Annotated in this window: 56 protein-coding genes (2 of these 56 running past the window's edge); 31 read left to right on the top strand and 25 right to left on the bottom strand. The window is 72.3% G+C overall.

Going from position 1 to position 54,799, the window contains the following annotated elements:
* From O7627_RS07700 to O7627_RS07685, 4 genes are all read right to left on the bottom strand, one after another.
* On the bottom strand, positions 1–560 hold the 5' portion of the coding sequence (locus tag O7627_RS07700; protein WP_278092807.1) for an MBL fold metallo-hydrolase. It extends 187 nt beyond the left edge of the window; 560 of the gene's 747 nt are visible here — the first part of the coding sequence; its start codon is at positions 558–560; its stop codon lies beyond the left edge, outside the window.
* 231 nt (positions 561–791) lie between these two features.
* Positions 792–1,757: a cysteine synthase gene (locus tag O7627_RS07695; protein ID WP_278092806.1), complete on the bottom strand. Its 966-nt coding sequence runs from the start codon at positions 1,755–1,757 to the stop codon at positions 792–794.
* A 19-nt stretch (positions 1,758–1,776) separates the two neighbouring features.
* Positions 1,777–2,115, bottom strand: a complete 339-nt coding sequence (locus tag O7627_RS07690) for a MoaD/ThiS family protein (RefSeq protein WP_278092805.1) — start codon at positions 2,113–2,115, stop codon at positions 1,777–1,779.
* Between the two features lie 66 nt (positions 2,116–2,181).
* The gene (locus tag O7627_RS07685; RefSeq protein ID WP_278092804.1) at positions 2,182–2,670 is read right to left on the bottom strand and encodes a M67 family metallopeptidase; all 489 of its coding nucleotides are present in this window, start codon (positions 2,668–2,670) and stop codon (positions 2,182–2,184) included.
* 164 nt (positions 2,671–2,834) lie between these two features.
* On the opposite strand from O7627_RS07685, the gene O7627_RS07680 reads away from it, so the two are divergent.
* Positions 2,835–3,695: an aldo/keto reductase gene (locus O7627_RS07680; protein WP_278092803.1), complete on the top strand. Its 861-nt coding sequence runs from the start codon at positions 2,835–2,837 to the stop codon at positions 3,693–3,695.
* Positions 3,696–3,702: 7 nt separating this feature from the next.
* Here the strand turns inward: O7627_RS07680 and O7627_RS07675 are convergent, their stop codons facing one another.
* The 3 genes from O7627_RS07675 to O7627_RS07665 form a co-directional block, all read right to left on the bottom strand.
* Positions 3,703–4,197: a DUF2017 domain-containing protein gene (locus tag O7627_RS07675; RefSeq protein WP_278098198.1), complete on the bottom strand. Its 495-nt coding sequence runs from the start codon at positions 4,195–4,197 to the stop codon at positions 3,703–3,705.
* Between the two features lie 2 nt (positions 4,198–4,199).
* Positions 4,200–4,490 carry an ATP-dependent Clp protease adapter ClpS gene (gene clpS, locus O7627_RS07670; RefSeq protein WP_278092802.1) on the bottom strand — a complete coding sequence of 97 codons (291 nt, stop codon included), beginning with the start codon at positions 4,488–4,490 and terminating at the stop codon, positions 4,200–4,202.
* Positions 4,491–4,571: 81 nt separating this feature from the next.
* The gene (locus tag O7627_RS07665; protein ID WP_278092801.1) at positions 4,572–6,008 is read right to left on the bottom strand and encodes a hypothetical protein; all 1,437 of its coding nucleotides are present in this window, start codon (positions 6,006–6,008) and stop codon (positions 4,572–4,574) included.
* 199 nt (positions 6,009–6,207) lie between these two features.
* Between O7627_RS07665 and O7627_RS07660 the strand changes: the two genes are divergently transcribed.
* The 4 genes from O7627_RS07660 to O7627_RS07645 all read left to right on the top strand — a co-directional run bounded on the left by O7627_RS07660 (position 6,208) and on the right by O7627_RS07645 (position 12,163).
* Entirely contained in the window at positions 6,208–8,895 is a 2,688-nt protein-coding gene (locus O7627_RS07660; protein WP_278092800.1) for a LuxR family transcriptional regulator, read from the top strand.
* Between the two features lie 27 nt (positions 8,896–8,922).
* Positions 8,923–10,209, top strand: coding sequence for a nicotinate phosphoribosyltransferase (locus tag O7627_RS07655; protein ID WP_278092799.1), 1,287 nt, complete (start codon positions 8,923–8,925; stop codon positions 10,207–10,209).
* Positions 10,210–10,242: 33 nt separating this feature from the next.
* Positions 10,243–10,845, top strand: a complete 603-nt coding sequence (locus tag O7627_RS07650; protein WP_278092798.1) for an isochorismatase family protein — start codon at positions 10,243–10,245, stop codon at positions 10,843–10,845.
* A gap of 67 nt (positions 10,846–10,912) precedes the next feature.
* On the top strand, positions 10,913–12,163 hold the full coding sequence (locus tag O7627_RS07645; protein WP_278092797.1) for an MFS transporter: 1,251 nt from the start codon (positions 10,913–10,915) through the stop codon (positions 12,161–12,163).
* On the opposite strand, the gene ctaD is transcribed toward O7627_RS07645, so the two are convergent.
* The 4 genes from ctaD to eda all read right to left on the bottom strand — a co-directional run bounded on the left by ctaD (position 12,127) and on the right by eda (position 16,998).
* Entirely contained in the window at positions 12,127–13,884 is a 1,758-nt protein-coding gene (gene ctaD / locus O7627_RS07640; RefSeq protein WP_278092796.1) for a cytochrome c oxidase subunit I, read from the bottom strand. The two genes, O7627_RS07645 and ctaD, sit on opposite strands and share 37 nt — an antisense overlap.
* Before the next feature lie 118 nt (positions 13,885–14,002).
* The gene (locus O7627_RS07635; protein ID WP_278092795.1) at positions 14,003–15,109 is read right to left on the bottom strand and encodes an FAD-dependent monooxygenase; all 1,107 of its coding nucleotides are present in this window, start codon (positions 15,107–15,109) and stop codon (positions 14,003–14,005) included.
* Between the two features lie 129 nt (positions 15,110–15,238).
* Entirely contained in the window at positions 15,239–16,339 is a 1,101-nt protein-coding gene (locus tag O7627_RS07630) for a sugar kinase (protein ID WP_278092794.1), read from the bottom strand.
* Positions 16,333–16,998, bottom strand: a complete 666-nt coding sequence (gene eda / locus O7627_RS07625) for a bifunctional 4-hydroxy-2-oxoglutarate aldolase/2-dehydro-3-deoxy-phosphogluconate aldolase (protein WP_278092793.1) — start codon at positions 16,996–16,998, stop codon at positions 16,333–16,335. The genes O7627_RS07630 and eda overlap by 7 nt, the downstream gene beginning before the upstream one ends.
* Positions 16,999–17,052: 54 nt before the next feature.
* Here eda and O7627_RS07620 point away from each other — a divergent pair, with 54 nt between their 5' ends.
* Positions 17,053–17,889: an IclR family transcriptional regulator gene (locus O7627_RS07620; RefSeq protein WP_278092792.1), complete on the top strand. Its 837-nt coding sequence runs from the start codon at positions 17,053–17,055 to the stop codon at positions 17,887–17,889.
* A gap of 187 nt (positions 17,890–18,076) precedes the next feature.
* Positions 18,077–19,225, top strand: a complete 1,149-nt coding sequence (locus O7627_RS07615) for a cellulose binding domain-containing protein (RefSeq protein ID WP_278092791.1) — start codon at positions 18,077–18,079, stop codon at positions 19,223–19,225.
* Between the two features lie 78 nt (positions 19,226–19,303).
* Here O7627_RS07615 and O7627_RS07610 read toward each other — a convergent pair whose 3' ends face one another.
* On the bottom strand, positions 19,304–20,194 hold the full coding sequence (locus O7627_RS07610) for a hypothetical protein (RefSeq protein ID WP_278092790.1): 891 nt from the start codon (positions 20,192–20,194) through the stop codon (positions 19,304–19,306).
* Between the two features lie 160 nt (positions 20,195–20,354).
* Positions 20,355–21,140, bottom strand: a complete 786-nt coding sequence (locus O7627_RS07605; protein ID WP_278092789.1) for an aldo/keto reductase — start codon at positions 21,138–21,140, stop codon at positions 20,355–20,357.
* A gap of 290 nt (positions 21,141–21,430) precedes the next feature.
* On the opposite strand from O7627_RS07605, the gene O7627_RS07600 reads away from it, so the two are divergent.
* The 3 genes from O7627_RS07600 (at position 21,431) to O7627_RS07590 (ending at position 24,102) form a co-directional block, all read left to right on the top strand.
* Positions 21,431–22,747 (top strand): hypothetical protein, encoded by a 1,317-nt coding sequence (locus O7627_RS07600; protein WP_278092788.1) that lies wholly within the window; start codon positions 21,431–21,433, stop codon positions 22,745–22,747.
* Positions 22,748–22,860: 113 nt separating this feature from the next.
* Complete coding sequence (locus tag O7627_RS07595) at positions 22,861–23,247, top strand: fibronectin type III domain-containing protein (protein ID WP_278092787.1); 387 nt, start codon at positions 22,861–22,863, stop codon at positions 23,245–23,247.
* 123 nt (positions 23,248–23,370) lie between these two features.
* On the top strand, positions 23,371–24,102 hold the full coding sequence (locus O7627_RS07590) for a TipAS antibiotic-recognition domain-containing protein (protein WP_278092786.1): 732 nt from the start codon (positions 23,371–23,373) through the stop codon (positions 24,100–24,102).
* On the opposite strand, the gene O7627_RS07585 is transcribed toward O7627_RS07590, so the two are convergent.
* A complete protein-coding gene (locus O7627_RS07585) occupies positions 24,099–26,102 on the bottom strand; it encodes a hypothetical protein (protein ID WP_278092785.1) in 2,004 nt (667 codons plus the stop codon). The two genes, O7627_RS07590 and O7627_RS07585, sit on opposite strands and share 4 nt — an antisense overlap.
* On the bottom strand, positions 26,099–26,416 hold the full coding sequence (locus tag O7627_RS07580) for a DivIVA domain-containing protein (RefSeq protein WP_278092784.1): 318 nt from the start codon (positions 26,414–26,416) through the stop codon (positions 26,099–26,101). Before O7627_RS07580 ends, O7627_RS07585 begins: the two co-directional genes overlap by 4 nt.
* Before the next feature lie 445 nt (positions 26,417–26,861).
* Between O7627_RS07580 and O7627_RS07575 the strand changes: the two genes are divergently transcribed.
* The 8 genes from O7627_RS07575 (at position 26,862) to O7627_RS07540 (ending at position 30,193) form a co-directional block, all read left to right on the top strand.
* Positions 26,862–27,725, top strand: coding sequence for a helix-turn-helix transcriptional regulator (locus tag O7627_RS07575; protein ID WP_278092783.1), 864 nt, complete (start codon positions 26,862–26,864; stop codon positions 27,723–27,725).
* Positions 27,722–27,934: a DUF397 domain-containing protein gene (locus O7627_RS07570; RefSeq protein ID WP_278092782.1), complete on the top strand. Its 213-nt coding sequence runs from the start codon at positions 27,722–27,724 to the stop codon at positions 27,932–27,934. The genes O7627_RS07575 and O7627_RS07570 overlap by 4 nt, the downstream gene beginning before the upstream one ends.
* A 223-nt stretch (positions 27,935–28,157) precedes the next feature.
* Positions 28,158–28,421, top strand: coding sequence for a hypothetical protein (locus tag O7627_RS07565; protein WP_278092781.1), 264 nt, complete (start codon positions 28,158–28,160; stop codon positions 28,419–28,421).
* Between the two features lie 22 nt (positions 28,422–28,443).
* Positions 28,444–28,701 (top strand): hypothetical protein, encoded by a 258-nt coding sequence (locus tag O7627_RS07560; RefSeq protein ID WP_278092780.1) that lies wholly within the window; start codon positions 28,444–28,446, stop codon positions 28,699–28,701.
* Positions 28,701–29,363: a hypothetical protein gene (locus tag O7627_RS07555; RefSeq protein WP_278092779.1), complete on the top strand. Its 663-nt coding sequence runs from the start codon at positions 28,701–28,703 to the stop codon at positions 29,361–29,363. Before O7627_RS07560 ends, O7627_RS07555 begins: the two co-directional genes overlap by 1 nt.
* Positions 29,344–29,808, top strand: a complete 465-nt coding sequence (locus O7627_RS07550) for a hypothetical protein (RefSeq protein ID WP_278092778.1) — start codon at positions 29,344–29,346, stop codon at positions 29,806–29,808. The genes O7627_RS07555 and O7627_RS07550 overlap by 20 nt, the downstream gene beginning before the upstream one ends.
* 21 nt (positions 29,809–29,829) lie before the next feature.
* Positions 29,830–30,033: a hypothetical protein gene (locus tag O7627_RS07545; protein WP_278092777.1), complete on the top strand. Its 204-nt coding sequence runs from the start codon at positions 29,830–29,832 to the stop codon at positions 30,031–30,033.
* A gap of 34 nt (positions 30,034–30,067) precedes the next feature.
* The gene (locus O7627_RS07540; protein WP_278092776.1) at positions 30,068–30,193 is read left to right on the top strand and encodes a hypothetical protein; all 126 of its coding nucleotides are present in this window, start codon (positions 30,068–30,070) and stop codon (positions 30,191–30,193) included.
* Positions 30,194–30,246: 53 nt separating this feature from the next.
* Here the strand turns inward: O7627_RS07540 and O7627_RS07535 are convergent, their stop codons facing one another.
* On the bottom strand, positions 30,247–30,780 hold the full coding sequence (locus O7627_RS07535; RefSeq protein WP_278092775.1) for an NUDIX domain-containing protein: 534 nt from the start codon (positions 30,778–30,780) through the stop codon (positions 30,247–30,249).
* Positions 30,780–31,394: an ABATE domain-containing protein gene (locus O7627_RS07530; protein WP_278092774.1), complete on the bottom strand. Its 615-nt coding sequence runs from the start codon at positions 31,392–31,394 to the stop codon at positions 30,780–30,782. The genes O7627_RS07535 and O7627_RS07530 overlap by 1 nt, the downstream gene beginning before the upstream one ends.
* Before the next feature lie 92 nt (positions 31,395–31,486).
* On the opposite strand from O7627_RS07530, the gene O7627_RS07525 reads away from it, so the two are divergent.
* From O7627_RS07525 to O7627_RS07515, 3 genes are all read left to right on the top strand, one after another.
* Entirely contained in the window at positions 31,487–32,233 is a 747-nt protein-coding gene (locus O7627_RS07525; RefSeq protein ID WP_278092773.1) for a metallophosphoesterase, read from the top strand.
* Entirely contained in the window at positions 32,234–32,938 is a 705-nt protein-coding gene (locus O7627_RS07520; protein ID WP_278092772.1) for a LysE family translocator, read from the top strand.
* A 70-nt stretch (positions 32,939–33,008) separates the two neighbouring features.
* Positions 33,009–34,193 (top strand): low temperature requirement protein A, encoded by a 1,185-nt coding sequence (locus O7627_RS07515; RefSeq protein WP_278092771.1) that lies wholly within the window; start codon positions 33,009–33,011, stop codon positions 34,191–34,193.
* Here O7627_RS07515 and O7627_RS07510 read toward each other — a convergent pair.
* The gene (locus O7627_RS07510; protein ID WP_278092770.1) at positions 34,184–34,660 is read right to left on the bottom strand and encodes a hypothetical protein; all 477 of its coding nucleotides are present in this window, start codon (positions 34,658–34,660) and stop codon (positions 34,184–34,186) included. The genes O7627_RS07515 and O7627_RS07510 overlap by 10 nt on opposite strands.
* A 110-nt stretch (positions 34,661–34,770) precedes the next feature.
* Between O7627_RS07510 and O7627_RS07505 the strand changes: the two genes are divergently transcribed.
* A complete protein-coding gene (locus O7627_RS07505) occupies positions 34,771–35,754 on the top strand; it encodes an aminoglycoside phosphotransferase family protein (protein ID WP_278092769.1) in 984 nt (327 codons plus the stop codon).
* Between the two features lie 279 nt (positions 35,755–36,033).
* Here the strand turns inward: O7627_RS07505 and O7627_RS07500 are convergent, their stop codons facing one another.
* Positions 36,034–38,301, bottom strand: coding sequence for an excinuclease ABC subunit UvrA (locus O7627_RS07500; RefSeq protein ID WP_278092768.1), 2,268 nt, complete (start codon positions 38,299–38,301; stop codon positions 36,034–36,036).
* Between the two features lie 77 nt (positions 38,302–38,378).
* Between O7627_RS07500 and O7627_RS07495 the strand changes: the two genes are divergently transcribed.
* Entirely contained in the window at positions 38,379–39,182 is an 804-nt protein-coding gene (locus tag O7627_RS07495) for a TetR/AcrR family transcriptional regulator C-terminal domain-containing protein (RefSeq protein WP_278092767.1), read from the top strand.
* Between the two features lie 59 nt (positions 39,183–39,241).
* The gene (locus tag O7627_RS07490; RefSeq protein WP_278092766.1) at positions 39,242–40,213 is read left to right on the top strand and encodes a Clp protease N-terminal domain-containing protein; all 972 of its coding nucleotides are present in this window, start codon (positions 39,242–39,244) and stop codon (positions 40,211–40,213) included.
* A gap of 57 nt (positions 40,214–40,270) precedes the next feature.
* Here O7627_RS07490 and O7627_RS07485 read toward each other — a convergent pair whose 3' ends face one another.
* The 3 genes from O7627_RS07485 to O7627_RS07475 form a co-directional block, all read right to left on the bottom strand.
* The gene (locus O7627_RS07485) at positions 40,271–42,076 is read right to left on the bottom strand and encodes a glycoside hydrolase family 15 protein (protein WP_278092765.1); all 1,806 of its coding nucleotides are present in this window, start codon (positions 42,074–42,076) and stop codon (positions 40,271–40,273) included.
* A 47-nt stretch (positions 42,077–42,123) separates the two neighbouring features.
* Positions 42,124–42,516: a cupin domain-containing protein gene (locus tag O7627_RS07480; protein ID WP_278092764.1), complete on the bottom strand. Its 393-nt coding sequence runs from the start codon at positions 42,514–42,516 to the stop codon at positions 42,124–42,126.
* Between the two features lie 330 nt (positions 42,517–42,846).
* A complete protein-coding gene (locus tag O7627_RS07475) occupies positions 42,847–43,263 on the bottom strand; it encodes a hypothetical protein (protein ID WP_278092763.1) in 417 nt (138 codons plus the stop codon).
* A gap of 346 nt (positions 43,264–43,609) precedes the next feature.
* On the opposite strand from O7627_RS07475, the gene O7627_RS07470 reads away from it, so the two are divergent.
* The 7 genes from O7627_RS07470 (at position 43,610) to O7627_RS07440 (ending at position 53,458) form a co-directional block, all read left to right on the top strand.
* The gene (locus O7627_RS07470; protein ID WP_278092762.1) at positions 43,610–44,413 is read left to right on the top strand and encodes a hypothetical protein; all 804 of its coding nucleotides are present in this window, start codon (positions 43,610–43,612) and stop codon (positions 44,411–44,413) included.
* Positions 44,414–44,468: 55 nt separating this feature from the next.
* Positions 44,469–46,058: a malate synthase A gene (gene aceB, locus O7627_RS07465; protein ID WP_278092761.1), complete on the top strand. Its 1,590-nt coding sequence runs from the start codon at positions 44,469–44,471 to the stop codon at positions 46,056–46,058.
* A gap of 3 nt (positions 46,059–46,061) precedes the next feature.
* Positions 46,062–47,534 (top strand): FAD-linked oxidase C-terminal domain-containing protein, encoded by a 1,473-nt coding sequence (locus O7627_RS07460; RefSeq protein WP_278092760.1) that lies wholly within the window; start codon positions 46,062–46,064, stop codon positions 47,532–47,534.
* Positions 47,535–47,536: 2 nt separating this feature from the next.
* A complete protein-coding gene (locus O7627_RS07455; protein ID WP_278092759.1) occupies positions 47,537–48,826 on the top strand; it encodes an FAD-binding oxidoreductase in 1,290 nt (429 codons plus the stop codon).
* Positions 48,826–50,154: a heterodisulfide reductase-related iron-sulfur binding cluster gene (locus O7627_RS07450; protein WP_278092758.1), complete on the top strand. Its 1,329-nt coding sequence runs from the start codon at positions 48,826–48,828 to the stop codon at positions 50,152–50,154. The genes O7627_RS07455 and O7627_RS07450 overlap by 1 nt, the downstream gene beginning before the upstream one ends.
* A 64-nt stretch (positions 50,155–50,218) precedes the next feature.
* Positions 50,219–50,950 (top strand): SDR family oxidoreductase, encoded by a 732-nt coding sequence (locus O7627_RS07445; RefSeq protein ID WP_278092757.1) that lies wholly within the window; start codon positions 50,219–50,221, stop codon positions 50,948–50,950.
* 108 nt (positions 50,951–51,058) lie between these two features.
* A complete protein-coding gene (locus O7627_RS07440) occupies positions 51,059–53,458 on the top strand; it encodes a hypothetical protein (RefSeq protein ID WP_278092756.1) in 2,400 nt (799 codons plus the stop codon).
* Here O7627_RS07440 and O7627_RS07435 read toward each other — a convergent pair.
* The 3 genes from O7627_RS07435 to O7627_RS07425 all read right to left on the bottom strand — a co-directional run.
* Positions 53,439–53,891, bottom strand: a complete 453-nt coding sequence (locus O7627_RS07435) for a nitroreductase family deazaflavin-dependent oxidoreductase (protein ID WP_278092755.1) — start codon at positions 53,889–53,891, stop codon at positions 53,439–53,441. The genes O7627_RS07440 and O7627_RS07435 overlap by 20 nt on opposite strands.
* A gap of 35 nt (positions 53,892–53,926) precedes the next feature.
* Positions 53,927–54,562 (bottom strand): DUF6642 family protein, encoded by a 636-nt coding sequence (locus O7627_RS07430; RefSeq protein WP_278098197.1) that lies wholly within the window; start codon positions 54,560–54,562, stop codon positions 53,927–53,929.
* 91 nt (positions 54,563–54,653) lie between these two features.
* Positions 54,654–54,799 carry the final stretch of a response regulator transcription factor gene (locus tag O7627_RS07425; RefSeq protein WP_278092754.1) on the bottom strand. 523 nt of this gene lie beyond the right edge of the window, so the window shows 146 of its 669 coding nt (coding positions 524–669); its start codon lies beyond the right edge, outside the window; the stop codon is at positions 54,654–54,656.

Below are 54,799 nucleotides of genomic sequence, written 5' to 3'. Positions count from 1 at the left end.
TTGTCCACGCCGTCGAGGTAGCTGGCCTCGCAGAGGAACATGTCGGCGCCGTGGGCCAACCGCAGCAGCGACTCGCAGGGGGCGGTGTCGGACGAGTAGACAAGCGTCCGATCGCCGTGCTCCAGGCGTACGCCGTAGGTTTCGACCGGATGGTTGACCCGGTCGACGGTGACCGCGAACGGCCCGATCGGGAAGCTGCCGGGCTGCAGGCCGTAGAAGGTGTAGACGTCGTCGACCGGGCCCTCGTCCTGGCTGTAGGCGCTGGCGATGCGGTCCGGGGCGCCGGCCGGCGCGTAGACCGGCAGCGCCGGGTACGGCCCGTCCGGGGCGTACCGGCGGACCACCACGTAGGTGACCGCGTCGAGCATGTGGTCGCAGTGCAGGTGGGTCAGGAGGATCGCGTCGACGGCGTTGAGGCCGGCGTAGCGCTGCAGGGCGGTCAGCGACCCGGAGCCGAAATCGACGAGCAGGCGGAAGCCCTCGGCCTCCACCAGGTAGGCGGAGCAGGCGGACTCCGGACCGGGGAAGCTCCCGGCGCAGCCCAGAACGGTCAGTCGCATCCGGTCGTCCCGTAGTCACTGATCGTCACGGTCAGCCCGCCGACCACGGAAAAAAGAATCATTGTCGGAGCGCCTGTCACGCTGCGCAGCCTACGCCGCGACGCGTGGGCGCAAGAAAGATCCGGTGGTTCTTGTCGCGAAGGTGACACCGCCGTGACCACGGCGAAAGCGAAGCATCTCGGCGTTGACCAGGCACGACCAGCTACTCTGAGTAATTGTCGGATGTCGGCGTCAGGCCCAGAGTTGGCCGTCCAGCGCGTCCTCGGCCTCGGCCAGGGTGCCGCCGTACGCGCCGGTGGAAAGATATTTCCAGCCGCCGTCGGCGACCACGAACGCGACGTCGGCCCGGCGCTCCTCCCGGACCGCCTGATGGGCCACGGCCAGGGCGGCGTGCAGGATCGCACCGGTGGAGAAGCCGGCGAAGATCCCCTCCACCTCGACCAACTGCCGGGTACGCAGCACCGCGTCCTGGGTGCCGACCGAGAACCGCCGGGTCAGCACGGTGGCGTCGTAGAGCTCCGGGACGTAGCCCTCGTCGATGTTGCGCAGCCCGTAGACCAGCTCCCCGTAGCGTGGCTCGGCGGCGACGACCTCGATCTGGTCGACCTTCTCCCGCAGGTACCGCCCGACCCCCATCAGGGTGCCGGTGGTGCCGAGGCCGGCCACGAAATGGGTGATCGTGGGCAGGTCCCGCAGCAGTTCCGGCCCGGTCGTCTCGTAGTGTGCCCGGGCGTTGCCCTCGTTGCCGTACTGGTAGAGCATCACCCAGTCGGGATGCTCCTCGGCGATCCGCTTGGCGGTCGCCACCGCCTGGTTCGAGCCGCCCGCCGCCGGCGAGAAGATGATCTCCGCGCCGTACATCCGGAGCAGCTGCACCCGCTCCGAGGAGACGTTCTCCGGCATCACGCACACCAGCCGGTAGCCGCGCAGCTTCGCGACCATGGCCAGCGAGATCCCGGTGTTGCCGCTGGTCGGTTCGAGGATGGTGTCACCGGGGCGCAACCGCCCGGCCCGCTCGGCCTCGCGGACCATGAACAGGGCCGGCCGGTCCTTGATGCTGCCGGTCGGGTTGCGGTCCTCCAGCTTCGCCCAGAGCCGCACCGGCGGTGCCCCGTCGGGCACCGTCGGCGACAGTCGGGGCAGGCCGACCAGGGGCGTCCCACCGCAGGCGTCGAGGAGGCTCTCGTACCGTGCCATGGTGATCCGGCCCCCGGGCTCAGCCGGCCGCGACGCGGGACGCGTGCTGCCGACCGAGGGCGGCCGCCGCCGCCAGGCCGAACGCGCCACCGGCCACCGCGGGCAGGATGGTGACGGTGTCGCCGTCGGAGAGCTTGGCGTCCAGGGCGCCGAGGAACCGGACGTCCTCGTCGTTGATGTAGACGTTGACGAACCGGTGCAGGGCACCCTCGTCGGTGACCAGCCGGCCGCGCAGGCCGGCGTGGTTGGCGTCCAGGTTGGTGAGCAGCTCGTTGAGCGTGTCGCCGGCACCTTGGACGACCTTCGCGCCGCCGGTGTAGCTGCGCAGGATCGTGGGGATGCGAACTTCGATGGCCATGATGTCCTGACTCCTAGGAAAACGACGGTGCGGTGGATGGGCGGGCTACGGGCGGGCGCTGGGAAGCTAGCGGCCCGAACACTCGTAGTCGACCGTCGCCGGGCTCTGCCCGAACATGTAGGACTGGACGGCGTGCGGATCCACCCCGGCGTCGACGACCCGGACCGGCTCCTCGGTGACCACGCCGTCCACGATGCGGAACGAGCGGATCTCCTCGGTCTCCGGATCACGGGTCGAGACGAGCAGGTAGTGGGCGCCGGGCTCACCCGCGAACGCCACGTCGGTCCGGGACGGGTACGCCTCGGTCGCGGTGTGCGAGTGGTAGATCACCACCGGCTCCTCGTCCCGGTCGTCCATCTCCCGCCAGACCCGCAACTGCTCCATCGAGTCGAACTCGTAGAACGTCATCGAGCGGGCCGCGTTCTCCATCGGGATGTGCCGCAGCGGCCGGTCGCTGCCCACCGGGCCCGCGACGACACCGCAGGCCTCGTCGGGGTGGTCCCGGCGGGCGTGGGCGACGATCTCGTCCACGACGGTCCGGTCGATGCTCAGCACGGCACCCAGCGTACCGCCTGCCCCCGGCCCCGGGGCGTGGCCGGCGTCACGCGACAACCGCCCCACCGGCGCCCGACAGCGGGTTTTCCGCGTCACGGCCGGGAGAAACTTGCTACCCGGACCAGCCGAAACTGGTGCCACGAACCGACAGAGGAGCCCGAAGAATGAGACAACGACAGATAGGTGACGTGCCGGTGAGCGCGATCGGGCTCGGTGGCATGCCGATGTCGATCGAGGGCCGGCCGGACGAGCAGCGTTCGGTGCGGACCGTGCACGCCGCGCTGGACGCCGGGATCACCCTCATCGACACCGCCGACGCGTACCACCTGCACGCCGACGAGGTCGGGCACAACGAGTCCCTGATCGCCCGGGCGCTGGCCAGCTACGGCGGGGACACCTCGGCGGTGCTGGTCGCCACGAAGGGCGGCCACCTGCGCCCCGGCGACGGCAGCTGGACGAAGAACAGCTCGCCGGAATATCTGAAGGCGGCCTGCGAGGCGTCCCTCAAGCGGCTCGGGGTCGAGGCGATCGGCCTGTACCAGCACCACCGGCCCGACCCCGACGTCCCGTACGCGGACTCGATCGGCGCGATCCGGGACCTGGTCGACGCCGGCAAGGTCCGGATGGCGGGCATCTCCAACGCCGACCCGGACCAGATCCGGCAGGCCCGGGAGATCCTCGGTGACCGGCTGGTCTCGGTGCAGAACCAGTTCTCCCCGGCCTTCCGCAGCTCCGAGCCGGAGCTGCGGCTCAGCGCCGAGCTGGGGCTGGCGTTCCTGCCGTGGTCGCCGCTGGGCGGCATCGCCCGGGCCGGCGAGCTGGGTGGCCGGTTCGCCCCGTTCGCCCGGGTCGCCGCCGACCGCGGGGTCAGCCCGCAGCAGGTCTGCCTGGCCTGGTTGCTGGCGTTGTCGCCGACGGTGGTGCCGATCCCCGGCGCGAGCCGGCCGGAGACCATCCGGGACTCGGCCGCCGCCGCTGATCTCGTCCTCGACGAGGCCGAGCTGGCGACGTTGTCGGCCACCTGAGCGCCGGTCAGTCGATCAACGCGTTGAGCAACGACTCCTGCAGATAGCCGAGGTAGGCGTAGACGGACAACTGGAACACCCGGCTGGACGAGGGGTCCACCCGGACCGCCTCGTCCAGCTCCTCCCCCAGGTCCATGCCGTCCTTGATCTCCAGTCGGGTGCCCATCGCCAGCCGGGCGTCGTTGAGGGCTCGCAGCCACGCCTCGGCGGCCTCCGCGTCGAGGCGTACCTCGCCGCCGGTCGGGGGCGGCAGCGCGGCCAGCACGGCGCCCGCCTGGTCGATCTTGGCGGTCTTGAGCTCACCCTCGGTGTACTGCCGGAACTCCGTCGAGTCGGCCGGGTCGTCCGGGTAGATGTCCGGGAAGAGCCGCCCGACCACCGGATCGGAGTGGTCGAAGCCGTCGGTGAGCAGCCCGACCACCTCGGAGGCCACCTTGCGCAGCACCCGGACCTCGTCCGGGGCCAGGGTGGCCACGCAGTGCGCGCCGTAGCGCCGGAACATGCTCACCCCCGCTCCACCGTCGCCCAGAGCCCGTACGCGTGCAGCTGGGAGGCGTCGTGTTCCATCCGCTCCCGGGCCCCGCTGGACACCACCGCCCGCCCCTTCTGGTGCACGTCGAGCATCAGCTTCTCAGCCTTCTCGTGGCTGTACCCGAAGAGCTTCTGGAAGACCCAGGTGACGTAGGACATCAGGTTCACCGGGTCGTCCCAGACGATCGTCACCCATAGCCGGTCGGAGACCGGCACCTCTTCGGTCTCCGGCGTCTCGACCGGGGCAACCTGTGGAGCCGCCATGTTCCCCATCGTGCCACCGCATCGGCCCCAGTGATGAACCGGAACACCGTGGTCGTCCGGATCTCCTTTTCGCCGACCCGCTCAGGCCAGCAGTACGCCGTGCTCAGCCGAGTCGGTGAGCACCGCGGTCAGGGCCACCCGGACGGCCTCTATCCGGCGGTTGGTCTCCCGCGACAGCTCCAGCTCCACCTCCCGCAGGGCGCGCCGCAGCCAGGACCGGGCCCGAGCGGGGTCGGCGTTGGCCGGGGTCCGCCAGAACTGGTACGCGCCGCCGGCCACCGCCAGCCCGAGCGGCGGCAGGATCGCGTCGGACCGGCCGGTGGGGTAGCCGGCCAGCGCGGCGACGGCGTCCCGGCCGGCGACGACGGTCACCTCGCCGGCGTTGGTCACCAGCAACACCCGCTCCAGGTCCCGGGACGGCCGGTGCCCGCCGACGGTCCACCGTACGGCGGCGACCACCCGCCGGCGCACCTCCGGCTCGGCCACCGGATCGAGAACCAGGGCCAGGGTGTCGTCGAGAAGCCGGTCGACCGCCTCGTCGCACTCGGTCACGGCCACCGACGACAACGCGTGCAGTTCCCGGTCCAGCGCCTCCGGCAGGCCGGCGCAGCCGGCGCCGAAGACGACGGCCTGGACGCAGCGCAGGTGGATGTTCGCCAGTTCGAGGGCGAGGTGCTGACGCAGCCGGTGGCCGGCCGTGCGGGCCTGCCGGTCGAGCTGCTCCGGCCAGTCCGGTACCCGCCGGCCGGGCACCAGCGGCACCCGTCGGCTGCCGTCGGGGGGCACCGGCGGGCGGACACTGGCCCGGCGCAGGCTCTCCGGTCCGGCCCAGTCGAGCAGCGCGCGCCGGAGCACCGCCGGATCGGGCGTCGCCGGATCGACGGCGAACCAGTCGGCCCCGGCGAGCGCCGGCACCGCCACCCGCAGTTCGGCCCGGTGCCGGTCGAGCGCCGCCGCCGGATCCGGTGCTCCGTCCCAGCCGCCGTCGGTGGCCGGGGTGAGCACGAAGAAGACCGCCGCGTCGCCCCGGGAGACCTCGGTCAACAGGTCGACTGCGGCGGCGTCGAGCGGCCGGCCGGCGGTGCCGGCCACGAGCAGCGCCCCGCCGCGGTCCACCGCGTCCAGCACCAGCCGCTGGCCCGCCGCACCGAGCGTGGCCAGGTCGGGGGTGTCGACCAGGGCGAAGTGGCGAAGCAGCGGCTCGGGTCGGGTCAGCTCGACCCGACGTGGTGGCCGGGCCAACGCCGGCCCGGCGCCGACCGGGTCGGGGCGGTGGTCGACTGGTTCGCGGTAGCCGGGCACGTAGGCCAGCCCGTCGATCCGGTCTCCGTAGCCGACCACCAGGAAGCTGCCTCGGGGCACCCGCAGCGCCGCACCGGTGGTGTCGAGCAGGACGCCGAGCACGGCGGAGCGGACCCCGGCCGACGGGCCGACCGTCACCACCGCGAGCGGCTGGTCCAGACCCGACTCGACAAGCAGTGGCCGGCCCAGGCCGGCGGGGCGGGCCCGGTGCTGCACTCGTTGGCCTCCCCTGCTGACGATCCCCGTTCGCCGTCGGACGGCTGGCATCCTCGACGGCTGCGGGGATGCCGAAACGCTACGTTCTTATGGGACGGCGGCACGACCACTTCGGGTACTCAGGAGTAACCGTACAGCTACTCAACTTCGTTCAGTCACCGGGTGCACGCGGATGGCAGTCGCTCGATATGCTGCCCCGATGCATCGGTGGAGCTTTGTCGGGCGGGCGGACGAACTCAACCGGTTGATCGCCGCGGCCACCAGCGAGAGCGGCCGCGGACTGATCCTGAGTGGATCGGCCGGCATCGGCAAGAGCCGGCTGCTCCGCGAGGCGATCGGGCAACTCCCCAGCGACCGGTACGCGGTCTGGTCCGCCTCGGCCAACATCGCCACCGCCGGTCTGCCGTTCGGCGGCCTGGCCCAGATCCTGCCGGCCGACCAGCCCGCCGGGCTCTCCCCCACCGGCTTTCTCCGCTGGGCGGTGGACGCGTTGCACCAGCAGGCCGCCGGCCGGTCCATTGTGCTCGGCATCGACGACGCCCACCTGCTCGACCCCTCCTCGGCGGCGCTTGTCTACCTGATCGCCCGGTCCGGCAACTCCACCGTGCTGGGCACCCTCCGCAGCGGCGAGTCGGTGCCGCTCTCCATCCGTGCGCTGTGGACGGACGACCTGGTCGAGCACGCCGAGCTGGGTCCGATGACCGGGGCGGACAGCGCCGACCTGCTGGCCGGAATGCTCGACGGCCCGGTCGACCCGGTCTCCGCCGAACGGCTCTGGCGGCTCTCCGCCGGCAACGCGCTGCTGCTGCGCGAGCTCGTCATCGCCGCCCAGGGCAGCGACGAGCTGGACCAGGTGTACGGGATGTGGCGCTGGACCGGCCGGCTGGAGCTGGCACCCAACCTCACCGACCTGGTGGACTCCCGGCTGGGACAACTCAGTCCACAGGTACGCGCGGTGGTGGAGCTGGTCGCGCTCGGCGAACCGATCGGCCTCGGCCTGCTGGTCGGATCGACCAGCCAGGCCGACGTCGAGGCGGCCGAACAACTCGGCCTGATCGGGGTGGTCCCGGACGACCGGCGGGCCAACGTCCGGCTGACCCACCCGCTCTACGGCGAGGTGGTCCGGCAGGGCTGCCCGGTGACCCGGACCCGGCGGCTCAAGGCGAACCTGGCCGACCTGCTGGAGCAGGCCGGCAGCCGGCGCCACGACGACCTGCTGCGGGTGGCGGTCTGGCGGTTGGACTCGGGCACCGCGCAGGACCCGGCCCTGCTGCTGCGCGCCGGGCAGCAGGCCTTCGGCCGGTTCGACGTACCGCTGGCGACCCGGCTCGCCGCGGCGGCCCAGGAGTCGGGCGGCGGCTTCGACGCGGCGGAGCTGCTCGCCACCATCCTGATGTTCGCCGACCAGCCCGACGAGGCGATCCGGGTGCTCGACCAGGCGGCCGACCAGACCACCAGCGGCCAGCGGCGCAGCCGCTGGCTCACGGTCCGGGGGATGGTCACCTACTGGGGGCTGAGCCGGGATGCGACGGTCGACGAGATCGCCGCCGGCGCCGCCGAGTTGACCGATCCGGCCGACCGCGCCCGGGTCCGGGCGTTCGAGGCGATCATGCGGCTGCACCGGCTCGACCTCGACGCGGCGGCCCGGCTCAGCCGCAACGTCCTGGACCGCCCGGCCGCCGCCGTCTCCGCCCGCGGGCTCGCCCGGTGCACCATCGCCCACCTGCAGGCCGCCCAGGGCAAGCTGGAGCAGGCCCGGCGGGCGATCGCCGGGGTGGAGGCGGACGCGGCCCAGTGGCGGGGCGACATGCCGTACCTGCAACTCGCGCTGGAGTTGGCGCGCGGCACCCAGTTGGCACTCGCCGGCGACCTGGCCGGCATCGACGCGATCGTGGCCGCCGAGTTCGCCGACCTGGCCGACGCCGGCGACTTCCGGCTCGGCTCCGGCTACCTGTCCATCCTGCGGGCACAGGCCGCCCGGCTTCGCGGCCAGACCGGCGACGCCCTGCGGGCCAGCCTCGGTGCCTGCGCGGTGCTCGCCACCAGCCGGGTCTACGCCGGCCTGGCGCACGCCGAGCGGGCCCAGGCGGCCGCGATGCGCGGCGAGGCGGATCAGGCCGCCGAGGCGATGGCCGAGGCCGACCGGGCCCAGGCGCCCGGGATGGCCGTGCTGCATCCCTGGCTGGAACAGGCCCGCGCGGCCACCCTGGCCAGCGCCGGCGACCTGGCCGGCGCCGCGGACTGCCTGCTCCGGTTGATCGCCCGGCTGCGGGCGGACGGCTTCGCCGGCCACGAGGTGCTGGCCCTGCACGACCTGGTCCGGCTGGGCCGTCCCGACACCGACGTCGGCTGGTCGGCCCCCGGTGGCCGGCGGCAGACCGTCGCGCAGCGGCTGACCGTCCTGACCGAGACCGTGGAGGGGACGCTGGCGCCGCTGCTGGCCCGGCACGCCTGGGCGCAGTCGCAGCGCTCCGGCGACGAGCTGCTGGCGGTCGCGGCCGACTTCGCCGCCGCCGGCCTGGACGCCTTCGCGGCCGAGGCGACCGCGGGCGCGGTGGCGAGATTCCGGGAGGCCCGCTCCTACCGGCTGCAGGAGGCCAACCTGCGTCTCAGTGACCTGCTGCACCGCTGCGACGTGCTGCGCACTCCGGCGCTGGCCACCCGGCGGGCGGCGCTCACCGACCGGGAACGCCAGGTAGCCCGGCTCGCCGCCAGCGGCCTGGCCAGCCGCAACATCGCCGAGCGCCTCTACATCTCGACCCGCACGGTGGAGAACCATCTGCAGCGGGTCTACAGCAAGCTCGGGGTGGCCGGGCGGAGCGAGCTGTGGCCGGTGCTGCGAACCATCCCGGAACAGGACGGTCACCGCAAACCCGCTGGCGACTAGCGCCCCCGACCGCCTTACCCTGTGAGGATGGAGAACCCGGGCGTCGGCCTGCTGACCGACCACTACGAGCTGACCATGGTCAGCGCGGCGCTGCGGGACGGCACCGCCGACCGGCGCTGCGTCTTCGAGGTCTTCGCCCGCCGACTGCCCACCGGCCGACGGTACGGCGTGGTGGCCGGCACCGCCCGGCTGATGGAGCTGCTGCGCGACTTCCGGTTCACCGAGGCCGAGCTGGAGTTCCTGCGCGCCCGCGGCGTCATCGACGAGCCGACGGCCGACTGGCTGTCGCGCTACCGATTCACCGGCGACATCGACGGGTACGCCGAGGGCGAGCTGTTCTTCCCCGGCTCGCCGATCCTCACCGTCGCCGGCACCTTCGCCGAGTGCGTACTGCTGGAGACCCTGGTCCTGTCGGTGCTCAACCACGACTGCGCGATCGCGGCGGCGGCGGCCCGGATGGTCACCGCGGCCCGGGGCCGCACGGTCATCGAGATGGGCGCCCGCCGCTCCCACGAGGAGGCGGCAGTGGCCGCCGCCCGGGCGGCGTACCTGGCCGGCTTCGAGTACACCTCGAACCTGGCGGCCGGCGCCCGGTACGGGATACCGACCGCCGGCACCGCCGCGCACGCCTTCACGCTGCTGCACGACGACGAGCGGACCGCGTTCGCCTCCCAGGTCGCCGCCCACGGCAAGAGCACCACGCTGCTCGTCGACACCTACGACATCGGCCAGGGCATCCGCAACGCGATCGAGGTGGCCGGGCCGGAGCTGCGGGCGATCCGGATCGACTCCGGTGACCTGGCCGTGCTGGCCCAGCACTCCCGGGACCTGCTCGACTCGCTCGGCGCCACCGAGACGAAGATCATTGTCTCGGGCGACCTGGACGAGTACGCCATCGCCGCGCTCGCCGCCGAACCGGTGGACATCTACGGCGCCGGCACCGCCGTGGTGACCGGCTCCGGGGCGCCCACCGCCGGGCTGGTCTACAAGCTGGTCGAGGTCGACGGCCGCCCGGTGGTGAAGCGGTCGGAGAACAAGGCGACCGTCGGCGGCCGCAAGGTGGCGGTACGCCGGCACAAGCCGACCGGGACCGCGACCGAGGAGGTGGTGGTCTCCCAGGGGGTGCCCGACTACCAGGCCAACGACCGGCCGCTGCAACAGAGCTACCTGGTCGGCGGCGAGCCGGTGCCGCTGCCGACGCTGAGCGCCGCCCGGGACCATCTCCGGCAGTGCCTGATCTCGATCCCGTGGGAGGGGCTGAAGCTCTCCGCGGGCGACCCGGCGATCCCGGTCTCGGTCATCCCGGCAGGTTGACCGTCGTTCCGGCAGGTTGAGAAGGGGAAACCGATGACCCGAGCGTTGATAATCGTGGACGTCCAGAACGACTTCTGCGAGGGCGGTTCGCTCGCCGTCGCCGGCGGGGCGGCGGTGGCGGCCGAGATCACCGACCGGCTGGCGGCCGAGCCGGACCGCTGGGACCACGTGGTGGCCACCCGCGACCACCACATCGATCCGGGTGCACACTTCGGCGACCCGCCCGACTTCGTCGACTCCTGGCCGGCGCACTGCGTGGTCGGCACCGGCGGCGCCGAACTCCACCCCGACCTGGGCACCGAGCGGATCGAGGCGACCTTCCACAAGGGTGAGTGGGCGGCCGCGTACTCGGGGTTCGAGGGGGCCACCGCGACCGACGGGGATCCGGCCGGCGGCGGTGAGCGGCTGGCCGACTGGCTGCGCCGGCACGACGTCGACACCGTCGACGTGGTAGGCATCGCCACCGATCACTGCGTACGGGCGACCGCGCTGGACGCGGTGCGGGCCGGCTTCGCCACCACCGTGCTGCTCGACCTGACCGCCGGGGTGGCTGCCGCCAGCACCGAGACGGCCCTGCGCGAGCTGGCCGAGGCGGGCGTCACACTGCGCGGCGAGCCCCGGGGCGCCGCGGTGTGACGCTGGTAATTCGATAGCCAGAAAGTCGTACCTCGGGTCCAGTATCTAGCTGGAGGTACGGACCCGGATGAATCTCGAACCTTACCGGCACGCGCTCGCGCTGCCGGGCGTGCGCTCGCTGCTGATCGTCTCGACGCTGGCCCGGATCCCGCTGATGGCCGCCGGGGTGACCCTCACCCTCTACGTGGTGCTGGTGCTGGGGCGCGGCTACGCGGCGGCCGGGCTGGTCGGGGCCGCGCTGACGGTCGGGACGGCGATCGGCGCGCCGCTGCTGGGCCGACTGGTCGACCGGCGCGGCCTGCGCCCGGTGCTCGCCCTGACCACCGCCGCCGAGGCGGTCTTCTGGGCCAGCGCGCCGGCGCTGCCGTACCCGATGCTGGTGGGCGCGGCTTTTCTCGGCGGGCTGCTGGCGCTGCCGGTCTTCTCGGTGGTCCGGCAGGCGATCGCGGCCCTGGTGCCGGCGGACCGGCGCCGGCCCGCGTACGCGCTGGACTCGATGGCGGTGGAGCTCTCCTTCATGGTCGGGCCGGCGGTGGCGGTGCTGCTCGCCACCACGGTGTCGGCGCGCGGCACGATGCTCGCCGTCGGGATCGGCATCGTGCTGGCCGGCTGCGCGCTGTTCGTGGTCAACCCGCCGGTGCGGGCGGCGGACGAGCCGGCCGACCCGCCGGGCCGGGCGGTCCGGCGGCGGGACTGGCTGTCCGGACGGCTGGTCGGGCTGCTCTGCGTCGGCGCCGCCAGCACGCTGGTGCTCGGCGGTACGGACGTGGCCGTGGTGGCGGTGCTGCGCGAGGCCGACCAGGTCGGCTGGACCGGGCTGGTGCTGACCGTCTGGGGGGCGTACTCGCTCACCGGCGGCTTCGCCTACGGCGCCGCGTCCCGGCCGATCTCACCGCTGCTGCTCGCGGCCCTGCTCTGCCTCTGCACCATCCCGGTCGGGCTCGGCGGTGGGCAGTGGTGGCTGCTCGCCCTGGCGCTGCTGCCGGCCGGGCTGCTCTGCGCCCCGACGCTGGCCGCCACCGCCGATGCGGTGAGCCGGCTGGCTCCGGCGGGCGTGCGGGGTGAGGCGATGGGGCTGCACGGTTCGGCGATCACCATCGGCATGGCGCTGGGCGCCCCGCTGGCCGGTGCGGTGATCGACGCCACCAGCCCGGCCTGGGGGTTCGCCGCCACCGGGCTGCTCGGGGCGCTTGTCGTGCTGGCCGTGCTGCCCGGCGAGCTACGCCGACGCCGCCGCGGGACCACCCCGGCGGACCAGGGTGATCCCGCGGCGGCGGGCGGTCAGCGGTCGATGTCGCTGGCGACGTCCTCGTCGTAGCTGGCCCCGTGGTCGGACTCGCTGGTGAGCGGCTTGGCGCCGCCCTCCGGTGGGCCGGACAGCGACTGCCCACCGGCCGCCAGGTGCGGGAACTTCAGGTCGAACGCGGGCCGCTCGGAGCGGATCCGGGGCAGCCGGTCGAAGTTGCGCAGCGGCGGCGGCGAACTGGTCGCCCACTCCAGCGAGTTACCGTGCCCCCACGGGTCGTCCACCTCGACGATCGGCCCACTCTTGTACGACTTCCAGACGTTGTAGAGGAACGGCAGGGTCGAGATGCCGGTAATGAACGAACCGACGGTGGAGATCATGTTTAGCTCGGTGAAGCCGTCGCCGGCCTGGTAGTCGCCGTACCGGCGGGGGAAGCCCTCGTTGCCGAGCCAGTGCTGCACCAGGAAGGTGGTGTGGAAGCCGATAAAGGTCAACCAGAAGTGCACCTTGCCGAGCCGCTCGTCGAGCATCCGGCCGAACATCTTCGGGAACCAGAAGTAGATGCCGGCGAAGACGGCGAAGACGATGGTGCCGAAGAGCACGTAGTGGAAGTGCGCCACCACGAAGTACGAGTCCGAGACGTGGAAGTCGACCGGCGGGCTTGCCAGCAGCACGCCGGAGAGACCGCCGAACAGGAACGTCACCAGGAAGCCGATGGACCACAGCATCGGGGTCTCGAAGCTGATCTGGCCGCGCCACATGGTGCCGATCCAGTTGAAGAACTTCATGCCGGTGGGGACCGCGATCAGGAAGCTCAGGAAGGAGAAGAACGGCAGCAGCACCTGGCCGGTGGCGAACATGTGGTGCGCCCAGACGCTCATCGAGAGGGCGGCGATGGCGATGGTGGCGCCGACCAGGCCCTTGTAGCCGAAGATCGGCTTGCGGGAGAAGACCGGGATGACCTCGGTGATGATGCCGAAGAACGGCAGCGCGACGATGTAGACCTCGGGGTGACCGAAGAACCAGAAGAGGTGCTGCCACAGCAGCGGGCCGCCGGTCTCCGGGGCGTAGACGTGGGCGCCGAGGATGCGGTCGGCGGCGAGCGCGAACAGCGCCGCCGCGAGCAGCGGGAAGACCATGATCACGAGCAGACTGGTGACCAGGATGTTCCAGGTGAAGATCGGCATCCGGAACATCGTCATGCCGGGCGCCCGCAGGGTCAGGATCGTGGTGATCATGTTGACGCCACCGAGGATGGTGCCCAGACCGGAGATGGCCAGACCGACGATCCACATGTTGGCGCCGACGCCCGGCGAGTGCTCCACGCTGCTCAGCGGGGTGTAGGCGAACCAGCCGAAGTCGGCGGCGCCACCCGGGGTCAGGAAGCCCCCCATCGCCAGCGTCCCGCCGAACAGGTACAGCCAGTAGGCGAAGCTGTTCAGCCGGGGGAACGACACGTCCGGGGCGCCGATCTGGATCGGCACCACGTAGTTGGCGAAGGCGAACACGATCGGCGTCGCGAAGAACAGCAGCATGATCGTGCCGTGCATGGTGAAGAGCTGGTTGTACTGCTCCAGCGAGAGGAACTGCAGCCCCGGCCGGGCCAGCTCGGCGCGCATCAGCAGCGCCATCAGGCCACCGATCATGAAGAACGCGAAGGCGGTGACCATGTACATGATCCCGATCTGCTTCGCGTCCGTCGTCCGCAGCAGCCGCGCCAGGGCCGATCCCTTGACCGGCTGCCGGACCGGCCAGGGCCGGGTCACGATCGGCTTAGGTGCGACGGTGGTCACGAGTGGCCTCCGGTTCTCGTTAGCTCCACTGCGCCCACGCAGGTGATCGGGGCGTACCTCGCAGGCAGGATAGTCCCCGACAACGGTGGCTCCGGCGCCGGGTGGCCGGCGGGTGAGGTCAGGCCGGATCGACGAGCAGCCGGTAATGCTCCCGGAAGATCCGCCCGCCGCGTCCACGCAACAGCGGGTCGCGCAGCGCCGGCGGCACGTCGCGGGTCCGGTCCCGGTCCCGGGTCCGGTCCAGCACCCATCGGGTACGCGGCCGGCGCCGGCTCTCGTACGCGGCCAGCGCGGCCGGCACGTCGGCGCGCTGGCGCAGCGAGTCGGCCAGCACCACGGCGTCCTCGACCGCCATCGCCGCCCCCTGGGACAGCGTGGGCGCGGTGGCGTGGGCGGCGTCCCCGACCAGCACCACCCGGCCCCGGGACCAGCGCCCCAGTTCCACCTCGTCGGTGACGGCGACCTGCACCGTGCGGACCGCGGCCAACACCTCCGGGACCGGGCCGCCGTAGGAGCCGAAGAGTTCCCGGAGCCGGGCCAGCGGATCGGCCGGCGGTGCGGTGGCCGCCTCGTCGGCGTAGCAGTAGAGCCGGCCGGCGCCCATCGGCATCACGATGAAGCCGGCCCGCTGCCCCAGCAGTGACGTCCAGTCGGCGACCTCCGGGCCGTCGGTGACGACGCTGCGGTAGACCACCTGACCGGCCGGCCGGGCCGCCCCGCCGAGCGCGGCCAGGGCACGCACCGTCGAACGTCGGCCGTCCGCGCCGATGACCAGGTCGTACTCGGCCTGGCGGCCGTCGCCGAAGGTGACCGCGACCGCCTCGGCGGTCAGGTCCAGGGCGGTGACCTCGGTGTCGTGCCGGACCTCGCCACCGGCGCCGGTCAGCAGCACCCGGTGCAGTTCGGCCCGGGGCAGCGCCCGGCATTCGCCGACGCCGGCCCAGAGCTGGGTGAGGTCGACCTCGCAGAGCTGATGCCCCTCGGCGTCGAGGAACCGTTGCCGGCCGATGACCTGGCCCAGGGGTCGGATCGGCGATTCCAGGCCCAGCTCGCGGAACGCCCGGGCGGCGTTGCCGGGCAGGTAGATGCCGGCGCCGGCGACGACGCTGGCGGGGAGCTTCTCGGCGATCTCGGGCCGGAACCCGGCCAGCCGCAGCGCCCGGGCCACGGTGAGCCCGGCGATGCCCGCGCCGACGATGAGAACACGGAGGGGTGATCCGGGCATGGGGGGACGCCTCCGGAGGGGATCGGCACGCCTTGAAGGCAGAAGACTACTCCCCGCGATGGCATTCGCGGTAGATCCGACCTGATTTGCATACCTCACATCCCGCCGATCCGGGCGTGGAGCTGTCGGTCAGCGCTGGACCCGGGCGCCGGACCCGCGCACCAGCGCCTCCACCTCCCTGAGGTTGGCCATCGAGGTGTCCCCCGGGGTGGTCATCGCCAGCGCCCCGTGCGCGGCGCCGTACTCGACGGCGGCGGCCAGGTCGCCGCCGCGTTCCAGCAGACCGTAGATCAGCCCGGAGGCGAAGCTGTCGCCGCCGCCGACCCGGTCCAGGATCTCCAGGCCGGGCCGGTGGGTGGCCTCGACGAAGCCGCTGGCCGCGGACCAGGCCACCGCGCCCCAGTCGTTGACGGTGGCGCTGCGGACCGTCCGCAGGGTGGTCGCCACGACCTGGAAGTTGGCGTACTCCTTGGTGACCGCCTCGATCATCCGGCGGAAGTTCGCGACGTCCAGCTCGGCGAGGGACTCGTCGGTGTCCGGCACCTCGAACCCGAGCGAGGCGGTGAAGTCCTCCTCGTTGCCGATCATCACGTCGACGTAGCGGGCCAGCCGGCGGTTCACCTCCTGCGCCCGGGCCTGCCCACCGACCGCCTTCCAGAGGCTGGGCCGGTAGTTCAGGTCGTACGAGATCAGGGTGCCGTGCCGGCGGGCGGCGGCCATCGCGGCCTCGATGGTCTCCGGCGTGGTCTCCGACAGCGCGGCGTAGATCCCGCCGGTGTGCAGCCAGCGGGCACCGAGGGTGCCGAAGACGTGGTCCCAGTCGACGTCGTCGGCGCGCAGTTGGCTGGCGGCGGTGTGTCCCCGGTCCGAGGTGCCGACCGCTCCGCGTACGCCGAACCCGCGCTCGGTGAAGTTGAGCCCGTTGCGGACGCCGCGCCCGATCCCGTCGTACGGCAGCCACCGGATCAGCGAGGTGTCCACGCCGCCCTGCAGGATCAGGTCCTCCAGTAGCCGGCCGACCTCGTTGTCGGCGAACGCGGTGACCACGGCGGTCCGCAGCCCGAAGCAGCGGCGCAGGCCCCGGGCGACGTTGTACTCGCCGCCGCCCTCCCAGGCCCGGAACGACCGGGCGGTGCGGACCCGACCCTCGCCCGGATCGAGGCGGAGCATGATCTCGCCGAGCGAGACCAGGTCGTAGCGGCACTCGTCGGCGCTGCGGACGGTCAGCATGAGCACGCCTCCTGGCTGGCGGTGACGGCGGCGGCGGTGAGTCGGGTGACCTCGGCCCAGTCACCGGCGGCGAGCAGCGCCGGGGCGACCATCCAGGTGCCGCCGACCGCGAGCACCGAGGGGTGGGCGAGGTAGTCGGCGAGGTTGCCGGTGTTGACGCCGCCGGTCGGAATGAAGCGCACGGAGCGGAACGGCGCCGACAGCGCCTTGATCATGGCTGTCCCGCCGAGCTGTTCGGCCGGGAAGAACTTGACCGTCTCCAAGCCGGCGTCGAGCGCCATCTGGATCTCGGTGGCGGTGGCGACCCCCGGAAAGATCGGGACGCCGAGCTGCTGGCAGTGCGCGACAACGGTCGGGCTGAATCCCGGGCTGACGATGAACCGGGCGCCCGCCTCGACGGCCTTGTCGACCTGGGTCCGGGTGACGACCGTGCCGGCGCCGACGAAGAGCTCCGGGTGCTCGGACATGGCGCGGATGGCGTCGGCGGCGGCGTCGGTGCGGAAGGTCACCTCGGCGCTGCGCAGGCCGCCGGCGACGAGGGCGGCGGCGAGCGGAGCGGCGGCGGCCGCGTCCTGCAGCACCACCACGGGCAGGATCCGGCCGGCGCCGACGGTCGCCGTCACGGCGGCGAGTTGTTCAGAATGATGAACGCTGGTCACGTACGTGACCCTACTGCGGTCACCGGGGGTGTCAAGCGGGCTAAGGTTGCCGCCATGTCCACCGACGAGGCAGCGCCGCCCGGGCTGCCGGACGTCCGGCACCCGGAGCCGCTGCCGGCGGCCCCACAACCGCTGGCCACGGTGAAGTCGGCCGGTCGCACCCTGGACGTCCTGGAGGTGCTGGCCGACGCGCCGCAGCGCTGCTCACTTGTCGAGCTGGCCCGGACCCTGGACATTCCGAAGAGCAGCCTGCACGGCATTCTGCGTACCCTGATCCGGCGTGGCTGGGTGGAGGCCGACGCCACCGGCACCCGGTTCGGCCTGGGCATCCGGGCGCTGCAGGTCGGCGCCGCCTATCTGGAGTCCGACGACGCGGCCGGCCTGCTGGCCGGCGTCCTGGACCGCCTCTCCGCGCAGTTCGGCGAGACGGTGCACCTCGGTCGACTGGACGGTCCGCACCTGGTCTACCTGGCCAAGCGGGAGTCGGTGCACCCGTTGCGGCTCTACAGCGCGATCGGCCGGCAGTTGCCGGCGCACGCCACCGCGCTGGGCAAGGTGCTGCTCGCCGAGCGCACCGACGAGGCGGTCGACCGCCTGCTGACCTGGCCGTTGCCGGCCCTGACGGCCCGGACGGTCACCGACCCGGACCACCTGCACAGTGAGCTGGCCACGATCCGGCAGCGCGGCTACGCGGTGGACCGCGAGGAGAACACCGAGGGCATCGTCTGCTTCGCGGTGGCGGTGCCGCTGCAGTCGCCGGCCGCCGACGCCATCAGCCTCTCGGTGCCCGCCGCCCGGCTCGGCGCCGACAGCGAGGAGCGGATCGTCGCCGCGCTGCGCTCCGCCGTCGGCCAGGTCCGGGCCGCCCGGCGGCTGCTCTCGGCGACCTGAGCCCGGCCGCCCCGCACCGGCCCCGCCGGCCGGGACTCGAACCGTCCAGCGCTTGCGCTCGTTATTACAGGCATGTAAATCTATTCCCAACGATCGATGGGAGCGCTCCCGCAACATTTTCGGGATCGCCCCTCGACCGCCCGCCCACACCCCCGACTCCACGGACCCCCACCAGCCAAGGAGCACCATGAGACGCCCCATCCGCGCCATCGCGGCGGCGGCCCTGCTCATTCCGGGCACCATCGCCGCGATCGCCCTCGCCGGCCCCGCCGCCGCCGACACCCAGATCTGCGAGCAGTACGGCAGCACCACCATCCAGGGCCGCTACGTGGTCCAGAACAACCGCTGGGGCACCACCGCCCAGCAGTGCATAAACGTCACCAACAACGGCTTCTCGATCACCAGCCAGCAGGGCTCCGCCCCCACCAACGGCGCCCCGGTGTCGTACCCGTCGGTCTTCCTCGGGTGCCACTACACCAACTGCTCCCCCGGCACCAACCTGCCGATGCAGGTGAGCCAGATCAGCAGCGCCACCAGCAGCATCAGCTACAACTACGTCAGCGGGGCCATCTACAACGCCTCGTACGACATCTGGCTGGACCCGTCGCCCAAGCGGGACGGCGTCAACCAGATGGAGATCATGATCTGGTTCAACCGGCAGGGCTCGATCCAGCCGATCGGTTCGCCGGTCGGAAACGCCACCGTCGGCGGCCGGAACTGGGAGGTCTGGCGCGGCAACAACGGCGGCAACAACGTCATCTCGTACGTCTCGTCGTCGCCGATCAGCAGCTGGAACTTCAGCGTGCTGGACTTCATCAACGACACCCGCAACCGGGGCGCGATCACCAACGCCTGGTACCTGACCAGCATTCAGGCCGGCTTCGAGCCGTGGCAGGGCGGCACCGGGCTCGGCGTCAACTCGTTCTCGGCCGCGGTCAACGGCGGCGGCCAGCCCACCAACCCGCCGCCGAACCCCACCACCCCGCCGCCGAACCCGACGACGCCGCCGCCCGGCAACGCTAGCTGCGCGGTCACCTACACGGCGAACTCGTGGAACTCCGGCTTCACCGCCGACGTGCGGATCCGCAACGGCGGGTCGAGCACCATCAACGGCTGGACGCTCACCTACAACCTGCCCTCGGGGCAGCAGGTCACCAACGCCTGGAACGCCACCGTCAGCCAGAGCGGCTCGGCCGTGACGGCCCGCAACATCTCCTGGAACGGCAGCATCGCCCCGGGCGCCACCGCGTCCTTCGGCTACCAGGGCACGCTGTCGGGCAGCTACTCGTCGCCGACCGCGTTCTCCCTCAACGGGACGGCCTGCTCGCGCGGCTGACCGCGCACCGTCGGAGCGGCCGCCGGTCCTGGACGCACGCCCGTCCTCCACCGGCGGCCGCGCCGTCGTCCGTCCAGCTCAGACCGCCGCGTGGGCATCCGCGAAGACCAGCCGGGAAAGATCCTGACCGGGTACGTCAGTAGGCTCGCCGGCCGGCAGCAGCGGCGCGAGCGCCTGGTGAACCGCGCGTACCCGACCGTCCTGGTAGGCACCCGGGTCGTCGGTGGCCCGCAGCAGCGCGCCACCGTGCCGCAGCGCCACCACCTCGCTGAACGCCCCCGACTCGCGCAGCGCCGCGAGCCCGCCCAGCCGTCCGACCAGCTCCTTCGGACACACCGTCACCCACTCGTACCCGCGCAGCACCTGACGGCTGGCCCGGGCCGACTCGACGACCCCGCGGTCGAGGGCGCCGTCGAGGATGGTGGCCGGCGCCAGCACCCCGGCGTTGACAACGATCTCGCCGTAGGTCGGATCGGCCAGGTCACCGGTCAACCGGGTCAACTCGATAAGCGCCGGCACCACCCGGGGCAGCCCGCCCGGCCGGTCCTGGAACCCGACCGAGACCTGCAGCTTCACGTGCCGGCGGTCGGCGAACCGGTAGACGTACAGGTCCAGTTCGGACGCGGTCGCGGCCGGCGCGACGTCGAACCAGTGCGCGGAGAGCTGGTACAGGTCCTCGGTCAACCCGTCGGACCACTGCTGCGGCCGCTTCCGCCGAGGGCGACCGTCGGCCGTCTGCTCATGTGCGCTGAGTGACATCGTCGGCTCCGGCGCCCCCGGGGTCATCACGGCTGGTAACAACAGCCGGCACGCTTGGTCATGCCAGTAGCGCAGGATCGGGCCGAGCGTCGCGAGGTCGTCTCCGCAGTCCAGATAAAGCACACAGGTCGCGAAGTCCGGCCCCGGCCCGACGCTCTCCGACCACATCGGTACCGCAGCGGCCGCTTGCGCACCGTAATCGTTCACCATTTCTTCCCTCCCCAGGCTTCTACGCACAGTCACCGTAGCGGGGTTCACCTCAGGAAGCGATAGCTGTCAGCACTCCGACCAGAGGAAACCGCGTACCAATCACGCGCAGCAGCACCGAAGAGAGCCCGCCGCATCGGTTCGTCGACGCAGCGTTACATGATCAGCGGCCGAGGGCGTCGATCTCGGTCATCTCCTCCGGCGACAGAGCGAAGTCGAAGATGTCGAAGTTGGTGCTGATCCGCTCGGGGGTGACCGACTTCGGGATCACCACGATCTCGTGCTGGAGGTGCCAGCGGAGCACCACCTGGGCGGCGCTCACCCCGTGCGCGTCGGCGACCCGGACCAGCACCGGGTGCCGCAGCTTGGTGTTCTTGAACGGGCTGTAGCCCTCCACCGCCACCCCGCGCCGCCGGTTCTCGGCCAGCCGCTCCGCGTCGTGCAGCGACGGGCTCCACGGCACCTGGTTGACCGCCGGCGCCTCCCCGGTCGCCTCGATGAGCGCGTCGAGCTGCGGCACGCTGTAGTTGCTCACCCCGACCGCGCGGGCCAGCCCGAGTTCCCGGATGGCGAGGAACTCCCGCCAGGTGGCGACGCCGGCCTCCTCGCGCGGCGGCCAGTGGATCAGCCAGAGGTCGACGTACTCGACGCCGAGCGCGGCCAGGCTGGCGTCGATCGTCGCCCGTTCCCGGCCGGCCCGCTCCGGCGGCAGCTTGGTGGTGATGAAGATGTCCTCGCGGGCGATCCCGCTGTCCCGGACCGCCCGGCCGACCTCCTCCTCGTTGCCGTACATGGTCGCGGTGTCCAGGTGCCGGTAACCGGCGTCCAGGGCCTGGCGGACGGCGTCGTAGCCCTGGCCGCCGGTGGCCTGCCAGGTGCCGAAGCCGAGCAGCGGCATCGCCACCTCGCCGGGGAGCAGGACACTGGGCTGCGCGACAGATGCGGTCATGTCGTCATTCGTACCCCAGACCGCCGGGAACATGCTCCTGACGGCGACCCGACAGTTGCCGTCCGGTGGGGTGGACCGGGCCAGACGAACGGGTGGTGGTCGGCAACGCCGGCGCCGGCATAAAGTACCCGGATACCGTCGACGCGGACGACCTGCCCCGTACTCGCCTGAGCCGCGGCCCGCCCATCGCCGGACGGCTCTGCGCCGTGGCCTGATCCGCGCCCCCCGCACCGCCGCCGGGCTGGCGCGCGCCCTGTTCAGCTCGTCACACCTGGCCGAAGGATCGCCGGATGAATCGCCTCAACACCCTCCCCACCTACCCGCGCCACCCCGGCGCGACCGACGAGGAACTCCGGCGCACCGCCGCCGACATCCTCGCCGCCAACTGGGCCAACGACCACACGGTCCCGTCCCGCACGCTCTACCCGCACCAGTGGAGCTGGGACGCCGCCTTCATCAGCATCGGCCTGGCGCACGTCGCGCCGGACCGGGCCTGGCACGACCTGCGCAGCCTCTTCACGGCGCAGTGGCCGGACGGCCGGGTGCCGCACATCGTGTTCGACCCGGGCGTGGCCGAATGCGACTACTTCCCGGGTCCGGCGTACTGGGGCCGGCCGACCACCGGGATCGTCCAGCCCCCGGCGCACGCGATCGCCGCCTGGGAGATCTACCGGCGCCGCCCGGACGAGGCGGCGCTGCGGGAGCTGCGCTGGCTGTATCCGCGGCTGGTGGCGCAGCAGGACTACCTGACCGATTACCGGGACGTCGGCGGGGCCGGGCTGAGCAGCATCGTGCACCCGTGGGAGTCGGGACTGGACAACAGCCCGTCCTGGGACGCGACCCTGGCCGCCGTGCCGGTTCCGGTGGATCCGCTGGCCGGCTACCGGCGCCGGGACAACCAGGTGGGCGCCGTCGACCACCGCCCGACCGATCTCGACTACGCCCGTTACATCACCATCGCGTCGGCGTACCGGGATGGGGGTTATCGGGACGCGGAGCTGGCCGCGCGGCACCCGTTCCTGGTCGAGTGCCCGGCGTTCAACGCGCTGCGTGGCGCGGCCGAGCTGGCGCTGGCGGAGATCGCCGCGGTGGTCGGGGCGGACCCGGCCGGGCACCGCGACCGGGCGGCGGCGATCACCCGGGCGCTGACGGACCGGCTCTACAACCCGGACACCGGGATGTTCCACGCCCGGGACGTGCGGACCGGGCGGTCCAGCCCGGCCCGGTGCGTGAACGGTCTCGTCCCGCTGATCCTGCCCGACCTGCCGGCGGCGCAGGTGGCCGGCGTGGTGGCGGCGGCCGAGTCGGCGCGGTTCGGGCTGGCCGAAGGGCTGGCGGTGCCGAGCTACGACCGGACGGCGGCCGACTTCGACCCGCTGCGGTACTGGCGCGGCCCGGTCTGGATCAACGTGAACTGGCTGCTCTGGCGCGGCCTGCGCACGCACGGCCGGGTGGAGCGGGCGGCGACCCTGCGGACGGCGATGCTGGACCTGATCCGCTCGGCGGGCTGCTACGAGTACTTCGATCCGGGCACCGGGGAGGGGATCGGCGCCGCGGCGTTCAGTTGGACCGCCGCGCTCGCCCTCGACCTGCTCGCCGAAGGGTAAGCCTCGGTGCCCGGCGCCGCCGGTGTGGCCCGTCGGCGCCGGGCACCGAGCTATATCGACCTTGGTAGATTTATTGGGTACCGGCGTGTCGCTCATCCTCAGGAGGATCTGTCATGTCCGCATCCCGACTGCGCGCCGTCGCGCTCCCGCTGGTCGCCGCCCTGCTGCTGGTGCTCGGCCCGCTCACCGCACCGGCCGCCGCCCAGAATCCGCTGATCCCGCTGCCGGCCCCCGACCAGCCGGTGGTCTCGGAGCTGACCCCCACCAGCGCCCTGCTGACCTGGCCCCGCTCCGGCGGCCCGGTCTTCCGGTACTCGATGAAGCGCCTGGTCGACGGCGAGTGGCAGGGGTACGCCTCAATGCCGTCCACCTCGTACCGGGTCGCCCTCACCCCCGGCGCCGAGCACACCTTCGCGGTGTACAGCGTGGCGCTGCCCTTCTCCGGCTACACCACCAGCCCGCTCTCCGAACCGGTCACCGTCGTCGCGCCGACGCAGTAACTCCCCCGGCGATTCGGGCTTGCAGTTGACGCAGCGGCAACACCTACCGTCATCAGCACGACCGGAAAGCCCGGTCGCGATCACGGAAGGTGACGGGTGGCCATGGCCTGGTCGATCGCCTAGGTGGCTCGGGAAGCCGGCGTGACGTCGCGAACCCTGCGGCACTACCACGCGATCGGGCTGCTCACCCCGGCCTGGACGGCCGAGGGCGGCCGCCGCTACTACGAGCAGGAGCAGCTGCTCCGGCTGCAGCGGATCCTGCTGCTGCGGGAGCTCGGGCTCGGACTCGACGCGGTCGCCGAGGTGCTGTCCCGGCAGGGCCACGACAGCGCCGTCGAGGTGCTGCAGCGGCACCGGGACTGGTTGGTCCGGGAACGGGACCGGCTGGACCGGCTGGTCCACACCGTCGACACCACGATCTGCAACATCCAGGAGGGAAGGGAGATGACTCCCCGGAAGGTGTTCGCGGGGTTCGAGACGAACCCCTACGAGGCGGAGGCCCGGCAGCGCTGGGGCGACGCCGCCGTCGACGCCGCCGACCAGCGCATGCAGGGCTGGTCCGACGACGACGCCGAGCAGGCCCGCACCGGCTATGTCCGGGTGCACGAGGGCCTGGCCCCGCTGAAGGCGGCCGGGGTGCCGGTCACCGACCAGCGGGTCCAGGACCTGATCCAGCTCCACTACGAGGTGACCTGCCTGTTCTGGACGCCCAACCGAGAGGCGTACCAGGGCCTGGCCCAGATGTACGTGGAGGACGAGCGGTTCCGCGCCAACATCGGCGGCGGTGACGACGCGCTCGTCGAGTACCTGCGTGACGCCATGCTGGTCTACGCCGACCAGCGGCTCGACGGCTAGCGCAGCCCCAGCGCGGTGAGGGCGGTGACGAGGTCTGGCGCGGTGGCCAGGTGCCGGATCTCGTCCCGCTCCCGCAGGTGCAGGTGGCAGCCGCCACGCTCGTACCGGACCGCGACCGCCTGACCGGCGTGGTGCCGGCCGAGCCGCCGGATCAGCCGTACCGGGTCGATCGGGTCCAGCGCTGTCGCCAGGGCCTGCGGCACCGCGATCGGCACGGCCGGGTCGGCCGGCACCGCGGCCGACACGGTGATCTCCAGCGACCCGAGGAAGCTGGCGACGGCCGCCTCGATCGTGTGGTGGCAGGGCGGGTCGGCCGGGTCCGAGCCGACCCGCACGTCCCAACTCTCGCCCTGGATCAGCCTCGGGTCACCGACGTTGCCGATGTGGTCCCGGATCGTGACGGTGACCGCCAGGCCCAGCCCGATGCCGAGCCGGATCACCGCCGCCAGCGGCGGCACGTCCGGCCGGACCGCCGACACCAGCACCCGGGCCGCCGGCCGGCCCCGGGTCACCTCGGCGAGGTTGGTGAGCACCGGATCGGCCCCCGCATGGTCGACGGTCACGATCCCGTCGCGTAGTTCGTCGCCGATCGGCCCGCCGCGATCCAGTTCGGACAGCTCCTCGGGGCGTACCCCGAAGGAGGTCGCCCACCCGGCCAGCCGCCAGCCGGCGGGAAGCTGGTGGACCGGTTTGCCGCCGGGCTGGGTCGCCACCAGCGGCGCGTCGGCGGCGCCGCCCGTCCAGTTGAGGTGGGTGACCCGGGTCGCCAGGTCGCTGATGGTGACGGCGGCGCCCCGGTAGATCCGGCGGCTGTCGCCGCACCGGAAACAGGGCAGCGCGGACGGATACCGGCCGGCACCGAAGCAGACCTCGCAGGCCGGGTCCGCCGGCCGGTCCCCGACCGTGCAGCCACACGGCCGCAGCCGGCTGGCCTTGTCGCAGGCCGGGCATTCGGCGTACGGGATGGGCGGTCCCAGCCACGCCGGAGCCGGCGGCTGCCAGCCGCGCCGCAGGTTGGTCGTCAGCCGGCTCACCACCCGACCGGTCGGCTCCTCGACGAGGGTTTCGGTGCTGCCGGCCACCCGCAGGCTGGTGTGCCACCACCGGCCGTCCCGCCAGATCGCCTGCGCGCCGGCCGTGGGTTCTCCGGTCCGGGGGTCGGTCAGGTCGGCGAGGAGGCGCCGTTCGAGCACCTCGACGGCGACCGGTTCGGCAGGCCGCTGCGGGGCGCCGGCGAGCAGGTAGTGGGCCGGGGCGGTGCGGCCCCGGTCGGCCAGGCCGAAGAGGGCGTCCTCGACGGTGGTGGCCAGCAGCGCGGCGGGCAGGTCGTCGGCCCAGCCGCGCGGCCGGTCCGGCACCGGGCTGCCGTGGACCTCGTACCGGATGTCCCAGCGGTGGTCGTCGCGCGGCAGGCGCCGGACCTCCAGCACCAGGTCCAGCCGGAGCAGGTCCGCGACCCGCCGCAGCCGGTCCAGCTCCCGGGTCGGGTCCGGCGCCGGGCGGGCGGTGTTGCGGCCCAGGTAGACCAGCCAGGCACTGTGGCTGTGCCGGGCGATCGCGTCGGCTTCCAGGGCGTGCCGGTGCTGCTCGGGCAGGTCGGATCGCCACTTTGGCGGCAGGAACAGGATCGGGCCGTCCGGCGACCGCCCGCCGTGCTCGTGCCAGCCGGCCGCCCCGACCCGGGCGGCGAGGTCACGCAGCAGCGGCGCCACCGGCAGGTGCCAGCCGGCGCCGTAGGGCCACCGGCACGGCCGCACCGACCCGGGCACCACGTTCGCGGACGCCACCGCCCCGGTGTCCAGGTTCGCCACGGTGACCACGAGCTGGCTCCGCCGCCGACCGGTCTGCCCGCACCCGTGGCAGGCCCGCGCCACGCTGCCGATCCCCTGACAGAGCCGGCACTGCGGGTACGGCTCGCCGTCGCCCGCGCAACTGCACCTCCCCAGGGTGAACGTCATCCCGTCACAGGTCGGACAGACCACCACCAGGTCGCCGGTCACCGCCGGGACCGCCGTCGCGTCTGGTCACTCACGTCGGGCTCAACCCCATTTCCGGGTACGCCGACGCGGGTCGACCGCCAGTGCCTCAGCGCCGCCTTGATCCGCCGGTTCTGCTCCCGGGTGCGCTCCAGCTCGGCGTGCAGCAGTTCCAGGTCCCCGGCCAGCCGGCCCAGGAAGCTCGCCACCTCTGCCGGGTCGATCCCCCGCCGCCAGTAGGGCACCGGGCGGAACCGCCGGGTCCGGACCTGCCACGGCGCCAATGGCTGGTACGGCACCGTGCCGCCCAGGAACCCGCCACCCGGCCCGGACGGCATTCCACTTCGCAATAGACGATGGATCACGACTGGCACACCGACACCGGCCTTTCCGGATTGAGGTTACGAACAGTTCGATCGGCGAATTTGGCGCGAGTTATACCGGCCGCCGGAGCCATTGATCGGCGGCTTGGATTCTTCGATTTTGGGGGTCGCCTTGGGCCGGCCTCCCGTGGTAAAACTCTTGGCAAGTCGGTTAAGGGAGTTCCTGACTCCTTCTGAGACCCGGCGGGGGTAGCGCCACTCCCGTCACCGCAAGGCGGCTATTGGCACAGCCGCGGTGCCGGTAACGAACGAGCGCGGAACTCCCGTAAGCAGTGGACCGTCACCACCTTCACCTCCTCCGACGCCCGCACAGCGGCGCCTGAACCTCACGCTGCCAACGAGGCCGGATGGGAGCAACCGTTCCCCATGGCCATTTCTGGCCATCCCCGAAAGGTGGATCATGACGACCCGCATGTTCAACCGAACCCTCCGAGCACAGTGGCTCGGCCTGCACCTACGACACCTGCGTGAGAAGCGCAAACTCTCCCTGGAACTCGCCGCAGAGATGCTTGGCCGGGACCGGTCGGCCCTGGGCCGCTTCGAACGGGCCGAGTGGCCGATTCAACGGCCGGATGTGGAGCACCTGCTCAACATTTACGGCTTCTACAACGCCGAGGCGCGGGCAAGGATGCTCGCTGTGGCAGACGAGATCTGGCGCATCGATCGCTGGGATCAGAACGACGGCGAAGTCTCTCACGCCGGGTTCATCGACGTGCCGTGGCTTGAGTCGCGTGCCGAGCGGATCAGTTCCTACCACTCCCTGGTGGTACCAGGTCTGTTCCAGCTCCCCGAGTACGCAGAGTTGGTGATCCGCTGCGTTGAAGGACCTACCGCCGCCGAGTCGGTCATCGGAAAGGGCCTGGCGCTCCGCTTGGAGCGTCAGCGGATGCTGGAGCGGGAGGACCATCCCTACATCGAGACCATTGTCGACGAGTCTGCGCTGCGCCGGAGCATCGGCGGCTCAGCTTTGCACCGGACACAACTCGCGCACCTCGCCGAGATCGCCCGGCGCCCGCGCATCGACGTCCGGGTGCTGCCGGCCTCAGTCGGCCTCCATCCCGGCGTTGACGGATCATTTTGGGTTTTCCGGATGCCGGCGCCGTACCCTCCGGTGGCCTATCAGGAGAACCGAGCAGGCCGGCTCTTCCTGGAATCGCCCAAGTCCGAGGGCTTCCGTGATGCGTACGATCGGGTGGCAAAGGCCGCGCTCGATCCGAGGGCTTCGGCTGAGCTGATAGCGACCATCGGGGAGGAACTTCCATGATCGAGAACCTGCCGGCGGTGGCCTGGCACATCAGTACCCGCAGCGCCGACACTGGCGCAAACTGCGTCGAGGCCGGGCCGCTGGCCGACGGCTCGGGTCGGGTGGCGGTGCGGCACAGCAAGTCCCCCGACGCCGCCACCATCGTCTACACCCGTGGCGAGTGGGAAGCCTTCGTCGCGGGCGTCAAGGACGGCGAGTTCGACTTCTGAACCCGGGTGGGCGTCCCGGCGAAATCCGGGACGCCCGTCCGCCGCCGGACGCCCCACCGACAATCATCAACGGGTGTAACCAGTCGCTCGTAGAGGGTCAGCGCGCAAGTTCTCCGCTGTCGGGGCGGCGACTGGGGCAGCACCGGGCCGGCGGTCTCGGATAGTGTCCGTCCGGACACGCAGACGAGACGCTCGTCGACGTCGGCGGGCCGGAGGGGATCGCATGGCCAGCATCGAGGAAGTCAAGGCGGCACTCGCTCAGGCGGCCGAGCAGGGCAACCAGACAGCCGGCCAGATCCGCGCCGCGATGGAGGGCACCGAGCAGGTGCTGACCCGGCTGCGGACCGTCTCGGCCGGCACCAACCACGCGAAGATCGCCGAGGCGATCAGCCGCGCCGAGCAGACCCGGCAGCGCCTCGCCGAAGCCGCCACCCTGATGCAGGGCACCTCCGCCGCCGCCCGCGAATACGCCAGCCACCTCGGCTGACCCGCCTGAGACTGGATCGGTCGTGAACATCGCCGAGGTCAAGGCCACATTGCGGCGGGGGGACCTGCACGCCGATGACGCCAGGCAGACCTTGCTCCGCGTCCTCGTCCACGTTCAACAAGCAGAGAGTTTGGCGCTCCGAACGTGCCACGACAGCGAGGACGACCTGGTGAAGACCGGGCTGGAACGGCTCGACGAAGCTTTGTCGTGGGCCCACGAAGGCGTTGACCTGCTTCGCTCGGCGGCCGACGCAGCGGCCGCATATGCCTCGACGCTCTGATGGGTGAGGTTTCGGTCGGAGCAGTTGTCGCGCAGTTCCACGCTCTGCTCGACCTCATCGACGCGAGCGCCATGGTAGCTGTCCAAGCCCGAGAGGAGGCCGAGCGGGCGGGTACCGCGTACGCCGAGGTTTCCAGAGGCACCAACGACCCTCTTCTGGAGGAGGCGGTCACCCGGAGCCGGGCGGGAGCCGACAAAGCAGGCGAGGTCAGCCGTTCCCTCGCCGATGCCGCCACCTGCTTCGCAGCCTATGTCAATAGGATCGCCCCTGGCTCGGTGCCCGCCCGCGACTCAGCTCCGGATTCGATGCCGTCCGGCGCCGATGTCGTTACCGCCTCCAGCGGGCGGGGCAGGCTCGCCAACAGAATGATGGACCGGCTCATGTCGGTCGCCAACGCTGATGACGGGCTCCAGCATGGCAAGCAACTGGGAAACATACTCCAACAAGCCACCGGATCAGGTGGCGTCGCCGTACCAAGGTCCTCCGAGCCGGTGATCACCTCGACCAATCCGCCGGGAGGAGCTACGGCGGGCGACGCCCTCCTGGCGGCGTTCACCGTGGCGATCCTCGGGATCAAGGGCGTTGAGGTGGCCGAGAGAATACGCAGGAAAGCTCGACCGTCAAGTCAGCGAGAAGATCGGGATGACAGTCAAGATGCATGAGAACACCAGGTTCCTTCGCGCGGTCCTGCAACAGGATTGGGATACCTACGACGCCCTGGTCGGCGAGTTCGAGCAGCAGAACAAGGGCACCCCGGTCGCGATCATCGCGTCCGCCTTCAGCCTCGCCGTCGAGAAGCGGTTCGGCCGGACCAAGGACGTTGGAGAGATCATCAGGTTCGTGGCCGACGCTCGCGCCGCGCTCGCTGAAGGTCGAGCGCTGCCTGCCGCCGAGGCCGAAGCCCTGATCTTCGCGACCCTCGACATGGACGAGCCCGGCGTCGCTGACACGGTCGAGCGCCTCGACATCGGCACGATCGCCGAGATAGAAGGACAGCTTCTGTTCAAGCTGGTCGCGGATGACGGCATGTCCGAAAGCGAGCTCGACGCCTTCCTCAGGGAGGCCGAGAACCACCTCGAACGTTGGCAGTCCACGAGCGGTGGATAGCGACCACCCGGCAGGATTGGGATGGCAGTCGAGGTCGACCTCATCGAGTTCGTTCGGACGCTCGTCCGTGACGAGTACGAGGCGAACGACCACTACGAGCGGAAGCTCGATGACGACGGTTGGGCTGGCTGGCCCCCGTACCTCAGCGCACTCTTTTTCCTCGCTGTCGACAGGCGGTTCGCTGGCGTCTATGACGAACCGCAGGTCATTCGCAGCCGTCCTTGACCCACCCGTCAAGCTGCAGGTCCCTCCTGAGGAGATGGGCAAGATCCAGACCTTGATCGCGTACACGATCTTGTATCAGGAGAACCTGTCCGACGAGGAGCTTGATCAGATCCTGCAGGAGGCGCGGGTCATCGCCGATCGCAGGCTGGGCAACGGTTGAGCGGCCTCTCCGCGCCCGGCTGGGTTGGACCGGGCGGTCCGACGCCAGTGCCGTCATGCGCCCTGGCCGGTGGGGTGGGACCTGAGTCGGCGGTAGGCGTCCGCGCCGTCGGGGACCCAGGGCCACTCGGTGAGGCGGTGGTCCAACTCGGCCTCGGTCAGGAAGGCGTACCAGGAGATCTCCTCGGTCTGCGGGTTGACCGGCGCGTCCCAGACCACCTCGTAGAGGGCGCACCACCAGGTGTGCTCGGCGGACTCGTAGAGGTAGGTGAACAGCGGCGTCGGCGCCGGTAGCCCGGTGACGCCCAACTCCTCCTCGGCCTCCCGCAGCGCCGCGTCGTGGTAGGACTCACCGGCGCCGACCACGCCGCCGACGAACATGTCGTACAGCGCCGGGAAGACCAGCTTCCGGTCCGCCCGCCGGTGTACGAAGATCCGCCCCTGCGCGTCGCGGACCAGCACGAACACGCAGCGGTGTCGCAACCTGCGGGCGTACGCCTCGGCGCGGCGCGCCTGACCGACCACCCGGTCCCGTTCGTCCACGATGTCGAGCAGCTCGTCGGCCGAGCGCGGCACCTGCTCCGTCATCAGCCGACCGCCGGCTCGGACTGCCGCCGGTGGTAGTGCCGAGCCACCCGGGCCCGGTTGCCGCAGGACGGTTTGCACCACTGCTGACGCGGGTGGTCCCGCAGGAAGTAGCGCACGCAGCGCGGGGCCATGCAGGCCAACAGCAGCTCCCGTTCCGGGCCGCCCAGGAATTCGATGGTGGCGCGGGCCAGCGCGGCGGTCAGCCGTACCCCCAGCTCGGCCGGCCCGGTCACCTGCCCGACCGCCGGCGGCGCGTCGGCCGGCCAGCTCAGCACCGGTCGCACCGGCAGCCGACCGGCGGCCTGGTTGAGCCGCGCCAGGGCGACCTCGGCGGTGAGCAGGTCGGCCGCGTCGGCGCGGCTCGGCGGAGCCGGCCGGACCGCCCGGGCCAGCAGGGTGCGGACCACGCGGCGCAGCGCGACCACCGCGCGCCAGGCCGACTCGTCGGGCCGGTCGCCCGTCAGATCAAGTTCCCCGGTGTACGGCCGCAGCAGGCCGCGATGACGCTCCAGCCAGTCGGTCAGCCCGGCGGGATCGGCGAAATCGTCGGCGACGCCACCGGCTCCGTCGTGCCGGATGGTGCCGGCAAGGGCGAGCGTGAGCTGCGATGACATCGGCGCTCCAACGGCCTGTCGACTGATTCCCAGGGTGAATGCTAGCCTAGCCGATCTAACGGTTTAGATTCCTTAAGCCATTAGGAGAGGCGATGCTCCTGATAGCCCACATCAGCGACACCCACCTCGACGACGACCCCAGATCGGCCGAGCGCACCGCCCGGATCTGGGACCACCTGCACGCGCTCCCCCAGCCGCCCGACGTCATCCTGGTGACCGGGGACATCGCCGACCATGGCGAGCTGGCCGAGTACCAACTTGCCGCCAAGCTGTTCGCGTCGCCGTACCCGGTGCTGGTCTGCCCCGGCAACCACGACGTGCGGGACGCGTACCGCAGAGGTCTGCTGACCGACCCGGACGGCGGTGACAGGCCGATCAACGCCCGGTACGACGTGGCCGGCGCGGTCTTCCTGCTCTGCGACTCCAGCATCCCCGGCCGCAACGACGGCCGGCTCGACGCTGAGACCCTGGACTGGCTCGGCGACCAGCTCGCCACCACGCCGCCGGAGGCGCCGGTCTTCGTGGCCTGTCACCACCCGCCCGTCCGGCTCTCCCACCCGGTGGTGGATTCGATCCGGTTGGCCCCCGCCGAACCGCTGGCCGATCTGATCGCGGCCCACCCGCAGGTCGTCGCGGTGCTCACCGGGCACGCGCACACCGCCGCGGCCACCACGTTCGCCGGCCGGCCACTGCTCATCGCACCGGGCGTGGTCTCCACCATGCGGCTGCCCTGGGAGGGGCCCGGCCCGCTCGTCGACCTGGCCGCGCCGCCCGGCATCGCCTTCCACCTGCTCGACGACGAGCGCCGGCTCACCACCCACTACCGCGTGGTCGGCTAGGTGCGCGGAGTCGCGACGGCGGCCTTCGTGCTCGCCGTCGCGCCGATCACCCTCACCCCCGGCACCAGCCTGACCCTGGTCGTCTCGCAGGTCGCCGCGAACGGCCGCCGGCCCGGCTGGTGGGTGATTCTGGGTACGGTCACCGGGCTCTACCTCCACGCCTGCCTGGCCGCCGCCGGGCTGGCCGCGCTGCTGCTGCGGTCGGCGCAGGCCCTCTGGCTCGTGAAGACCATCGGCGCCGGCTATCTGGTCGCGCTCGGCCTCTGGCTGATCTGGTCCGCCGCCGGGCGGCGGGGAGCCGCCGCGCGCCGGGAAGGCGCCGGGAGTCGGGGGGCCGCCATGCGGCGGGAAGGCGCCGGGAGCCGGGAGGTCGGCGCGGCCGGCGCCCGGCGCAGGCGCTGGTTGCCAGCCCGGGCCCGCCACCCGTACCTGCAGGGGCTGCTCGGCAACGTGCTCAATCCGAAGGCCGCCGCCATCTACCTGACCCTCGCGCCGCAGTTCCTCCAGCCCGGTGCCACTGTCCTACCGGCCATGCTGGCGCTGGCCACCGGCCACGCGGTGCTGCACACCGCCTGGCTGGCCGGCTGGACCGTGCTGTCGCACACCGCCGCCCGGCTGCTGCGCGGTCCGACGGCTCTGCGGGCGCTCAACCGGTTGGCCGGCGGCATCCTCGTCGGCCTCGGTGTCCGCACCATCGCCGGATAGCGTTCCGGAGACTCGACCATCGAATTCTCGTATCGTGCATTTCGGGCGAGACGGGCAGGAGCGAGTCGGAATGACAGAGGGGGACGGCGGCGTACTCCGGACCCGGGACGAGAGCCGCCGGGTGAGCCTGGTCGAGCTCTTCTTCGACCTGGTGTACGTGCTCGCCGTGACCCAGTTGACCCACCTGCTGCTCGACCACCTGACCCTGCGGGGGGTGGCGGAGGCCGGCATCCTGCTCTTCGCCATCTGGTGGGCGTGGCAGGACACCGCCTGGCTGGCCAACTGGGTCGACCCGGACCGGCTGCGGATGCGCGCACTGCTGCTGTCCGTGATGGGCGCCAGCCTGGTGATGTCCGCATCCATCCCCGAGGCGTACGGCGACCGGGGTCTGTGGTTCGCCGCCGCGTACGCGACGATGCAGGTCGGGCGCAGCGCGTACGCGGTGGTCCTGTTGCGGGCCGACACCGGGATGCGCCGCAACTTCCTGCGGATCCTGCCCTGGCGGACGCTGTCGGCCGGGTTCTGGGTGGCCGGCGGCCTCAGCGCCGAGGAGCTACGGCTCGGGCTCTGGGCGGTCGCCGCCGCCGTCGACACCGGTGCCGCCGCCATCGGTTTCTACCTGCCGAAACTCGGCCGCTCCGGCACCCGGGACTGGCCGATCACCGGCAGCCATCTCGCCGAGCGGAGCCGACTGCTGATGATCATCGCACTGGGCGAATCGATCCTGATCACCGGCGCGGTCTTCGGCGACGTCCCGCCGACCGGGCTCACCCTGGCGGCGTTCGGCGCGGCGTTCGGCGGCACGGTGGCGCTGTGGTGGATCTACTTCGACCGGGCGGCCGAGGCGGCCAGCGACGTGATCGCCGGGGCCGACGATCCCGGCGGGCTGGGCCGCTCCGCCTACACCTACTACCACATCCCGATGGTGGCCGGGATCATCGTGACCGCGGTCGGCGACGACCTGGCCCTGCACCATCCCGGCGACCCGGCGGACACCGCGACGATCGCCAGCGTGCTCGGCGGACCGGCGCTCTTCCTCGCCGGCTACCTGCTGTTCAAGCGGGCGGTCTTCGGGGTCCTCCCGGCACCGTTGCTGGTCGCGCTGGCGGCGCTGGCCGCGCTGGTGCCGGCCGGACCGCACCTCGAAGCGGTGACGCTCTCCTGGGCGGCGACCGGCGTGGTGGGCGGCGCCGCGATCTGGCACGCGATCGGCGTCCGGCGCCACCCGCCACGACTGCCCCACCCTCAGGGGTGACTGTCGAGCCGGGCCGTCGAACCGGTGTCGAGCGCCCAGGTGACGTGGTCGACGCCGGCCCGGACCATCGCGCCGTAGGCGTCCGCCGGCAGCAGGTGGAGCAGCTCGCGGGCCGCCGCCAGATGCTGCCGGGCCAGCTGCGGGTCGGCCAGCCGGCGGTGTACGTCAGCGAGGTTCAGATGCAGCGACGGCAGGAATGCCTGGACCCGCAGTGCCGCATCGTGCCGCTGGACCCGCTCGTCGGTCAGCTCGGTCGCCGCCGCCAACGCCCGACTGTCCCATTCCAGCTCGGCCTCGGCGCTCTCCTGCAGGTCGGCCAGGTAGTGCGCCAGGGTGCACCGGTGGAACGGGTCGCCGGTCGGCCCGATCTCGGCCCAGAGCGCGGTCAACTCGTCCCGGGCCGGACCCGGCGCACCGGACCGGCCGCGTTCGACCGCGGCGGCGATCCTCGTCAGCGTCTCGTCCATGTAGGCGGTCCTCTCTTTCACGGTGTGCGGGCGTCCCGGCCGTGGATGCGATCCTTGAGCCTCGACCCGGTCGAGGGTCAAGCCGCGAGTACGACGAGGGGGGTGCCGCATTGTCCGAGTGGGTGCCGGCAACCCTGCCGGTGGTGGCGAACCTGCGCCGGCTGCCGGCGGCCCGATCCTGGCTCGACGAGCTGCCCGAGCTGATCGAGCAGGTGCGGCGGGCGTACCGGTTGCGGTTGTCGCCGCCGCTGCATGGCGGGAGCTGCAGTTGGGTCGCGCCGGCCGAGCTGCCCGACGGCACCCCCGCGATCGTCAAGATCGGCTGGCCGCACCCGGAGATGTACGGCGAACCGGTCGCCTTACGGTTGTGGAACGGCCGGGGCGCGGTGCGGCTGCTCGCCCACGATCCGGATCGGCACGCCCTGCTGCTGCAGCGCTGCCAGCCCGGCACGGAACTGGCGACGGACCCGGCGCCGGCCGACGACCGGCTACGTGCCGGCTGCGAGGTGCTGCGGAAGCTGTGGCAGGCGCCGCTACCCGAACCCGGCGACGACATCCCCCGGCTCGCTCCGGTCACGGCCGGCTGGGCCGATCTCGCCGCCGACCGGATGGCCCGGCTGCGCCCCGGCTACGACCCCGGCCTGGTGGCCGACGGCATCGAGTTGCTGCGCACGCTGCCCGCGACGGCGGACCGGACCGTCCTGCTGCACGGCGACGCCAACCCCGGCAACATCCTGTCCACCTCAGCCGGCACCACCGCAGCCAGCACCACCGCAGCCGGCACCACCGCAGCCGGCTCGGTCGGGAACGGTGGCTGGCTGGCGATCGACCCGAAGCCGATGGTCGGTGACCCGGCCTACGACCCGTGGCCGCTGCTGGAGCAGATCGACGACCCGTTCACGCACTCCGACCCGGTCCGGACGCTACGGCGCCGGCTGGCCCTGCTCGCCGACGAACTGGAGCTGGAGCCCGACCGGATCCGCCGCTGGGCACTGGCCCGGCTGGTCGAGTGGGCGCTCTGGGCCGCCGAGCACGACGACACCCCCGGCGGCAGCGAGGCGATGACGTCCGTCGGGCTGCTCGCCCGCGCCTGACTACCGCCGACCGAGCACGAGGTGAACACCAGTTACCCTAAAACTCGATCGTAGGGTAACTGACGTTCACCTCGTGCGGCGGCTGCGCCCGGCACTCGACAGATGTCGATGCCCGCCGGACAGCGGGCGGCGGCCCGGCGGCGGAGGACCGCAGACGGCGGCGGGCGAAGGACCGCGGGCGACGGGCAGTCGGCAGTGGCGGGCGACGGACCGCGGCAGTGGGCAGTGGCGGGCGACGGACCGCCGGCGGCGGGCGGTGGGTGGCGCCGCGGGCGGTGGTCAGGGGGCGTTGACGTAGGTGGCGAGGTGGCGGGCGGTGAGGGTGTTGCCGTGGGCGATCAGGTCTGTCGGCGTACCGGTGAAGACGACCCGGCCCCCGTCGTGGCCGGCGCCGGGGCCCAGGTCGACGATCCAGTCGGCGTGCGCCATCACCGCTTGGTGGTGCTCGATGACGACCACCGTGTTGCCGGCGTCGACCAGGCGGTCCAGCAGGGCCAGGAGCTGGTCCACGTCGGCCAGGTGCAGGCCGCTGGTCGGCTCGTCGAGCAGGTAGGTGCCGGCCTTCTCGGCCATGTGGATGGCGAGCTTGAGCCGCTGCCGCTCGCCGCCGGAGAGCGTGGTCAGCGGCTGACCGAGACCCAGGTAGCCGAGGCCGACGTCGGCGAGCCGGTCCAGGATGACCCGGGCCGCGCCGCCCGGGAAGAACTCCCTGGCCTCGGTGACCGGCATCGCCAGCACCTGGCTGATGTCCTTGCCGCGCAGCCGGTAGGTGAGCACCTGCGGGGTGAACCGCCGGCCCTCGCACTGCTCGCAGACGGTCGCCACCCCGGCCATCATCGCCAGGTCGGTGTAGACCAGCCCGATCCCCTTGCAGTTCGGGCAGGCGCCCTCGGAGTTGGCGCTGAACAGGGCGGCCTTGACGCCGTTGGCCTTGGCGAAGGCGGCCCGGATCGGGTCGAGCAGGCCGGTGTAGGTGGCCGGGTTGCTGCGCCGGGAGCCCCGGATCGCCGACTGGTCGACCACCACCACCCCGTCCCGGCGCGGCAGCGAGCCGTAGATCAGCGAACTCTTGCCGGAGCCGGCGACGCCGGTGACCACGGTCAGCACGCCGAGCGGGATGTCGACGCTGACGTCGCGCAGGTTGTGCAGGGTGGCGCCGGTGATCGACAGGTGGCCGCGCGGCTGGCGCGGATGGTCCCGCAGCCCGACCCGGTGGTCCAGGTGCCGGCCGGTGAGGGTGCCGGAGCGGCGCAGCCCGGCCACGTTCCCGGTGAAGCAGATCTGGCCGCCGGCCGGGCCGGCGCCCGGTCCGAGATCCACCACATGATCGGCGATCTCGATGACCTCGGGTTTGTGCTCGACCACCAGTACGGTGTTGCCCTTGTCGCGCAGCCGCAGCAGCAGGTCGTTCATCCGGGCGATGTCGTGCGGGTGCAGCCCGACGGTGGGCTCGTCGAAGACGTAGGTGACGTCGGTCAGGCTGGAGCCCAGGTGCCGGACCATCTTGACCCGTTGCGCCTCGCCGCCGGAGAGGGTGCCCGACTCGCGGTCGAGGCTCAGGTAGCCCAGCCCGATCTCGACGAGCGAGTCGAGCGTCCCGCCGAGGGTGTCCAGCAGCGGGCCGACCGAGTCGTCCTTGAGGTCGCGGACGAACTCGGCCAGGTCGCTGATCTGCATGGCCGCGCAGTCGGCGATGTTACGGTCTTTGATCTTCGCGGCGAGGGCGGCCTGGTTGAGCCGGGCGCCGTCGCAGGCGCCGCAGGTGGTGAAGGTGACCGCCCGGTCCACGAAGGACCGGATGTGCGGCTGCATCGACTCCCGGTCCTTGGACAGGTAGAGCCGCTGCACCTTGACCACCAGCCCCTCGTAGGTGGTGTTCATTCCGCCGATCTTCATCTTGGTGGCCGGCTTGTGCAGGAAGTCGGCCCACTGCTGCTCGGTGAAGTCCTTGAGCGGAAGGTCCGGGTCGTAGAGTCCGGAGTGGGCCAGGCCCTTCCAGTACCAGGTGTCCGGGCCGAAGTTCGGGACGGTGATGGCGCCCTCGTTCAGGGACTTCTCGACGTCGACGAGTTCGTTTACGTCGACCGCCGACACCCGGCCCAGCCCCTCGCACTCCGGGCACATGCCGTCGGGGGCGTTGAAGCTGAAGGCGGTCGAGGGTCCGGCCTGCGGCGTGCCGAGCCGGCTGAAGATGATCCGCAACATCGTGTACGCGTCGGTGGCGGTGCCGACCGTCGATCGCGAGTTGGCGCCCATCCGCTCCTGGTCGACGATGATCGCCGCGCTGAGGTTGCGCAGCGCGTCCACGTCCGGCCGGGACTGGCTCGGCATGAACGACTGGAGGAACGCGGTGTAGGTCTCGTTGATCAGTCGCCGTGACTCGGCGGCGATGGTGCCGAACACCAGCGAGGACTTACCGGACCCGGAGACCCCGGTGAAGACGGTCAGCCGGCGCTTCGGGATGTCGACCGAGACGTCGGCGAGGTTGTTCTCCCGGGCGCCCCGGACCTGGATCACGTCGTGGCTGTCGGCCGCGGACCGTTCCATCGGATATCCCCCTGATAACCTTAGGCCGTAAAATATTAACCCGACGAGATTACTTTATGCCCTAAGGAGTTGCAACGTTGGTCGTCTTCGCCGGTCAGGGCGACGCCCGCCGCTCGATGGCGCTGCTGTGGCGTACCCCCGGAAGTGAGCCCGCGACGGTCGGACCCGGCCGGCGGCCCGGCCTGACCGTCGACATGATCGTCGCGGCGGGCATCGCGGTCGCCGACGCCGACGGCATGGCCGGGCTCTCCATGCGCACCGTCGGCGAACGCCTCGGCCGCACCGGCATGGCGCTCTACACCTACCTGCCCAGCAAGAACGAGCTGCTCGAATTGATGTACGACCAGGCGCACGCCGAGCTGCCCACCGAATACGACCCGGCGGCCGGCTGGCGGCACACCATCGCCGCGTGGGCCCGCGATCTGTGGGCGTTCTACCTGCGTCACCCCTGGGTCCTGCAGATCTCCCAGGCCCGCCCGGTGCTCGGCCCGCACGAGTACGCCGTGCTGGAGACGCTGCTGCGGATCCTGGCCGGCACCGGCCTGCCGGCCCGCACGCTCCGCCGGGTGGTCGGCGTGCTCTTCGCGTTCGTCCGCGGCTCCGCCCAGACCATCGCCGAGGTACGCCAGGCCACCGCCGCCACCGGCGTCAGCGACGAGGACTGGTGGTACGCCCGCTCCGCGCTGCTCACCGAACTGGCGCCGGACTTCGCCGAGCGCTTCCCCACGGTGGCCCGGATGGAGAACGAGGGCGCCTTCCAGCTCGACGACGAGACCGTGCCCTACCTCGAACAGGAGGCCCGGGAGATGTTCGACACCGGGCTGGTCGTCCTGCTCGACGGAATCGAGGCGGCGCGGACCCGGGCCTCTACCGAAGGATAGGGATCCGGTTCGTCCCGCCGCACGACGCCCGCCCGGCCGGCCGGTGGTGCACTGAGGACATGACCGAGACCAATCTCAGCCAGGTGCTCGCGGCCGCGTACGGCGCCGCCGGCGGCGACCAGGTCGGCACCGAACATCTGCTGCTGGCGCTCACCGGCCGGGCCGGCCGGACCGCCGACGCCGCGCTGGACGCCGCCGAGGTGACCCGCACGGTCGTCGTCGGAGTGCGGCAGGCCCGCGGCGACGGGTGGCGCAGCGCCGACGCCACCGAGCCCGACCCGGCCGGCCCACCGCTCGGCCGCGCCGAATGGTACGTCGAGCCGCGCAAGCCGATGAACTACCGCCCCGCCGCCCGCCGGGCCATGCAGCACGCCACGACCACGGCGCGGGCCGCCGGCCGGTCCGAGCCCGGCCCCGAGGACATCCTGCTCGGTCTGCTCGACGACGAGGAGAACCGGGCGGTCGAACTCCTCGGCGCCTGCGGGGTGGACCTGCCGGCCCTGCGGTGGGCGGTGGAGACCGGCCGCCCCCGGGTGGTCCCGGACCGGGTCGAGGAGCACCTACGGCCGACCCGCGACCGGCTGCTCGGCCGCCGCCCGTTCCGCGCCCAGGGCCTGTACGCCCGGCTCTTCCAGCTGCTGCCCGTCCACGTCAACTACGCCGCCGCCCCGGTGTTGTGGGCTCGGCTGGAGGCCAAGGAGCTGGCCCGCGAGCTCGGCCGGCGGCGGGCCGGCAGCGAACACCTGCTGCTCGCGTTCCTCGCGGTCCACGAGGTGGCCCGGCACTATCCGCACCTGACCGGCGACAGCGCCGCCCGGTACGCACCCGACGACCCGACCATCGCGGGGCTGCACTTCCACCAGATCCGGGCGGCGGTGCTGGCCGCGGGCGACGAGCTGGGCGCCGACCGGCGGTCGGTGGACGACTACACCAGGGGCGACGGCCGGCCGCAGGAGTCCGGGCCGGTGCTGCGGGCGCTGTTGACCGACGACAGCCGGGCCGCCCGGCTGGTCGCCGCCCGGCGCAGCTAGCCACCCGGCGCCGCGAGCCGCCCGACGCCGCCAGCCACCTTGCGTCGCCGGCCGGCGCTAGTCGGACCCGGTCAACCGCCAGGCCGCGTTGATCAGGCCGATGTGCGACAGCGCCTGCGGAATGTTGCCGAGCTGCGCGCCGGAGTCGATGTCGATCTGCTCGGCGAAGAGCCCGACGTCGTTGGCGCGGGCCGCCGTCTGGTCGAACAGCTCCTCGGCCCGGCGCCGCTCACCGGCCAGCAGCAGGTTCTCCACCAGCCAGAACGAGCAGAGCACGAAACCGGCCGGGTCACCGGCCCAGCGGCGGACCAGCCCGTCGCGGCAGAGTTCACGTTCGATCGCCGCGATGGTCGCCCGCATCCGCGGGTCGGTGGCCGGCAGGAAGTCCACCAGCGGCAGCAGCAGCGCCGAGGCGTCCAGCTCCGGTGACCCGTACGCGCCGGTGAACGCGCCGGTCCCGTCGTGCCAGCCGCGGTCCAGCACCTCCGCCCTGATCTCGTCGCGGGCCGCCGCCCACCGGGTCAGGTCGGCGGATCCGCCGAGCGCCGCGCCGAACCGGACGGCCCGGTCCAGCGCCGCCCAGCAGTACACCTTGGACGACAGGTAGTGCCGCTCGGCGTCGCGCGCCTCCCACATCCCGCGGTCGGAGTCCCGCCACTGGTCAGTCACCTGGTCGGCGAGCCCGGCCAGCAGCGCCCGCACCTCGACGGCGAGCTCGCCGAGCTGGTCGCGCAGCCGGTACGCCCCGCAGAGCACCTCGCCGGGTACGTCCAGCTGCCGTTGCCGCCAGGCGTCGTTGCCGATCCGGACCGGCCGGCTGCCGGCGTACCCGGCCAGGTGGTCGAGGGTGTGCTCGGAGAGGTCCCGTTCGCCGGCCACGCCGTACATGATGGGGACCGGGTCGGCGCCGAGCCGGCCGGCCGAGCGGGCCGCCCAACTGAAGAGCCGTTCCGTCTCGTCCGGGCAGGCCGCCACCCAGAGCGCGTCCATGGTGAACGAGAAGTCCCGCAGCCAGGCGTACCGGTAGTCGTAGTTGCGGTCGCCGCCGGGCCATTCCGGCAGTGAGGTGGTGGCGGCCGCGACCACCGCCCCGCTCGGTACGTAGGTCAGGCCCTGCAGCACGAGCGCGCTGTGCCGGACCAGTTCCGGGTGGCGGCCCCGGTAGCGGTGCAGCTGCTCGATCGACCGCCACGCGGCGGCGGTGTCGGCCAGCGCGGGCGCCGGGTCCAGTCCGGTGGCCGGCGGCCCGTCGTAGGCCGGTGCGAAGGCCAGGTCGAAGCCGACCGTCGCGCCGGCCGGTACGTCGAACTCGGCACGGCCGCCGGCCGGTTCGACGGTGAGCGGCGCGTCGCCGTGCAGCAGCAGCGTGCAGGGTCCGGCGGCGGCCTGCAGCCGCGCCCGGCCGCCGTCGCGCCCCGCCGGCCCCGGACCGCCCGCGGTCTCACCGTGCAGGTACGGCATGAGCAGCCCGTACTCGGGTCGGGGGCGGAATTCGGTGCGGACCCGGACCCGGCCGGTGAGGCCCTCGACGACGCGCAGCAGCACCGCCGGGGAGCGGGCGCCCAGGTCGTGGCCGCGGGCTCCGGGTTCGGTGGCCAGCGCGTCGGTGACCGCGACGCTGCCGGACCGGGTGTGGTGGATGGTCCGCAGCACCAGCGTGCCCGGCAGGTAGGCGCGCTCGGTCCGGATCTCCGGTTCGGCCGGGCCGAGCGACCAGTGGCCGGCGGCCGGGTCGAGGAGCCGGCCGAAGACCGACGGCGCGTCGAACCGGGCCGGACACCACCAGTCGATGGATCCGGCCCGGCTGACAAGCGCCGCGGATCGGCAGTCGGAGAGAAAGCCGTAGTCGCCGATGGGGTCCATCTCCGGGGTTACCCGGAGCGGCGGTTTTCAGGCTCGTCCCGCGCCGGTCAGGAGTTCGGCGGTTCGTCCTTGCCGGCCTCCTCCAGCGCGTCGGCCTCCTCTTTGGTCTTGTGCACCGCCCCGTCGGCGTGCTCCGCCGGGCCGTAGACGGTGTAGAGCACCAGCGGGTTGGGGCCGGTGTTGATGAAGTTGTGCTTGCGCCCGGCCGGTACGACCACCAGGTCCCCGGCGTTCACCTGCCGCTTCTGGCCGGAGACCTGCGCCTCGCCGACTCCGCTGACGAAGGTCAGGATCTGGTCGGTGTCGGGGTGCACCTCCTCGCCGATCTCCCCGCCGGGCGGGATCGTCATGATGACCAGCTGAGTGTGGTCGCCGGTCCACAGGACGCGGCGGAAGTCCGGGCTCTTTTCGGCGACGGTCGCGATAGTGAAGTGCTCCATGCCCGATTCTTACCCTGCCCGGGCGCTGATAACGCCCCGGCGCGCGGCGTTTGCCGGGCGGGGATACCGGGAATGAAGAGGTTCAGACCGGCGCTGCGGCCGGTCGAGCCAGGTCCCCGTCGGCGTACTGCCAGCCGGCTGCGAAGGCGGGAGACGGCCAGAGCGCGGCGACGCGGCGACTTCGGTCAGCGCGGCGCCGCGCGCCGTTGTCCGGGTCACGCACCGGTCCCCGTCACGGGGAGGTGACGGGGACCGGCGGTCGCGGCCGGAAGGGGACCACCGCGACTCGGATGGGCGACGGTGGGACGGTTGCCCCGTGGGGGCGACGGTTCAGGACAGGACGCTCAGGTGGAAGCCACGGTCGGCCGCGCCACCCGCGCTGTTGAAGGTCTGGACGAAGACGCCGTTGGGGTTGCCGTTGCGCCCGACCACGGCGATCTCACCGGGCGGTGAGCCGCCGACGCTGCCGCTGAGGCCGAGGGTGGCGACGTACGCCGAGCCGGTGACGTCGTGGCTGAAGAGCACCTGGTACTGGCCGAGTGCGAGGCGGGTCGAGGAGGCCACCCCGAACCCCCGGTTCAGAGACCCGTTCGCGTTGACCACCGCGAAGAAGGTCTGCGCGGTGGGCGGCATGCCACGGAAGGTGGCCGGGACCGACTCGATGACGGCCCGTTCCTCGTCGGTGATGCTCGCCGGTGGCTGCTGCAAATCCTTGCTGGATTCGGCGGCGTTTTCGGTTTCGGACATGTTGCGCTCCTTGCTGGACCGGCCGAGGGGGCCGGCATGGTGAGAGGAAGTGGAGTTGATCAGCTAGAAGGGTGGTCGACCCTGATCAATACCCCATATATCTACAAGAATAGGACCGAACACCCGAGGCACAAAGGGCGCTTATATGTCTAATCTTGGACACAAGCGTTAAAGTAAGTAAGTCTCGCTTAATGCCCCGACTGTTTCACGTCCGATGTTGCCAGCGCGTCACGACCGGACCGAACTGACGTGAGCCCGGCGAGACGCTAGGGTGTCGCCGTCGCGCACTACGATGCGACAATCTCCACAGCGGACACACGTCGTGCGGCGGGAAGGGAAAATGGAGATGGCGGTCCTGCACCCCGCAGCGAAGCACCCCAAAGAGGTGCTCTACGACGAGGTCTACGATCCACTGGTCCGGGCCTGGTTCCAGGATCTGAACGCCTCCCAGCAGTTGGCGAAACTGCTCCGCGAGGCCCCTGACCACGATCTCGTGGAGAACCTGGAGCGGTTCAACACGCTCTTTCACGAGCTGGTCGAGAACGGCTCGGTCGACACCACCGCCACCTCGGCCGAGGTGGCCCGCACGCTCGGTGAGAATCGCGAGTACATGCTCTGGGAAGACCAGATGACACCGGGACCGGACGCCACCACCGAGGAGCTGATGGCGTCCTTCCGGCACAAGATCAAACGCAACATCAGCCTGGCCGCCATCGAGGCGCTCATCTGCCTGGAGTCGGCGATCCGGTACGCCCGCGAGGCCCTCGGCCTCACCGGCGCCGAGCTGGCGGCGACGCTGCGTCGCAGCACCATGCTCCCGGCCAGCCTCGCCGCCCTGCACGACGAGCGGGAGAAGGTCCGGATGCAGTATCTGACCGGCACCGCCGAGGAGATCATGTATCCGGCCGTCGACTACGCGGACGTGGTGGCCGGCCGGTTCCGGATCGACGACGACAAGTTCATGACCATCGGCCTTCCCGGCCAGCAGAGGATCCGCTTCCGCAAACCCCCGCCGGACAACCTCGTCCTGGACAGCCCGACCATGATGTGCCCGGCGCAGCGCCTCAACAACGAACACGACGAGCCGCTGAACAACCAGTTCTGGGACCTGCTGATCGACATCTATCAGGCTTCGGACCGGCTCGCCTGACCGCGGGGCGGCTATAGTCGGCAGCTACACCGGATCTTCACCGGGAGGAGCGCCGATGGGTTCGTCCGTCACCGAGACGCCGGGCGTCACGATCACGGGACCGCTCCTCGACCGGTACGCCGAGATCCTCACCCCCGCCGCGCTCGACTTCCTCGCCGAACTGCACCGCGAGTTCGACGGCCGCCGGCGGGACCTGCTCGCCCGCCGGGCCGACCGGGACGCGGCGCTGGCCGCCGGCGGCCTGCTGGACTTCCTGCCGGAGACCAGCGCCGTCCGCGACGGCGACTGGCGGGTCGCCCCACCGGCCCCCGGTCTGGTCGACCGGCGGGTCGAAATCACCGGGCCGACCGACGCGAAAATGACGATAAACGCCCTCAACTCCGGCGCGAAGGTCTGGCTGGCCGACTTCGAGGACGCCACCAGCCCGCACTGGGAGAACGTCATCACCGGGCAGCTCAATCTCCGCGACGCGATCGCCCGGCGACTCGAGCTCACCACCGGCGACGGCCGGCGGTACGCGCTGCGCGACGGCGACCTGGCCACCATCGTGGTCCGGCCGCGCGGCTGGCACCTGACCGAGAAGCACCTGCTTGTCGACGGCGAACGGATCGCCGGCGCCCTGGTCGACTTCGGCCTCTACCTGTTCCACAACGCGGCCGCCCAGCTCGACCGCGGCGCCGGGCCGTACTTCTACCTTCCCAAGCTGGAGAGCCACCTGGAGGCGCGGCTCTGGAACGACGTCTTCGTGCTGGCGCAGCGCCGGCTCGGGCTGCCGGTCGGCACCATCCGGGCCACCGTGTTGATCGAGACGTTCCCGGCCGCCTTCGAGATGGACGAGATCCTCTACGAGCTGCGCGAGCACTCCGCCGGTCTGAACGCCGGCCGGTGGGACTACATGTTCAGCGTGATCAAGAAGTTCCGCAGCCGGGGCCGGGAGTTCCTGCTGCCGGACCGGAACGCGGTGACGATGACCGCGCCGTTCATGCGGGCGTACACCGAACTGCTGGTCCGGACCTGTCACCGGCGCGGGGCGCACGCCATCGGCGGGATGGCCGCGTTCATCCCCAGCCGGCGCGACCCGGCCGTCAACGAGACCGCCCTGGCGAAGGTCCGCGACGACAAGACCCGCGAGGCCAACGACGGCTTCGACGGCTCCTGGGTGGCCCACCCCGACCTGGTGCCGATCTGCCGGGAGGTTTTCGACGGGGTGCTCGGCGACCGACCCCACCAGCTCGACCGGACCAGGGACGAGGTGAAGGTCACCGCGGCGCAACTGCTCGACGTGGCCAGCACCCCCGGCCGACCCACCGAGGCCGGGCTGCGCAACGACATCAGCGTCGGCATTCAGTACCTGGCCGCCTGGCTGCGCGGCACCGGCGCGGTGGCCGTGTTCAACCTGATGGAGGACGCCGCCACCGCCGAGATCTCCCGGTCACAGGTCTGGCAGTGGCTGCACAACGACATCACCGTCGACGGCACGGCCGTCACCCGGGAACTCGTCGAACGGATCGCCGACGAGGAGATCGCCAAACTCGACCGCCCGCCCGGCGAGTACGCCGACGCCCGGCGACTGTTCCTGGAGGTCGCGGTGGCCGACGAGTTCGTCGACTTCCTCACCCTGCCGGCGTACGAGCGGATGCCCTGAGCCATGGGTGCGGGCCGCAGCCGGATCGAACGGCTCGCGGCCGCCCTGCGCCCGGTGCTCGAACCTGACCAGCTCATCACCGATCGGCAACGGCTGCGCACCTACGAGTGCGACGGGCTGGCCCAGTACCGGGTGGTGCCGGCCCTGGTGACGCTGCCCCGGACCGCCGCGCAGTGCGCCACCGTGGTCGCCGAGGCGGTCCGGGCCGGCGTGCCGTTCGTGGCCCGCGGCTCGGGCACCGGGCTGTCCGGCGGGGCGCTGCCGCACGCCGACGGGGTGCTCATCGTCACCTCCCAGCTCCGCCGCATCATCGAGGTCGCCCCACACGACGAACGCGCGGTGGTCGAGCCGGGGGTGATCAACCTGGCGGTCACCCGGGCCGCCAGCCCGGCCGGCTACTACTACGCACCGGACCCCTCCAGCCAGCAGGTCTGCTCGATCGGCGGGAACGTCGCGGAGAACTCCGGCGGCGCGCACTGCCTCAAGTACGGCTTCACCACCAACCACGTGCTCGGGCTGGAGGTGGCCACCCCGGACGGCGAACTGGTCCGGCTCGGCGGCCGCGCCCCGGACACCCCCGGCTACGACCTGGTCGGCGCCTTCGTCGGATCGGAGGGGACGCTCGGCATCGCCACCGAGGTGACCGTCCGGCTGGTCCGCTCCCCGGAGGCGGTCCGCACGCTGCTCGCCGCCTTCCCCGGCACCGACGCCGCCGGCGCCGCCACCTCGGCGATCATCGCCGCCGGGGTGCTGCCGGCGGCGATCGAGATGATGGACGCGCTGGCCATCTCCGCCGCTGAGGCGGCGGTGGCGTGCGGCTATCCGGCCGGCGCGGGCGCGGTGCTGATCGTGGAACTGGACGGCCCGGCGGCCGAGGTGGACGCCCAGTTCGTCGAGGTGGAAGGGCTCTGCCGGGCGGCCGGCGCGACCGAGATCCGGATCGCCGCCGACGCCGGCGAACGGGAGCTGTTCTGGAAGGGCCGCAAGTCCGCCTTCGCGGCGGTCGGCCGGATCAGCCCGGACTACATCGTCCAGGACGGCGTCATCCCGCGCACCGCGCTGCCCGAGGTGCTGCGCGGCATCGACGACCTGGCCCACCGCAACGGGGTACGGGTGGCGAACGTCTTCCACGCCGGCGACGGGAACCTGCACCCGCTGGTGCTCTTCGACGCCCGCGTCGACGGCGAGACCGAGCGCGCCGAGGAGGTCTCCGGGGCGATCCTCGAACTCTGCGTCGCGCACGGCGGATCGATCACCGGCGAGCACGGGGTGGGGATGGACAAGGCCCGGTACATGCCGAAGATGTTCACCGACGACGACCTGGCCACCATGCAGCTGCTGCGGTGCGCCTTCGACCCGCACGGACTGGCCAACCCGGGCAAGATCTTCCCCACCCCCCGGCTCTGCGGCGAGCGACCGGGCCGGCGCAGCGGCGTGCACCCGCTGCACGAAGCCGGCATCGCGGAGGTGTTCTGACCATGCCCGACGCGGTCCTGGACGCCCTGCGCGCGGCCGCCGGGCCGGACGTCCGGCCGGCGGGACCGGCGGACGCGGTCGCCGGCGTCCAACCGGCGTACGTCGCGGCGCCGGCCGACACCGCCGAGACGGCGGCCCTGCTGCGGGCGGCGGCCGACCACGAACTGGCCGTGACGGTCCGCGGCGGCGGGACCCGGCAGGACTGGGCCGCCGCGCCGCGCCGCCTCGACCTGGTGATCAGCACCGCCCGGCTGACCGGGGTGGTCGAGCACGCCGCCGGCGACCTGATCGCGGTGGTCCGGGCCGGCACGCCGATGACCGAGCTGGCCGACGCGCTCGGTCGGGCCGGTCAGCGGCTCGCGCTGGACCCGCCGGACCCGGACAACCCGGGGGCCACCATCGGCGGGACCGTCGCGCTGAACAGCAGCGGCCCGCTGCGGGTGCTCTACGGGACCGTCCGCGACCTGCTGATCGGGGTGACCATGGTGCGCGCCGACGGGGTGGTCGCGCACGCCGGGGGCAAGGTCGTGAAGAACGTCGCCGGGTACGACCTGGGCAAGCTGCTGACCGGCTCGTACGGGACGCTCGGGCTGATCACCGAGTGCGCGTTCCGGCTGCACCCGGTCCCGGCCACCGCCGGCTGGGTCAGCCGGCGGGTCGACACACCGGCCGCCGCCGGCCGGCTGGTCGCCGGCGTCCTCGGCGGGCAGCTGGTGCCCGCCGCGATCGAGGTCGACGCGCCGCCGGGCGGCGACATCGAGGTGGCCGTGCTGCTGGAGGGGACCGAGCTGGGAGTCCAGCGGCGCACCGCCGCGGCCGCCGGGCTGCTCGGCGGGGACGCGGCCGCCGAACGCCGGGCGCCGCGGTGGTGGGGACGCCATCCCTGGCCGCCCGGCGGGGTGGGGCTGAAGCTGACCGCCGCGCTCAGCGGCGTACCCGAGCTGCTGGCCGCCGCCCGGGCGGCGGGTGACCGGCACGGGCTGCCGGTCACGTTGCGGGGATCGGCCGGCGCCGGCGTGCTCTACGCCGGACTGCCCGCGCCGGCGGCCGACCCGGCTGGGCCGAACCGGCCGGGTGACTACCCAACGGTGGTGGGCGAGATCGTCGATGAGTTGCGGGGCGCCGCCCGGGAGGCCGGCGGACACGCCGTCGTGCTGACCGCGCCGGCCGAGGTGCGGGACCGGATCGACCTGTGGGGGCCGGTGCCGGGCCTGGCGCTGATGCGCCGGGTGAAGGAACAGTTCGACCCGGCCGCCCGGCTCGCCCCGGGCCGCTTCGTGGGGGGCATCTGATGTCCGAGCCGGCCTTCGACGACCACGACCCGCCGTCGGCGGAGCTGATCGCGGACTGCGTGCACTGCGGCTTCTGCCTGCCGGCCTGCCCCACCTACGTGCTGTGGGGCGAGGAGATGGACTCCCCCCGGGGCCGGATCCACCTGATGGAACAGGGGCTCGGTGGGGAGCCGCTCACCGACTCGATGGCCCAGCACTTCGACCGCTGCCTCGGCTGCCTGGGCTGCGTGACCGCCTGCCCGTCGGGCGTTCAGTACGACCGGTTGATCGACAGCACCAAGCAGCAGGTGGAGCGGCGGCATCCGCGTACCGCCCGGGAGCGGGCGCTGCGGGCCGCGGTCTTCGCGCTCTTCCCGTACCCGAAACGGTTGCGGCTGCTGCGCGGGCCGCTGCGGGCGTACCAGGCGAGCGGGTTGCGTCGGCTGCTCGGCCGCAGCGACCTGCTGGCCAGGCTGGCGCCGACGCTTGCCACCCTGGAGTCGTTGGCGCCCACCCTGACCCGGTCCGGCCGGCCGCCCGAACGGGTGCCGGCGTACGGGACGCGCCGGGCCGTGGTGGGGATGCTCACCGGCTGCGTGCAGAGCGCCTTCTTCCCGGCGGTGAACGCGGCCACCTCCCGGGTGCTGGCGGCCGAGGGCTGCGAGGTGCTGATCATGCCGGACCGGCAGGGTTGCTGCGGGGCGCTCAGCCGGCACAGCGGACGGGACGCCGAGGCCCGCCGGTTCGCCCGCGACCTGGTCGACACCTTCACCGGCACCGGCATCGACTACCTGGTGGTCAACGCGGCCGGCTGCGGATCGGCGCTGAAGGAGTACGGCGAGCTGCTCCGCGACGATCCGGACTACGCCGCGCCGGCCGCCGCCCTGGCGGCCCGGGTGCGGGATCTGTCGGAGCTGCTGGTCGAGCTGGGGCCGGTGGCCCGGCGACACCCGCTGCCGGTGACCGTCGCGTACCACGACGCCTGCCACCTGTCGCACGCCCAGGGCATCCGCGCCCAGCCCCGGACGCTGCTGGGCGGGGTGCCGCAGCTGCGGCTGCGGGAGATCCGGGACGCCGAGCTGTGCTGCGGCTCGGCCGGGGTGTGGAACGTGCTGAACCCGCAGCCGGCGGCGCAGCTGGGCGACCGCAAGGCCGCCGATGTGCTCGGCACCGGCGCCGAGCTGCTGGTCACCGCGAACCCGGGCTGCCTGATGCAGATCGCCGCCGGGGTACGCCGGGCCGGCGGCCGGATCGCGCTGGCCCACCCGGCGCAGGTGCTCGACGCGGCCATCCGGGGACTACCCGTTGAACGGCTGCTGACCGGGCTTGCCGCGCTGGACCGTGCGTGATCTGATCGACGAGGTCCCGCCACCAGAGGCGGCATGATCCATTGTGGAGTGAGCTGGAGGCGAGATGGGCAACCTCGACGGCAAGGGCGCGATCGTCACCGGGGGTTCGCGCGGCATCGGCCGGGCGATCGTGGCGCGCCTGGTCGCCGACGGCGCCACCGTGGTCTTCAGCTACCGGCAGGACGAGGGGGCGGCGAAGGAGGTCGCGACCGAATTCCCCGGCCGGGCCATCCCGGTCCGCGCGGACCTGGCCGAGATCGCCGACCTGCACGGCCTCTTCGACGCGGCCGCCGAGCAGCTCGGCGGGCTGGACATCCTGGTCAACAACGCCGGTACCGCCCGGACCGCGCTCATCGCCGACGTCACCGACGCCGAGTACGACGACCTGATGGCGATCAACGCCAAGAGCGTCTTCTTCGCCATCCAGCGCGCCGCCCGCCAGATGCGCGACGGCGGCCGCATCATCAACATCTCCAGCCTCAACACCGTGCTGGCCAGCCCCGGGGTCGCCGTCTACGCGGCCAGCAAGGCCGCGGTCGAGCAGTTCAGCCGGGTGGCGGCCCGGGAGCTGGGCAACCGCGGCATCACGGTCAACTCGGTCTCCCCCGGCGCCACCGACACCGACCTGCTGCGGGGCACCAACAGCCGGGACAGCCTGCGGATGGCGGAGACGATGAGCCCGCTCGGCCGGCTCGGCCAGCCGGCCGACATCGCCGACGTGGTCGGCTTCCTGGCCGGCCCGGACGGACGCTGGCTGACCGGCCAGAACCTGCACGCCTCCGGCGGGCTCACCTAGTCGGTGATCCGACTGCGTCGCGACGCGCGGCAGCGCACCCTTCGAGCGTCACCCTCCAGTTACCCTGAGTAGACCTGGGGAGGGACGCCCCTCGAAGGTGGGCCGGCCATGCCTCTGCAACGCCACGACACACGTCCCGTCCCACGACCCGCCGGGATGGTGCCCCCCGCCGCCGACCTCACCGGGATCACCGAGCTGCGGCTGCACGGAGTGGGCGGCACCAGCCCCGAGGACCTGCTCGGCGACGACGCGCCGCTGCCGGTGGCCGGGGACCGGATCGCCGGCTTCTACCGCACCGCCGACCTGCCCGACCGGCACGTCGAGGCGTACTCGTGGGGTGGGTTGACCTCGCGCAGCGGGACCCGGGTGCTCTGGCTGCTGCTCTTCCCCTTCGCCCTGGCCAACGTGGCCGGCTGGATGTGCACGGCCGCCACCCACGCCTCGCCCCGGCTGTTCCGGCTGCACCGGACCGCGGTGCGCTGGACCGCCCTCGGCCTGACCCTGAACCTGCTGCTGATCTTCGCCCTCACCACGATGGACCTGCTCGGCTACCAGTGCGGCGGCCAACCCGCCTGCACCGACTCGTGGCTGACGGGTCCCCTCGCCGCGGACTGGCTGGCCGGCTACCCGGGCCGGCGCCTGCTGGTCGGCGCGCTGGCGCCGCTGGCGCTCGTGGTGCTGCTGGCGGTCCTCGCGCTGCGGTCGATCAACCGGTACGAACGGACCCGGCCGCCGTGGCGGGTCGACGACCCGCGGCCCGCCAAGGCCGACAGCTCCGCCCAGCCCGGGATCGGGCTGACCGACCCCACCTTCTGGGACGGCCGGCGCAGCTCGTACGACCTGGGCTGCCTGCACATCGCCGCCGGGCTGGCGTTCGTGGCGCTCACCCTCGCCCACACGGCGGGCGCCACCGCCGGCGCGGCCGGGGCAGCGGCCACCGGCGCCGGCTGGCGGTGGGCGGCCGGGGTGCTCGGCGGCGGCGCGCTGCTGGGCGCCGTCGTGCTGCTGGTCCGCGACCGGTGCCCGGCCGGCGCCGGGCACACCGTGCTCGCCGCCGCAGGCGGCGCGCTGCTCAGCGCCGGCTGGTACGCGGCCGACCAACCGGCCTTCACCCAGCCCTTCGGCTACCTGCCCGGCATGCGCGTGGTGGCCAACCTGGTCCTCGGCGCCGTCTTCGTGGCGCTGTCGGTGGCGCTGGTCGCGGCCGTGCTGGGCGGTTGGCGGCGGGGAACCTTCTTCGTCTACGGCCCCTTCGTCGCCCTCGTGCTGGCGGTCTTCGCGCTCAACGTGGTGCTGTTGAGCGCGATGAACCGGATCGGCGCGCTGGTCGCCGACGTCTCGGCCCGGGTCGACCTGCCGGCCACCGCGCCCGACCGGGCCGAGCTGTACCTCTACCCGATCATCGCCAAGCTGGTGCCGTACCTGACCGTGCTGCCGCTGGCGCTGCTGCTCGCGTTCGCCCTGTACGAGCTGGGCACCTACTGGCGGGCCGGCCGGGACCGCGCCCGGCTGGACGGCATCCGCGGCTGGTACCGGGACAACTGCGTCCGCCCGGACGGCGAGCCGGACTGGTGGTACAACACCGTCGACGACGCCGACGACGGCCGGCGCCGCTGGTGGGGCGGCCGGGGCGACCGGTGGACGGCGCAGGTGGCCCGGGCCCGCCGGGTGGCCCGGATGCCGCAGGACACCGACAAGCTGCTCACCGCGATGGCCGCGGTCGGGGGGCTGCTGCTGGTCGCCATCCAGGTCCGGTACTGGTTCTTCGGGGAGCTGCCCTGGTCGACCCAGTGGATCTTCACCCTCGGCAGCTACCTGGCCGCCAGCATCCCGGTCGCCGTGGTGCTGCTGCTGCGCCGGGGGTGGCGCAACCTGCACAGCCGCCGCCGGATCGGGGTGCTCTGGGACGTGCTCACCTTCTGGCCGCGCGCCTACCACCCGCTGGCCCCGCCCGCGTACGCGGAGCGGGCGGTGCCGGAGGTGCAGCGCCGGCTGTGGCGGATCCACTCCAGCGGCGGCCGGGTGGTGCTGACCAGTCACAGCCAGGGCACGGTGCTCGCCGCCGCGGCGCTGCTGCAGGGGGAGAACCGGCCGGACGACGACGTGGTCACCCTGGTCACCTTCGGCTCGCCGCTGCGCACCCTGTACGGCTGGGCGTTCCCGGCATACTTCAACGACGACGTGTTACGGCGGCTGGTCTCCCCGGAGGCCGGCTCGGGCACCCAGGTGTACGCCTGGCGAAACTTCTACTACCAGACCGACTACATCGGCGGCCCGGTGCTCGGCGGCGAGCCGACCTCGGAGGTGGACGTGGAGCTGCCCGACCCGGCCACCTGCTGGCACATCTTCGGCCAGGCGAAGCCCGCCCCGACCCGGCACTCGGGCTACTGGGCGGACCCGGCCATGTGGCGGCAGGTGGACCGGCTCGCCGAGGCCGCCGCGGGCGCGCCGCGCATTCCGCGTCAGTGGGACGCGCCGGCCGGCCGGGTCAGCTCCGGGACAGGATGACCACCGGGATCTCCCGGTCGGTCTTCGTCTGGTAGTCGTCGTAGTCCGGCCAGAGTGCCGCCATGGTGCGCCACAGCTCCGGTTTCTCGTCCGGCCCCGCGGTCCGCGCCCGCGCGGTAAACTTCTCGGCGCCGACCTGCAGGTGCACCACCGGGTCGGCGACCAGGTTGAGGTACCACGCCGGGTGCTGCGGGGCGCCGCCCTGGGAGGCCACCAGCAGATAGTCGTCGCCGTGGCGCCCATAGATCAAAGCGGTCCGCCGCAGCTTGCCGGACCGGCGACCGCGGGTGGTCAGCAGCAGCGTGGGCACGCCCCGCCAGTGGTGACCCTGCTCGCCGTCGGTGGCCACGTACTGGCGGATGTGGTCGGAGACCCAGCCGGTCGGGCTGTCCAGAATGTCCTCGTTCGTGGTCGCCTCGTCATGAGTGGTCATCGCCAAAATCTACCCCGGCCGGCAGGGTCGCGCGGTCAGTCGACGGTGGCGGCCACCGACTGCTTCGGCACCCGCTGCGTCGGGCGCAGGGCCGGCCGCCAGGTCCGCCCGCTGGCGTACACGATCCGAAAGCCCAGGTACGACGCGAGCGGCGCCCAGTGCACCGAACCCATCCGCATCTCGGCGGCGTTCAACCGGCGACCGTTGACCAGCACGTCGAGCAGCACCGTCTCGAAGGCGGCCGACTCCACCCAGTCCACGTCCCGGGTGAACCCGCAGATCAGCGCGGCGCCGGTCTCGGCCAGGAACTCCTGCAGCCGGGCGTCGGAGGCCCGCAGCACCGAACAGCTGCCGAAGTAGAGGCGCTTGCCCGCACACCGGCCGGCCATCTGCTCCGCGATGTCACTCAGGTCGACCGAATGCCGGTCGGTCAGGCAGAGCTTGGTCGGCTCGCCGTGCATGGCGAAGAAGCCGACCCGGTAGTCGGCGTACTGGCGCAGCAGCCACCGGTCGATGAAGTAGACCAGCTCGTCGCGGGTGGCGGCGTCCTTGTGGATGAACCGGATCTTGCCGAGCCGCTCCAGCAGCTCCAGCGTCGGCAGCACCGAACCCCGTTCGTTGAGGTCGCGGTGCCACTGCCCTTCGATACAGAAAACGCCAGGCCGCGCCAACGTCTCCCCCAACCGCTCGGTGGACCCGACCAGCACCTTACCGGCCCGCACCGACACCGGCTCGCCCCAGCGGCCCGCCCCAGCGGCCGGCTCAGACCAGCTCGGCGTCGTGCACCAGCAGGGCCACCTGCACCCGGTTGTTCAGCTCCAGCCTGGCCAGCAGCCGCGACACGTACGCCTTCACCGTCGCGACGCTCATGAACAGTTCGGCGGAGATCTCCGCGTTCGTGCAGCCCC

The organism is Solwaraspora sp. WMMD1047, from assembly GCF_029626155.1.
Taxonomy (GTDB): domain Bacteria; phylum Actinomycetota; class Actinomycetes; order Mycobacteriales; family Micromonosporaceae; genus WMMD1047.
Note: the sequence above shows the minus strand (reverse complement) of the source record. Positions and strands in the feature narration are given on the sequence as shown.

What these genes read in the sequence shown, in the direction of transcription:
- aceB (WP_278092761.1), top strand. Translation starts at nt 44,469, where the DNA reads ATGGGTTCGTCCGTCACCGAGACGCCGGGCGTCACGATCACGGGACCG.
- O7627_RS07440 (WP_278092756.1), top strand. Translation starts at nt 51,059, where the DNA reads ATGCCTCTGCAACGCCACGACACACGTCCCGTCCCACGACCCGCCGGG.
- O7627_RS07580 (WP_278092784.1), bottom strand. Translation starts at nt 26,416, where the DNA reads ATGCCGTCCGGGCCGGGTGGCGGGTTCCTGGGCGGCACGGTGCCGTAC.
- O7627_RS07615 (WP_278092791.1), top strand. Translation starts at nt 18,077, where the DNA reads ATGAGACGCCCCATCCGCGCCATCGCGGCGGCGGCCCTGCTCATTCCG.
- O7627_RS07635 (WP_278092795.1), bottom strand. Translation starts at nt 15,109, where the DNA reads ATGCCCGGATCACCCCTCCGTGTTCTCATCGTCGGCGCGGGCATCGCC.
- O7627_RS07650 (WP_278092798.1), top strand. Translation starts at nt 10,243, where the DNA reads ATGACCCGAGCGTTGATAATCGTGGACGTCCAGAACGACTTCTGCGAG.
- O7627_RS07550 (WP_278092778.1), top strand. Translation starts at nt 29,344, where the DNA reads ATGACAGTCAAGATGCATGAGAACACCAGGTTCCTTCGCGCGGTCCTG.
- O7627_RS07570 (WP_278092782.1), top strand. Translation starts at nt 27,722, where the DNA reads ATGATCGAGAACCTGCCGGCGGTGGCCTGGCACATCAGTACCCGCAGC.
- O7627_RS07655 (WP_278092799.1), top strand. Translation starts at nt 8,923, where the DNA reads ATGGAGAACCCGGGCGTCGGCCTGCTGACCGACCACTACGAGCTGACC.
- O7627_RS07645 (WP_278092797.1), top strand. Translation starts at nt 10,913, where the DNA reads ATGAATCTCGAACCTTACCGGCACGCGCTCGCGCTGCCGGGCGTGCGC.
- O7627_RS07485 (WP_278092765.1), bottom strand. Translation starts at nt 42,076, where the DNA reads ATGGACCCCATCGGCGACTACGGCTTTCTCTCCGACTGCCGATCCGCG.
- O7627_RS07620 (WP_278092792.1), top strand. Translation starts at nt 17,053, where the DNA reads ATGTCCACCGACGAGGCAGCGCCGCCCGGGCTGCCGGACGTCCGGCAC.
- O7627_RS07490 (WP_278092766.1), top strand. Translation starts at nt 39,242, where the DNA reads ATGACCGAGACCAATCTCAGCCAGGTGCTCGCGGCCGCGTACGGCGCC.
- O7627_RS07600 (WP_278092788.1), top strand. Translation starts at nt 21,431, where the DNA reads ATGAATCGCCTCAACACCCTCCCCACCTACCCGCGCCACCCCGGCGCG.
- O7627_RS07630 (WP_278092794.1), bottom strand. Translation starts at nt 16,339, where the DNA reads ATGCTGACCGTCCGCAGCGCCGACGAGTGCCGCTACGACCTGGTCTCG.
- O7627_RS07575 (WP_278092783.1), top strand. Translation starts at nt 26,862, where the DNA reads ATGACGACCCGCATGTTCAACCGAACCCTCCGAGCACAGTGGCTCGGC.
- O7627_RS07530 (WP_278092774.1), bottom strand. Translation starts at nt 31,394, where the DNA reads ATGTCATCGCAGCTCACGCTCGCCCTTGCCGGCACCATCCGGCACGAC.
- O7627_RS07545 (WP_278092777.1), top strand. Translation starts at nt 29,830, where the DNA reads ATGGCAGTCGAGGTCGACCTCATCGAGTTCGTTCGGACGCTCGTCCGT.
- O7627_RS07475 (WP_278092763.1), bottom strand. Translation starts at nt 43,263, where the DNA reads ATGTCCGAAACCGAAAACGCCGCCGAATCCAGCAAGGATTTGCAGCAG.
- O7627_RS07510 (WP_278092770.1), bottom strand. Translation starts at nt 34,660, where the DNA reads ATGGACGAGACGCTGACGAGGATCGCCGCCGCGGTCGAACGCGGCCGG.
- O7627_RS07435 (WP_278092755.1), bottom strand. Translation starts at nt 53,891, where the DNA reads ATGACCACTCATGACGAGGCGACCACGAACGAGGACATTCTGGACAGC.
- clpS (WP_278092802.1), bottom strand. Translation starts at nt 4,490, where the DNA reads ATGGCGGCTCCACAGGTTGCCCCGGTCGAGACGCCGGAGACCGAAGAG.
- O7627_RS07455 (WP_278092759.1), top strand. Translation starts at nt 47,537, where the DNA reads ATGCCCGACGCGGTCCTGGACGCCCTGCGCGCGGCCGCCGGGCCGGAC.
- O7627_RS07605 (WP_278092789.1), bottom strand. Translation starts at nt 21,140, where the DNA reads ATGACCGCATCTGTCGCGCAGCCCAGTGTCCTGCTCCCCGGCGAGGTG.
- O7627_RS07680 (WP_278092803.1), top strand. Translation starts at nt 2,835, where the DNA reads ATGAGACAACGACAGATAGGTGACGTGCCGGTGAGCGCGATCGGGCTC.
- O7627_RS07695 (WP_278092806.1), bottom strand. Translation starts at nt 1,757, where the DNA reads ATGGCACGGTACGAGAGCCTCCTCGACGCCTGCGGTGGGACGCCCCTG.
- O7627_RS07515 (WP_278092771.1), top strand. Translation starts at nt 33,009, where the DNA reads ATGACAGAGGGGGACGGCGGCGTACTCCGGACCCGGGACGAGAGCCGC.
- O7627_RS07525 (WP_278092773.1), top strand. Translation starts at nt 31,487, where the DNA reads ATGCTCCTGATAGCCCACATCAGCGACACCCACCTCGACGACGACCCC.
- O7627_RS07500 (WP_278092768.1), bottom strand. Translation starts at nt 38,301, where the DNA reads ATGGAACGGTCCGCGGCCGACAGCCACGACGTGATCCAGGTCCGGGGC.
- O7627_RS07445 (WP_278092757.1), top strand. Translation starts at nt 50,219, where the DNA reads ATGGGCAACCTCGACGGCAAGGGCGCGATCGTCACCGGGGGTTCGCGC.
- O7627_RS07470 (WP_278092762.1), top strand. Translation starts at nt 43,610, where the DNA reads ATGGCGGTCCTGCACCCCGCAGCGAAGCACCCCAAAGAGGTGCTCTAC.
- O7627_RS07540 (WP_278092776.1), top strand. Translation starts at nt 30,068, where the DNA reads ATGGGCAAGATCCAGACCTTGATCGCGTACACGATCTTGTATCAGGAG.
- O7627_RS07450 (WP_278092758.1), top strand. Translation starts at nt 48,826, where the DNA reads ATGTCCGAGCCGGCCTTCGACGACCACGACCCGCCGTCGGCGGAGCTG.
- O7627_RS07595 (WP_278092787.1), top strand. Translation starts at nt 22,861, where the DNA reads ATGTCCGCATCCCGACTGCGCGCCGTCGCGCTCCCGCTGGTCGCCGCC.
- O7627_RS07565 (WP_278092781.1), top strand. Translation starts at nt 28,158, where the DNA reads ATGGCCAGCATCGAGGAAGTCAAGGCGGCACTCGCTCAGGCGGCCGAG.
- O7627_RS07460 (WP_278092760.1), top strand. Translation starts at nt 46,062, where the DNA reads ATGGGTGCGGGCCGCAGCCGGATCGAACGGCTCGCGGCCGCCCTGCGC.
- O7627_RS07690 (WP_278092805.1), bottom strand. Translation starts at nt 2,115, where the DNA reads ATGGCCATCGAAGTTCGCATCCCCACGATCCTGCGCAGCTACACCGGC.
- O7627_RS07535 (WP_278092775.1), bottom strand. Translation starts at nt 30,780, where the DNA reads ATGACGGAGCAGGTGCCGCGCTCGGCCGACGAGCTGCTCGACATCGTG.
- O7627_RS07660 (WP_278092800.1), top strand. Translation starts at nt 6,208, where the DNA reads ATGCATCGGTGGAGCTTTGTCGGGCGGGCGGACGAACTCAACCGGTTG.
- O7627_RS07610 (WP_278092790.1), bottom strand. Translation starts at nt 20,194, where the DNA reads ATGGTGAACGATTACGGTGCGCAAGCGGCCGCTGCGGTACCGATGTGG.
- O7627_RS07555 (WP_278092779.1), top strand. Translation starts at nt 28,701, where the DNA reads ATGGGTGAGGTTTCGGTCGGAGCAGTTGTCGCGCAGTTCCACGCTCTG.
- O7627_RS07480 (WP_278092764.1), bottom strand. Translation starts at nt 42,516, where the DNA reads ATGGAGCACTTCACTATCGCGACCGTCGCCGAAAAGAGCCCGGACTTC.
- O7627_RS07675 (WP_278098198.1), bottom strand. Translation starts at nt 4,197, where the DNA reads ATGTTCCGGCGCTACGGCGCGCACTGCGTGGCCACCCTGGCCCCGGAC.